Genomic DNA, 51,662 nt, shown 5'->3' with positions numbered 1-51,662 from the left:
GTCTACGTTTCGCGATCCGTGAAGGTGGCCGTACAGTAGGTGCTGGTGTTGTTGCTAAGATCTTCGACTAATTCATAACGAATTAAACGAAATCTTGCACTGTTCTTCTTTTTGAAGAAAGCGCATCGAAAAGGGAAGCTTAGGCTTCCCTTTTTCATTTCTAGATTACATTTAGTTATAAGTGTTGAAATAAAAGACGTCACTTTTTCGATTTAAAAACAGAGTTTTACCGACTTTATTTCTTAACGCTTTTACTCACCCCTCTTAACCCTTTGATCTTTTCCTGCAGCGGTAAAATCGTTATAACCAAATATTCTGAGCGGACACCATAATGCGACTGGTAACAAGAACTATTCTTGTTTATATTGTTTGTCACAGATTAGTTTTATAGGTTTTTTGAGTATGTACGTTTGTCTTTGCCATGGTGTCTCCGACAAAAAAATCAGGAAGTTGGCGATAGATGAAGGCGTAACAGATATTAAAGGAATCAAAAAGTGCACGGCATTGGGCAGCCAATGTGGTAAGTGCATCAGACAGGCCAAGGAAATTTTAGCGGAAACTAGTTACACGGAATTTAAACAAGCCAGCTAATTGCTGTAAGTATGCAGTAATTATTTGCCTTACATTTTGACACCTTCTCATTTGCTTCTACATTTAAATGAAGCCAAAGAGGAGAGTTTTGTCATGAAAGGCGATCCAATCATCATTCAACATCTCAATAAAGTGCTCGGTAACGAGCTCGTCGCTATTAATCAGTATTTTCTTCATGCCCGAATGTATAAAGACTGGGGCTTAAAGCACCTAGCAGACAAGGAATATCACGAATCTATCGATGAGATGAAGCATGCCGATCATCTAATTGAGCGTATTTTGTTCCTTGAAGGCTTACCGAACCTACAAGATTTAGGTAAGTTGATGATTGGTGAAGATACCAAGGAAATGCTCGAGTGTGACTTAAAGCTTGAAATGGCGGCTATTCCAGATTTAAAAGATGCGATTGCCTACGCTGAAGACATTCGAGATTATGTGTCTCGAGATCTCTTCCAAGATATTCTTGAAGATGAAGAAGAACATGTTGATTGGCTAGAGACGCAACTTGGCTTGATTGAAATGTCTGGTATTGAGAATTATCTCCAAGCGCAATACGTGGACGAAGAGTAACGATACTTTCTGAGTTTGCATACTCCAATAATAGTAAGAAGAAAGAGCACCTGACTCGAAAATCGGGTGCTTAACCCCGTTATCTGGTCTAATCTCTTTTATTATCGGCTTTTTAAGGATATTGCTCGCAATCTTGCCTATGAAGTTTGATTTCTATCCGATAGAATTTATGCCCCCTTACCTAAAAATAAAAAAGAGAAACGTCCATGTCTGAAGACAACCACCAAGCAGCCACTCCAGAAGAAGAACATCGCCAAAAAGCATTGGATTACCATGCTTATCCAACTCCAGGAAAGATTGCTGTCGAACTGACAAAGCCTGCGGAAACGGCGGGTGATCTTGCCCTTGCATACAGCCCTGGTGTTGCAGAGCCAGTGCGTGAAATCGCACAAAACCCGGATAACGTGTACAAGTACACTGCAAAAGGGAACATGGTTGCTGTTATTTCTAACGGTACCGCTATTCTAGGTCTAGGTAACCTAGGTCCACTTGCATCTAAGCCTGTGATGGAAGGTAAAGCGTTACTGTTTAAGCGTTTTGCTGGTCTTGACTCTATTGATATTGAAGTTAAGCACCGCACGATCGATGAATTTGTGGATACTGTTGCGAGCATTGCAGACACTTTTGGCGGTATCAACCTTGAAGATATTAAAGCACCAGACTGTTTTGAGATTGAAAAACGTTTGATTGAGCGTTGTGATGTACCAGTATTCCACGATGATCAACATGGTACTGCTATTGTAACGGCAGCGGGTATGCTGAATGCAATCGAACTTCAAGGTAAGAAACTTGAAGATTCAACAATTGTTTGTCTTGGCGCTGGCGCTGCCGCTGTAGCGTGTATGGAGCTTCTGATCAAATGCGGTGCAATGCGCGAAAAAATCTACATGCTAGATCGCAAAGGTGTGATTCACACTCGTCGTGATGACCTTAATGAATATAAGCAGTTATTTGCGAACAATACAGATAAGCGCACACTAGAAGACGTAATTGAAGGTGCAGATCTGTTCCTAGGTGTATCTGGTCCAAACCTGTTGCCAGCGGAAGCGTTGAAGTTGATGGCTGATAAGCCAATCGTATTCGCATGTTCTAACCCGGATCCTGAAATCAAGCCGGAACTTGCTCACGCAGTTCGTGATGACTTGATCATGGGTACTGGCCGTAGTGATTATCCTAACCAAGTTAACAACGTATTGTGTTTCCCATTCATTTTCCGTGGTGCTCTTGATGTGCGTGCAAGTGAAATCAATGATGAAATGAAACTTGCAGCCGTTGAGGCGATTCGCGAGCTAGCAAAAGAGCCTGTACCTGAAGCCGTATTGAAGGCTGCCGGTGTTGATAAGCTAGAGTTTGGTGCGGACTATATTATTCCAAAACCAATGGATTCACGTTTGCTACCACGTGTTGCAAAAGCGGTTGCTCAGGCGGCGGTTAATTCAGGTGTAGCTCGTATCGAGATGCCTGAAAACTACATGGCAGAGTAATATATCTTTCAGATGTGATACACAAAAAATGGGACGCTATTGCGTCCCATTTTTTATGTCATCCATTTGGCTCGAGGCAAGAGTTATTACCTGAAACCTTTTATCAGGCTTTTTTATTCTTCGTCGAATGACTCAAATTCGATGCCCATTTCCGTCATCAGCGCTTTTACTTCTGTTGGAATATCATCAGGACGGTCTTTACGAAGGTCTTCATCTGTCGGAAGTGGCTGACCTGTGTACGCGTGCAAAAATGCCTCGCATAGCAATTCGCTATTGGTTGCATGGCGTAAGTTATTGATCTGACGGCGAGTACGCTCATCAGTTAGCACCTTTAAAACTTTTAGCGGGATAGAGACGGTAATTTTTTTTACTTGTTCGCTTTTTTTGCCGTGCTCTGCATATGGGCTAATGTATTCGCCATTCCAGTCAGCCATTGCACACCTTCATTTATGTAATCGGTTAAAAATAATTTAGGTGCTGATTTTAGCTGCATTTACCGCCACAAGCAAAGACATATAGACGTCTAGAAGTGTTGACGTCTCATTTTTTGACGAGTAAAGTGAACATAACAGCAAAGGAAGCGTGTTGATCACTTTATGTTACTCATTAGATATAGCGCATTCCTATTTAGAAGTCATTACCCGTGAAAGGATACACCCATGAGCACTCGCAAACCTGCGACCATTGCAGTACGCACTGGTATTGAATCAGACAGCCAATATCATGCTGTCGTTCCACCTATTTATCTTTCCACTAACTATGGTTTTCCTGCTTTTGGTGAAGTGCCCAAGTATGATTACACACGATCTGGTAATCCAAACCGCGGACTGTTGGAAAGTGCGCTATCTGAACTTGAGTCTGGAAAAGGAGCGGTTGTTACTAACTGCGGTACGTCGGCATTAAATTTATGGGTTTCCGCTTTTCTCGGCCCAGATGATCTCATTATTGCTCCTCACGATTGTTATGGTGGTACCTATCGTCTTTTTAATACCCGAGCTAACAAAGGCGATTTTAAGGTTCAGTTTGTCGATCAATCAGACGAACAGGCTTTAGATGCTGCATTGGCACAAAAACCAAAACTCATTTTGCTAGAAACTCCGTCAAACCCTCTGGTTCGCGTAGTGGATATTGCAGCTACTTGTGAAAAAGCGAAACAAGTCGGCGCGTTAGTTGCGGTGGACAATACCTTTTTGACACCCGTGTACCAAAAACCTTTAGAGCTAGGTGCGGATTTTGTTATCCACTCCACAACAAAGTACATCAACGGTCATTCGGACGTAATTGGTGGGGTAATCATCACCAACACAGAAGCGCATGCAGAAGAGCTTGCATGGTGGGGCAATTGTATTGGTGCAACGGGCACACCTTTCGATAGTTACATGACACTGCGAGGTATTCGTACGCTTGGTGCTCGTATGAAAGTACATGAAGAGAGCTCACAGCAGGTACTGGCTTACCTACAGAAACAAGCGTTAGTTAAAACTATCTATCATCCAAGCCTGCCGGAACATCCAGGTCACGACATTGCTAAAAAGCAGCAAACGGGCTTTGGCTCTATGTTGAGTTTTGAGTTTGCTGGTTCGTTTGAGCAGTTAAAGGTGTTTGTGAAAGAGCTCCAACTGTTTTCATTAGCTGAATCATTAGGTGGTGTAGAAAGTTTGATTTGCCACCCGGCATCCATGACTCACCGTGCAATGGGTGAGGAGGCACTGGCGGAGGCTGGGGTCTCTCATCAACTATTGCGTTTGTCTGTCGGTTTGGAAGATGCACAAGACCTCATCACAGATTTAGAACAAGCGTTCGCTAAAGCTACCCAGTAATAGGAGACGATAACAATGACTGTACAACGTCAGCTGCATAAGTTTGGTGGCAGTAGCTTAGCAAACCCAGAATGCTACTTACGCGTTGTGGGTATTCTCAAGGAGTATTCGACAGAAAATGATCTTGTGGTCGTCTCTGCTGCAGGAAAAACCACTAACCGCTTGATTGAGTTTTTGGAAGGGTTAAGTAAAGATGGCCGAATTGCGCATGAAGCGCTTCAAAGCTTGAGACAGTTCCAAACTGAGCTAATAGAAAGCTTGTTGGAGAGTGAAGCAAAAGAAGAGCTGTTAGCTTTATTACATGATGAGTTCAGTACTCTCTCGGAGCTGACTGCACCACTCACTAATGCGCAAAAAGCTGCGGTACTGGGACACGGAGAAGTATGGTCTGCTCGCCTATTGGCCGCGTTATTATCTCAACGTTCTATCCCTGCGGTTGCACAAGATGCACGAGCGTTTTTACGTGCAGAAGCGGGAACTCAACCAGAGGTTGATCGCGCTCGTTCATACCCTTTAATTAAAGAGATCCTCGCGCAGCATAACCATAAACGTGTGGTAATTACTGGCTTTATGGCTCAGAACGAGGCAGGAGAAACCATTCTACTTGGTCGTAACGGCTCTGACTATTCTGCAACGGTCATAGGCGCGCTTGCTGAAGTCAGTACTGTCACGATTTGGAGTGATGTTGCTGGTGTTTATAGTGCCGATCCACGTTTGGTGTCTGACGCTTGTTTATTACCGTTACTTCGATTGGATGAAGCCAGTGAACTTGCTCGCTTAGCTGCCCCAGTGCTACACAGTCGTACGCTTCAGCCTGTGGCGCAAAGTACCATGGACCTTAATCTCAAGTGTAGCTATCTGCCAGAGTCGGGTTCTACTCGTATTGAGCGTGTATTGGCATCTGGTCGTGGCGCTAAAATTATTACTTCACTGGATGATGTTTTATTGGTGCAGTTGTCTTTCATGCATGGGCACGACTTCGAAAAAACACAGAGTGATGTATTACAAGCGTTGCAGCGCGCGCAATTAGAGCCACTGGCATTTGAAGCTCAATCCGATCAGCACACGCTACGCTTGGCTTACACCGCAGAAATCGCCGGTGGTGCATTGAAACACTTGCAAGAGCTTGCGGTAGAGGCTGAAATTAAGCTAAAAGAAGGTTACTCGCTCTTAGCTGCGGTAGGTGCAGGCGTTACGAAAAACGCCAATCATTGCTTTGGCTTTTATCAGAAGCTAAAGCACTCTCCGGTAGAATTTATCTCTGAAACAGACTCAGGGCTGAGCCTAGTCGCTGTTTTGCGCCGTACTGATACTGAGGCGTTGGTTCAAACGATTCATAGCCAGTTGTTCCAAGCGCAAAAACGCGTGGCAGTGGCTTTATGTGGCAAGGGTAATATTGGTTCTAGTTGGTTAAATTTATTTGCGACGCAAAAAAGTGAGCTCGAAAAACGTCATGGTATGAGCTTTGATCTTGTCGCGGTTGTGGATAGCCAAACCTATTGGTTCGATGAGCAAGGTATTGAGGCGGCGAGTGTTGCTGAACGATTTGATGATGAAAGCATAGCAAACAATGGGGATTGGCTGGCACGTTTGGGAGCGCTTAAAAGCTACGATGAAGCCGTCGTGCTTGATGTTACCGCGAGTAAAGAGTTGGCTCAGCGCTACGTAGAAATCGCACAGCAAGGCATTCATTTGATTTCCGCTAACAAAGTTGCCGGTTCCGCAGATAGCCAGTACTACCATCAGGTTCAAGATGCATTCGCTAAAATTGGTCGTCATTGGCTATACAACGCAACGGTGGGTGCTGGGTTACCGATAAACCATACCGTGCGAGATCTTCGTGAAAGTGGGGATGAAATCGTCGCTCTATCGGGTATTTTCTCGGGGACGCTATCATGGCTGTTCCAACAGTTTGATGGTTCTGTGCCATTTAATGATTTAGTCGATCTTGCTTGGCAGCAAGGTTTAACCGAACCTGATCCTCGTTCTGATTTAGATGGCTCCGATGTAATGCGCAAGTTAGTCATCTTGGCTCGAGAGTCGGGCCTAGATATAGAACCAGACAGCGTTAAAGTTGAGTCTTTGGTGCCAGAAGAATTAAGAGAACTGAGCTTAGATGATTTCTTCGATAATGGAGCGTTGTTGAGTGAAATACTTCAAGAGCGTCTGACAAAAGCACAGAGAAACGATCAAGTGCTTCGCTATGTGGCGCGTTTAGAAAAAAATGGTAAAGCAACGGTGGGAGTCGAAGCGTTATCTCGTGAGCACGCGCTCGCCAACTTATTGCCATGCGATAACATTTTTGCCATAGAGAGCAAGTGGTACAAAGATAACCCTCTGGTCATTCGAGGACCAGGCGCAGGCAGAGAAGTGACAGCCGGCGCTATTCAATCCGACCTCAACCGATTGGCTGGTTTATTTTAAAGTTGCGATTGACCTAAAAACCCTGGAATTAATCCAGGGTTTTTTATTCCCCTATCAGTGCCATACTGAAGTCATAACCCGTGCAAAATGGTGAGATGATGCTCAAGTAGAAACTTGAACTATCTTCATTATTAACTTGAGAAAAATTCATAATTACAAGGTTGACATTAAATCGTATTCAATACATTCTGTAGACATATAGACGTCTAAACGTCGATTTTAAGGATTTGTTTTCGTGGCGGAGTGCCGCAGGGAGAGTAAGATGGGATATACGCACGCAGGCCATATCGACGCCTTGAACCAGAATATTGCTGAGTTATCAGATAACATCAATGTATCGTTTGAGTTTTTTCCGCCAAGCAGCGCTAAGATGGAAGAAACACTTTGGAATTCAGTGCACCGTCTTAAAACGCTTCAACCTAAATTTGTTTCTGTGACTTACGGTGCGAACTCCGGCGAGCGTGACAGAACACACTCCATCATTAAAGAAATTAAAGCAACAACCGGATTGGTTGCCGCTCCCCATCTCACTTGTATTGATGCGACTCGTGAAGAGTTGATTAATATTGCCGATGATTATTGGAACAATGGTATTGAAAATATCGTCGCTCTGCGTGGTGATATTCCTCCAGGTGGCGGTGCGCCTGATATGTATGCCTCGGATTTGGTTGAGCTGCTGAAATCACGCCACGATTTCGATATCTCCGTTGCTGCATTCCCTGAGGTTCACCCTGAAGCTAAAAGCGCACAGTCTGACTTATTGAACCTAAAACGTAAGGTAGATGCAGGTGCAAACCGTGCTATTACTCAGTTCTTTTTTGACGTTGAGTCTTACCTGCGATTCCGTGACCGTTGTGTCGCAGCAGGAATTGACGTAGAAATTGTGCCAGGAATTTTGCCTGTATCGAACTTTAAGCAAGCGTCTCGCTTTGCGGCACAGAACAACGTGAAAGTACCAGGATGGATGAGCAAACAATTCGATGGCTTGGATGATGATCCGGTGACTCGCCAGCTTGTAGGAGCTAGCCAAGCTATTGATATGGTGCGTGTACTGAGTCGTGAAGGGGTTAAGGATTTTCACTTCTACACACTAAACCGTGCAGAGATGACTTACGCGTTATGCCATACGTTGGGTGTTCGTCCTCGCGCAGTAGTTGGTGCGTAAACCTAGTTTCAAAAAGATAAAAGGCTTGCCAAGTGGCAAGCCTTTTTCGCTTTATCAAAGCAAAAGGAGTTTAACCAATCACTTCAAGTTCAGTTAGAACTTCTTCTGCCCAAGTGATCCAAGTTTCACGTAACAGTAGGTTACGGCGAAGCGTTAGACGTTCTAGGCGAGCTTGTTTATCTAAAGTTGACGGCGTTGCGTAGTAAGCCGCTTCAATTTCTTTGTAGTGAGAAACCAGTTTGCGAGACTCTTCAACTAGCTCGGCGAGTTGGTCACGGAATGGAGCCGCAGGTTGAACGGCACATGCCATCAATTTCGCTGAAAACTCATCACGAACTGTTGGGTGTGCAGTTGGTTGATCAAACCACTCTCCTAAAGCGCTGCGACCAGCGTCTGTAATGGAGTAAACCTTGCGGTCTGGTTTGCCTTCTTGAGGTTCTAATACGCAAGTAACCAGTTCTTTCTCAGCCATTTTGTTGAGTTCACGGTACACCTGTTGGTGGCTTGCTTTCCAGAAGTAACCGATGCTAGCAGAGAATTCTTTAGTGATATCGTAACCGGTTGCGTCGCGAGTGCTAAGAACAGTTAAGATTACGTGTGGTAATGACATGTCTTCAATCCAAATGGTCAATAAACTTGTAAACAAGCTACTTATACTTTCAGCTGCGCTCTTACTGGCACTTGAGTTTTTTAATGTATAAGTAGCACCAACAATGTTGGTCCTGTCACCTTAAAGCCGTTTATCACCTAGAGAGATGGGGAGTCCCATCAAGGCTGGAGCAGGTATGATTGGATTTATGAGCTCTCAGCAGGCAAGTAGTATATAAATAATAAGCATGAAGTGGAATAGTAGGACAAAATTACCCTAAAAAACTAACATAATAATCAATAGTGTTAACTTGTGGTTTTTTATTCTTTTGTTTTGGTATTTTTTGGGTCTTTAGTGGTTTATTTGACTACTTTTGTTTTGGTGCGATTATCCTGTGATAAAAAAAAGCTGAGCATTTGCCCAGCTTTTTATTAAAAATGAAACGATTAGCCTGTGTTACGCATACCTGCAGCAATACCAGCAATCGTCACCATCAACGCTTCTTCTAAGTTTGCAGAAGCTTCTTCGGTTTGACGCGTGCGGTATAGCAGCTCTGCTTGTAGCATATTCAATGGCTCAACGTAGATATTGCGTAAGCGAATAGACTCGAGTCCCCAAGGGTCATGCTGCATCAAGTTTTCATTGTTCTCGACATTCAGTACCGCTTTGATGTCTTCTTGAAGCTGAGCACGAAGTTTTTCACCGAGTGGACGGAGCGACTCATCCACCAATCGCTCATCGTAGTAGCGAGAGATATCAATATTACACTTCGAGTACACCATCTCTAGCATGCCGAGACGAGTAGAGAAAAACGGCCATTCGCGGCACATTTCTTCGAGCAATGCTTGGTGGCCTTTATCGATCGAGTATTGAATCGCTTCACCTGCGCCTAGCCATGCAGGAAGTACCAAACGGTTTTGACTCCATGAGAAGATCCACGGGATTGCACGTAAGCTTTCTACTCCGCCCTTAGGGTTGCGTTTTGCAGGACGAGAACCAAGTGGCAACTTGCCGAGTTCAAGTTCTGGTGTTGCTTGGCGGAAGTAAGGTACGAAATCTGGCTCGCCACGAACCACATTTCGGTAAGACTCGCAGCTTACTTCTGATAGCACTTCCATCAAGTCGCGCCATTCTTGTTTTGGCTCTGGTGGCGGTAACAAGTTGGCCTCCAGAATCGCACTTGCGTATAGGTTAAAGCTGTTTACTGCGACATCTGGGAGACCCAGTTTAAAGCGGATCATCTCGCCTTGCTCTGTTACACGTAAACCGCCTTTCAAGCTTTTTGGTGGTTGCGACAAAAGCGCAGCATGCGCAGGTGCACCACCGCGACCGACTGTGCCCCCACGACCGTGGAATAGAGTCAGTTCAACACCTTCTTCTTCCGCCACTTTTACTAACGATTCCATCGCATGGTACTGAGCCCAGCCTGCAGACATGACACCCGCATCTTTCGCTGAGTCAGAGTAACCAATCATGACCATTTGGTGGTTTTGGATAAAGCCACGGTATAGGTCGATACCCATCAGCTGTTTGATGACCGATTCTGCATTGTTCAAGTCGTCTAGCGTCTCGAATAATGGGCAAACATCCATACGATATGGGCAGCCTGCTTCTTGCAGAAGTAGGTGGACTGCTAACACATCTGATGCAGTGCGTGCCATAGAAATAACGTAGGCACCGAATGCTTCACGCGGTTGTGCTGCAACAATCTTGCAGGTATCCAAAACCTCTTTGACGGGTTCAGACGGTTCCCAATCACGAGGGAGAAGCGGACGTTTAGATGCAAGCTCGTTAGTTAGAAAAGCAATCTTATCTTGCTCACTCCATTGTTCGTAATCACCAATACCTAAGTAGCGAGTTAGTTCAGACAAGACGTCTGAGTGACGCGTGCTCTCTTGGCGGATATCAAGACGTACAAGATGGATACCAAATGCTTTTACGCGGCGTAGTGTATCCAGTAGTGAGCCGTTGGCTATTACACCCATGCCACATTCGTTTAGTGACTGGTAGCAGGCATACAGCGGTTCCCAAAGTTGCTCGACTTTTTGCAGTGGTGCTTTAACAGCCAGCTTTTGACCGTGGATCTTAGCATCGAGAATATCTTTGGTTTCATTGAGCAGAGTGCGTAATTGCTTCAGGATCGCACGGTATGGTTCGTGCTGACCTTCGCCAGCAAGTTCACGGACTTGATCGTTTGAAACTGTCATAGACAGCTCGCTGATCAACTCGTTGATGTCATTGAGATAAAGATCGGCGGCTTTCCAACGAGACAATAGTAAGACTTCACGCGTAACGTTGTGAGTAACAAACGGGTTACCGTCACGGTCACCGCCCATCCAAGAGGAGAAGTGCACTGGGCGAGCATCAATGGGTAAACCTTCTCCAAGGTAAGATTTTAGACGGTCATTCATCTCACGTAGGAAGTCCGGTACCGCTTCCCATAGCGAGTTTTCAACGACCGCAAAGCCCCACTTTGCTTCATCCAACGGAGTAGGGCGTTGTTGTCGAATCACGTCTGAATGCCAGCCTTGGGCAATCAGTTGCTCTAGGCGGCGTTCGGTTTTTCTGCGCTCTTTAGAAGAAAGATCGCTTAGCTCCAACTTTGATAAGCACTCGTTTATCTTGACCAGTTTGTTGATCATCGTACGGCGCGTAATTTCTGTTGGGTGAGCCGTCAATACCAATTCAATATTTAGATCACGAACCGCTTGGGCAGTGTCCAGTTTGCTCACATCGTTTTGTACCAGTTTAGAAAACAGCGAGTTAATCGCGTCTGGTTCACAAATGTGCTCTTCACAATGGCGTGAAATCGTGTGGTATTGCTCAGCGATATTGGTGAGGTTTAGAAATTGGTTAAACGCGCGAGTAACGGGCGTTAGCTGCTCATCAGGTAGATGTTTGATTTCTTCGATCAAGCTGTCCCTGTCTGCTTGATTCCCTGCTTGAGCTGATTTGGATAATTTACGAATGGTTTCCACTTTCTCGAAGATTTCTTCGCCATGGGCATCGCGAATGGTGTTACCCAATAAGTGGCCTAACATGCGCACATTACTTTTGAGTGCGGCGTATTTCTCGTTCATTGTCGTCCTGCCTCGTAAAAAAACTACATCCATTGTCCTTGTTAAGACTCCAATCTAGCGAAAAGCACCAGTTATAGTCAAATAAAGCAGACTAAGTTTGCAATTATTCCGCTGTCTCCTGATTTAGAGCAAATTTACGGCAGCCATAGAGTAAGAAGTGAAAATTAATTACAAAATAACAAGTTAAATAAGTGTTAAGACTAGCGCTAAATTGTGAAGATAAAAAGATGCAGCTCAATCGAGCTGCACAGACTTTTGAGCTTAAACGCGTATTAACAGCAGTACTTGACCATTGCCTTTGAAAGCACATCAATTGTGGGGTCGATAAAGTCGAAGGATAGAAACTCATCCGGTTGATGGGCTTGGTCGATTGACCCAGGGCCGAGCACCAAGGTTGGACACAACTGTTGTAGAAATGGTGCTTCAGTACAATAGTTCACGGTTTCTGAACTGGTTTGGCAGATCTCTTCAACACCACCGATAAATGGGTGGTCATGTTGGCATTCGTAACCCGGAATAGGCTCATGCAATGGAATAATCTCCAGTCTCCCAGGCCATTTCGCTTCGACTTCTTTTAATGCTCCGCGCAACATGTTCTCTAAACCATCAAGGCTAATGCCAGGAAGAGGACGCACGTCGTAATGCAGCTCACAGCAACCACAAATACGGTTAGCGCTGTCACCACCGTGAATGTGTCCAAGATTTAGGGTAGGGCTTGGAATGGCAAAACCCGGATGGTGATATTCTTTAATCAATTTGTCACGCAGTTGCATCATGGCGAACATGACTTCATGCATGATCTCAATAGCGTTAACGCCAAGCGCTGGGTCCGATGAGTGACCGGACTTGCCTGTTACGCGAATGGCATTTGCCACATGCCCTTTATGACCTCGAATTGGTACAAGGCTGGTGGGTTCACCAATGATGCAGTAATCCGGCTTAAATGGGGCGTTTGCTGTGAAATGTCGCGCGCCCAACATGGTGGTCTCTTCGTCACAAGTGGCTAATACGTAGAGTGGTTTGCTCTGCTTGCTCCAATCGACTTTCTTCACTGCTTCATAAATAAAGGCGAAAAAGCCTTTCATGTCTGCTGTGCCTAAACCGTAGAAGCGGTTGTCTTTTTCCGTCAGTTTATGCGGATCGAAATTCCATCGCCCTTGATCGAATGGCACGGTATCACTATGGCCAGCAAGTAAAAGGCCACCTTCACCCTCACCCATACGTGCGATCATATTGTGCTTGCCTGGCTCGACTTCGATCACTTCAACGCTAAAACCCAGATCTTTAAACCAAGATGCGAGTTTTTCGATGACTTTTGCATTGCCCTGATCCCAGCTCGGATCCGTGGAGCTGATAGAAGAGGTGCTGATGAGTCCTTCATAGACCTCTAGAAAAGTTGGTAATTGCATGGATTCTTCAAATCTCCTGTTGACAGACAGACCACAAAAATGTAAAACACATATTAAATCATATTTAATGAATAAAAAATCAAAATAAAGCAAAAATTAAATATGAATAGTCATTTGAGCCTTTAAGTATATGGATGTCACACAATGCTAAAAACCACGATTATTGGAGCCAGCGGTTACACCGGCGCAGAGTTAGCGTTAATGGTTAATAAACACCCACAACTCACGCTATCAGGTTTATACGTTTCCGCCAACAGTGTTGATGCGGGAAAGAGCATCGCGCAGCTGCACGGTAAGCTAGCGGGCATCATTGATATGCCAGTTTTACCAATAACGGATCCACTGCAAATCGCTCAAGAATCGGACGTGGTGTTTTTGGCAACGGCTCACGAAGTCAGCCATGATTTAGCCCCAACTTTCTTGGAGGCAGGCTGTCAGGTATTCGATTTATCGGGTGCATTCCGTGTGAAAAGTGAAGGCTTTTACGACACTTTTTATGGCTTCGCACATCAACATAACAACTGGCTAGATAAAGCAGCATACGGCTTAGCAGAGTGGAACCAAGAATCAATAAAAACCACTCCTTTGATTGCAGTAGCAGGTTGCTACCCAACCGCTTCACAGCTTGCAATCAAACCTTTATTAGAACATGCGTTGCTCGATACCAACCAATGGCCAGTAATCAACGCAACCAGTGGTGTATCAGGTGCAGGGCGTAAAGCCTCCATGGTTAACAGCTTCTGTGAAGTGAGCTTGCAATCTTACGGTGTCTTTAACCATCGTCACCAGCCAGAGATTGCTCAGCACTTGGGTTGTGATGTGATTTTTACTCCGCACCTCGGCAACTTTAAACGCGGCATTCTTGCCACTATCACCATGAAGCTTGCGCAAGGAGTGACAGAATCACAAGTGGCACAGGCGTTTGAACAAGCTTATCAAGGCAAGCCTGCGGTGCGTCTTAAAGGCGACGGTATTCCACGTATTCAGGATGTCGAAAATACCCCTTTCTGCGATATCGGCTGGAAGGTACAAGGCGAACACATCATTGTGATTTCAGCTATCGACAACCTACTTAAAGGTGCATCGAGTCAAGCGATGCAATGTCTCAATATTCATTACGGTTACCCAGAACTGACAGCGTTGCTGTAGTCGTTGAAAGAGGGAAATGCGATGACGCAAACCAATCAAGCTCCTTTAGTCATTAAGCTAGGTGGTGCAGCTCTATCATGCACTCAAACCTTAAGCCAACTGTTTGGTGCCATTGCGGCTTACCAAAAATCGGCACAGCGACAAATCGCCATCGTTCATGGCGGTGGCTACCTAGTTGATGAGTTGATGGCAAAGCTTCAGCTTGAAACCGTAAAGAAAAACGGTTTACGCGTAACGCCATACGAGCAAATTCCTGTGATTGCAGGCGCGCTTGCAGGCACTGCGAATAAGTTACTTCAAGGTCAAGCGATTGCGGACGGTCTTAACGCTGTGGGCCTTAGCCTTGCGGATGGTGGTTTGTGTCTTGTTGAAGAACTTGACCCAGAACTCGGCGCGGTAGGCAAAGCATCACCGGGTGACTCAGCACTATTACAAGCGGTGCTAAACACAGGTGCACTGCCGATCATCAGTTCAATTGGTTTAACCAAAGATGGCCAGATGATGAATGTGAATGCTGATCAAGCAGCAGTCGCGGTTGCGGGCGCATTAGATGCGGAGTTAGTCCTGTTATCAGACGTGAGTGGTGTACTAGATGGAAAAGGCCATTTGATCAAAACCCTGTCAGAGCAGCAAGCTAACTCGTTGATCGATGGACATGTGATCACCGATGGCATGATCGTCAAAGTTAAAGCCGCTTTGGAGGCCGCCAATGATCTTGGCCGTCCAATTGAAGTCGCGACCTGGCGTTACCCAGAAAAATTAGCACAGTTATTCGCTGGTGAAAGTATTGGTACTCAATTCTTGCCTCAATAAGCATCAGCAAAAGAATTCAATATTAGGAAGTCGTAGTTGGCACTGACCGCCGAGCGCAGCGCCAGTTAAGTTTGGAGAAAAAACATGAGCAAAGTGAACGTAAATAAAGTGGTAGTCGCATACTCAGGCGGTCTAGATACTTCAGTAATTATCCCGTGGCTAAAAGAGAACTACGACTGTGAAGTAGTGGCTTTCGTTGCCGATGTTGGTCAAGGTGCCGAAGAGCTAGAAGGCATTGAAGCGAAAGCAAAAGCCTCTGGTGCTTCTGAGTGCTACATCGCTGACTTGAAAGAAGAAATGGTCGCAGACTACATTTACCCAACGCTAAAAACTGGCGCGTACTACGAAGGTAAGTACCTGCTAGGTACATCAATGGCGCGTCCAATCATTGCCAAAGCGCAGGTTGAAGTGGCACGTAAAGTGGGCGCGGACGCTCTGTGTCATGGCTGTACAGGTAAAGGTAACGACCAAGTACGTTTCGAAGGCGCATTCGCAGCACTAGCACCGGACTTACAAGTGATTGCACCTTGGCGTGAGTGGGACCTAGTGAGTCGTGAAGAGTGTTTGGATTACCTCGCTGAGCGTAATATTTCTTGCTCTGCGTCTCTTACTAAGATCTATTCACGTGATGCAAACGCATGGCACATTTCGACGGAAGGCGGCGTTTTAGAAGATACGTGGAACGCACCAAACGAAGACTGCTGGGTGTGGACTGTCGACCCAGAGCAAGCGCCAAATGAAGCGGAATACGTCACGCTGAAAGTAGAAAAAGGTGAAGTGGTCGAAGTTGATGGTGAAGCGATGACACCATACAACGCACTGGTTTACCTAAACGAGAAGGGCGCTAAGCACGGTGTTGGCCGTATCGATATCGTGGAAAACCGTCTTGTTGGGATGAAGTCTCGTGGTTGTTATGAAACACCGGGAGGCACCATCATGATGGAAGCGCTGCGTGCTGTAGAGCAGCTTGTGCTAGACAAATCATCATTCGAATTCCGTGAGGAGCTAGGTCTAAAAGCGTCTCACCTTGTATACGATGGCCGTTGGTTTACGCCACTATGTAAATCGATCCTTGCTGCTTCAGAAGAGCTAGCGCAAGACGTTAACGGTGAAGTGGTTGTTAAGCTTTACAAAGGTCAAGCGACAGTCACGCAAAAACGTTCTGACAACAGCTTGTATTCAGAAGAGTTCGCGACTTTTGGTGAAGATGAAGTTTACGACCAAAGCCATGCAGGTGGGTTCATCCGTCTTTACTCGCTATCAAGCCGTATTCGTGCATTGAACAGCCAGAAGAAATAATCCCTTAACATCCATCTTGGATTGAATAAAGACCCGCCATTTATAGGCGGGTCTTTTGATTTCTAAAAGCGGGTACCTAAATTTGCCTTGAATATATATGTAAAAATATTGAATTTATACTTTATTTTTTATCGAAATTGCCGTAACGTTGACCCATAAGAAAAAGTGAGCAAATGACCATCAAATTGGTTACTACTCATTCGAGAACGTTAGAGTAAGCAATAGTCATCAGGAGAGACGCAATGGCATTATGGGGCGGAAGATTTACCCAAGCGGCAGACACCAGATTTAAAGAGTTCAATGATTCGTTGCGTTTTGACTACCGATTGGCTGAGCAAGACATCGTAGGTTCAATCGCATGGTCTAAAGCTCTGCTTTCTGTTGATGTGCTATCGGCAGAAGAACAGCAAAAACTGGAACTTGCTTTAAATGAGCTGAAGTTAGAAGTGATGGAAGACCCTCACCAAATTCTTCGCTCTGATGCAGAAGATATCCACTCTTGGGTTGAACAGCAGCTAATCAGTAAAGTGGGAGATTTAGGTAAAAAACTCCACACTGGGCGTTCTCGGAATGACCAAGTCGCCACAGACTTGAAACTTTGGTGTCGTCAGCAAGGTCAGCAATTATTGATTGCTTTAGATCGCCTACAAGCACAAATGGTCCACGTTGCTAAACAGCACCAAGGCACCGTATTGCCAGGCTATACTCATCTTCAGCGTGCTCAACCTGTAACCTTTGCTCACTGGTGCTTGGCTTATGTTGAAATGTTCGAGCGTGACTACTCTCGTCTGAATGATGCCTTACAGCGTCTCGACACTTGTCCACTTGGCTCGGGTGCTTTAGCGGGAACGGCTTATCCGATTGATCGCGAACAATTAGCACATAATCTCGGTTTCCACCGTGCTACGCGTAATTCACTCGATTCGGTTTCAGATCGTGATCATGTGATGGAACTGATGTCGGTGGCGTCGATTTCTATGCTTCACCTTTCTCGTCTTGCAGAAGATATGATCTTCTACAATTCAGGCGAGTCAAACTTCATTGAGTTAGCGGATACGGTGACATCTGGTTCGTCATTAATGCCACAGAAGAAAAACCCAGATGCACTTGAGTTGATCCGTGGTAAGACAGGGCGTGTCTATGGCGCATTATCGAGCATGATGATGACAGTTAAAGCCTTGCCATTGGCGTACAACAAAGACATGCAGGAAGATAAAGAAGGGTTGTTTGACGCTTTAGATACATGGAACGACTGCATGGAAATGGCAGCTCTGTGTTTTGACGGTATTAAAGTGAATGGCGAGCGCACACTAGAAGCGGCGAAACAAGGTTACGCAAACTCGACGGAGTTAGCTGATTACCTAGTGGCGAAAGGCATCCCATTCCGTGAAGCTCACCACATCGTCGGTGTCGCGGTCGTTGGTGCTATTGCTAAAGGTTGTGCGCTAGAAGAACTGTCTATCGAAGAGTTAAAAGCCTTCTCAGAGGTCATTGAAGCGGATGTGTATGACATCCTGACTATCGATTCGTGTTTGGAAAAGCGTTGTGCTTTGGGTGGTGTTTCGCCTCACCAGGTCGCTTACGCGGTAGAACAAGCGGATAAGCGCCTGAGCCAGCGTGACAGCTCGGCGGTGAAAGTGCGTCCTGCACGTTTGACGGACATTGAAACGTTGGAAGGTATGGTTGCTTACTGGGCGAACCTTGGTGAGAATCTTCCGCGCTCTCGTAATGAGCTCGTGAGAGATATTGGCTCTTTCGCGGTGGCTGAGCATCATGGTGAAGTGACGGGTTGCGCTTCTCTATATGTGTATGACTCAGGGTTGGCTGAAATACGCTCTCTTGGTATCGAAGCGGGCTGGCAAGGCCAAGGGCAGGGCAGTGCGATTGTGAACTATTTGGTTGAGAAAGCGCGCCAGATGGCGATCAAGAAAGTCTTTGTTCTAACGCGAACGCCTGAGTTCTTTATGAAGCAAAGCTTTTTACCGACATCGAAGTCATTACTGCCGGAGAAAGTTCTGAAAGATTGCGATCAGTGCCCACGTCAACATGCATGTGATGAGGTAGCGCTTGAGATCAATTTAATGGAGCAAGTGATCCAAAAAACGCATGTGGCATGAACTGAAGTTGTGGAGTGATTTTATTAGCATTCAATGACATAGTCATTTTCCTGCTTACTTACATCAGTATTCGCTAAAAAAATCGAAAAAATTTGGAACCTTTGAGAGGAAGCCCGGTCTATTAAAGTACCACTGCTTTTTCTTAGAAGAATCTAAGAGAGCCCCAGAACTGACATTGGTTTTGGGGCTTTTTTCTATCTGTCACTTTTCTCTTTTTTATTCGTCTTTTTTTGTCCCCGTCGACGCTGCCAAGGCAAGATGACAAAACGCATCCATAAGTGTAGAAACAACAAAATGTTGAAAGCGAAGCCGGCAAAGATCAAAGCGATCGACTCGATGCTTTGTGGATCATCTTTGAGCTTAAACCACCACACAATCCAACACAGTACAGAAAGTACCGTCAATTGATCCAAGCATCGTTGGCAACGTCCAAGTTTTTTCCAAAACCAATGTTCCTCGCAGCGGCGACAAGTCATAGTGTTTTCCAAACCATTAGTGTTGCTTCAGATTATATATCTAACTAAATGGTGGAAAGCGTTTCTTACACGGGCTTAGATCGCCATGACACAACCAAAAATGGAAAGTTAGCTTTGTAAAAGCTTTGTGGCACGTAATTGATGTATGGTGCGCTGTCAGTCTTTAACAGGAAATATAATGATGTCGACAGAGTTGAAACTTGCGCTGAGTATCGCTGGTGGGTTCTTTATGATCGGTGTTGTCGCGATTTGTATGGTCAGCCGCTATGCAATGATGGCAGCGTAAGAGAGATTTCATTGCGCCGAAGTAGTAAAGCAAAGCCTCGTTGATGACGAGGCTTTGCTTTATATTTAGATAGAAGCCTGAAAGCGTTAGCAGCCAGGGCCGCAGTCAAGACAATGTTTCACCATTTCTGGCCCTAAGTGTAGTTTTGCATTCAAATCACGTAGAGCGGTGCGGACGCCTTCTTCAATCACTGGGTGATAGAAGGGCATATCTAACATCTCAGAAATCGTCATCCTATTTTGGTGCGCCCACGCTAAAAGGTGCGCAAGATGCTCTGCATTCGGGGCCATCATTTCTGCACCTAAAAAACGTCCAGTGCCTTGCTCTCCGTAGACATGCAGAATGCCTTTATTACGAAGCATGACGCGCGAACGTCCTTGATTTTCAAACGAGACTTCACCGGTTGCGAAACATCCACATGTGCCTAGACGTGTTTCTAGTTGTTTATATGTTTCGCCAACCATAGCAATTTGAGGGTCGGAGAACACGGCTGAAATTGGTGAGCGACGCAGACCCGCACGAATATCTGGGAAACGGCCTGCGTTGTCTCCAGCAATACGGCCTTGGTCAGCGGCTTCGTGCAGCAGTGGAATTTGGTTACTTGCATCACCTGCGATGAAGATGCTCTCTACCGAAGTTTGCAATGTGTAGTGATCCGCCGTTGGTACGCCACGTTCATCGAGAGCCACATTGGTGTTCTCGATCGCCAGCTTATCGACGTTTGGACGACGACCCGTTGCGGCCAATACGTAATCGACAACGAAAGTTTCTAATTCACCATCATGGTTGATGAATTGGATTTCGACCTTGTCTTCGCCGTCATTGTCTGACGAAGCAATGCGTTTCATGCTTTCGACTTTTACATCTGCATCAAGGTAGAACTCTTCCTTAAAGGCTTTATCTGCATACGCCATCACCTCTGGGTCTGTCAGTGGGCCCACTTGTCCTCCAAGGCCAAAGAGCTTCACGTTTACTCCTAGGCGGTGTAAAGCCTGACCCAATTCAAGGCCGATGACTCCTGGGCCAAATACTGCCACGGACTCTGGTAAGTCATCCCAGTCAAAGACATCATCGTTAATCACTAGGCGATCACCTAGTTCATTCCAAGCTGCCGGATATGCTGGACGAGATCCTGTCGCAATAACAATGCGCTGTGCGGTGACCTGAGTATGATCATCTATGATGAGAGTGTGGTCATCGGCAAACTTCGCGTAGCCCGATAGTTTGTCTTCAGCGGGAATATCATCGACACTTTCAAGTACAAAGCCAACAAAACGATCGCGTTCGCGCTTTACACGATCCATAACTTCTCGTCCGTTAATTCGTACTTGACCTTGCGGGTGTATCCCAAATCCAGGTGCTTTTTCGATTTGATGAACACTTTCTGCTGCCGCAATTAACAGCTTAGACGGCATGCATCCGACACGAGCACAGGTTGTTCCGTAGGGACCGCCCTCAATCATTACCACGCTGTTGGTATGAGCTTTTGCTGCTCGATAAGCACCAAGACCAGCCGTCCCGCCACCAATAATCGCTACGTCGACATTAACTTGTTTCATCGTGAACTCTCGCTTTTGTTTTAAGCCAAGCTAGCTACATTGAGCTTGGAGAGTGAATTGGATAGTTGAATCTGGATAAGTAGTCACCTTATTGGCAGATAACTACTTATCTAGACTAGTAGAAGAAGTGGTTTAGGGTTGGCCTCCGAGCCAAAAGGCACCGGAGACCGAGGGTGTAGGCTATGGACAGCTTAGCCTAGATACGCTTCTAGCTCTTCGCTACCGCCGATGTGCTTGCCACCGATAAAGACTTGTGGAACAGTCGTGCGACCAGATATAGCTCGTAGACTAACTGTTGTTGCGTCTTTACCCAGAATCACTTCTTCATATTGAAGACCGTGGTCAATCAGATTTTGTTTCGCTTTCATACAGAAAGGGCAGCCTGGTTTAGTGAACACCGTGATGGATTCTTGCGTTTTGTAGTCAGGCGCTATGTAGTTCAGCATCGTATCTGCGTCTGACACCTTGAATGGGTCACCTGGTTCGTTTGGCTCAATGAACATTTTTTCCACTACGCCATCTTTTACTAGCATGCTGTAACGCCATGAACGTTTGCCAAAGCCGATGTCGTTTTTATCCACTAACATACCCATGCCATCGGTGAATTCACCATTACCATCCGGGATGAAGGTAATGTTTTCTGCTTCTTGGTCTTGTTTCCATGCATTCATCACGAACGTATCATTGACCGAGACACAAATAATCTCATCCACTCCGTGCTCTTTAAATACAGGGAACAATTCGTTGTAACGAGGTAGATGGCTTGATGAACAGGTTGGAGTAAATGCACCCGGTAAGCTAAATACGATAACGGTCTTACCTTTAAATAGCTCATTGGTCGTTACATTCACCCAAGAGTCACCTTGACGAACTGGAAAAGTAACTTGAGGGACTTGTTGACCTTCTTTAGATACAAACATAATGATTTCCTTTAACTATTTTAAATTATGCGTATAGAGCTTAGCGTTTTTCGTCGCTCTGTTTCGTTTTGTTGAGCCCATTATTGTAAAAATCCTTTGATAGCTCTAATCGTTTGGTGTTATGGTTTTGATAGGTATTAGCTATTGTTAAAGAAGCGAAGCGTGAATTATGAATATTCGAGATTTTGAGTACTTAGTTGCACTTGCGGAACATAAGCACTTTCGCAAAGCGGCAGAGGCATGTTTTGTTAGCCAGCCAACATTGAGTGGGCAAATTCGTAAACTAGAGGATGAACTCGGGACCACGCTTTTAGAGCGAAGCAGCCGACGTGTTTTGTTTACCGATTCAGGGTTACAGCTGGTGGAGCAGGCTAAACGCATCTTAAGTGAAGTGAAAACCTTCAGAGATATGGCAAGCGGTCAAAGCGGAGCCATGACTGGACCGATGCATATTGGTTTCATCCCGACGGTTGGGCCTTATCTACTACCCAAAATTCTGCCGCAGATAAAAGAAGCATTTCCTGAGCTGGAGCTATTTCTGCACGAAGCTCAAACACATCAATTAGTGCGTCAATTGGAAGAAGGCAAACTAGATTGCTTAGTTTTAGCTTCGGTTGATGAAACTGCGCCATTTAAAGAGATCGAAGTGTATCAAGAGCCATTAAGTGTCGCAGTGCCATGTGACCACGAGTGGGCCTCTCTCGACCATGTTGATATGTTGGAGCTGAATGGTAAAACCGTTTTAGCGTTGGGAGACGGCCACTGTCTGAGAGATCAAGCGTTAGGTTTTTGTTTTGCCGCTGGTGCAAAAGACGATGAGCGTTTTAAAGCCACCAGCTTGGAGACGTTACGCAACATGGTTGCTGCCGGTGCGGGGATTACGTTATTGCCTCAGCTTTCTATCCCTAATGAGAAGCAAAAAGATGGCGTATGCTACGTACCAGCTGTTAACCCAACCCCCTCGCGTAATATCGTTCTCGTATACCGTCCGGGCTCACCATTACGAGCTAGGTTTGAAGCTTTGGCGGCGAAGATTAAAGAAGTATTGGCTTCTTATCCTTCATTGAACGCCGCGGCGTAAAAGCCGACATAAAAAAGGGAGAGCTTGATGCTCTCCCTTGTGCTTTTGTGATTTAGAACAGTTCTTCTGCGCCAGAGCCTGAAGAGTAAATACTATCTTCTAAACGGTCGCCAGCGTATTCGGTAGGCTCCGTGCCTTTTTCAAAGTATTCGAACATTGATGTGCTATCTACCTTATGCGTTAGCATACCGCTGTTGCGATCAATACGAACTCGAATAATATCCTCTGGAATATTTTTACCTTGCTCCGGCGTCCCTTCTAGCGCAACACGCATGAAGTCAATCCAAGCAGGCTCTGCGGTTTTCGCACCCGACTCGGCACCAGAAATTTGGCCTTGCCCTAGGTTGCTGTTAACAGTGGTGCGGCCAAGTGCACGTGAGTGATCATCAAAGCCAACCCAAGCTATCGCAACGACACCAGGTCCATAGCCATTGTACCAAGCATCCTTGGAATCATTCGTTGTACCCGTTTTACCCCCGATATCACGACGACCAAGTTTTTGCGCGCGCCAGCCTGTACCATTCCAACCTGTGCCTTCACGCCAGTTACCGCCACCCCAAATGTTGCTGTACATCATCTCACGCATTAAGAATGCATTCTGTTCGGAGATAACTTGCGGTGCATATTGAGGTTCATCATTTTCAAGGGCATTGTCTGTTGCTAGGCCATCAATCGCGACGTCTTGTTCGCCAAATTCATCAGCGTAGCGATTTTCTGGCTGCTCGCTCATTTGCGGACAATCCTTATGACAAACACTCTTTGGATTGGCTTTAAACAGTACTTCACCGAATGCATCTTCCACGCGTTCTACATAGAATGGTTCAACGTAATAACCACCGTTTGCAAACACAGAGTAACCTTGTGCCACTTTCATTGGTGTTAAGCTGCCAGCTCCGAGTGCGATGGTCTCAGAGCGTGGTACTTGGTTAATATCAAAACCGAAACGAGTAAGGTACTGACGTGTCTCCTCGAGGCCAACTTCACGGAGTGTACGCACTGCCATGACGTTTTTTGATTGAGCTAAGCCGAGGCGAAGACGCGTTGGGCCACCATAAGTTGGTGGTGAGTTTTTTGGTCGCCAAGCTGAACCAGAACCTGCATCCCACTTGTTAATTGGCGCATCGTTAATCAAAGTCGCTAGAGTCAGCCCTTTGTCAATTGCTGCCGAGTAGATGAAAGGCTTGATACTTGAACCAACCTGACGCACTGACATGGTTGCACGGTTAAACTTGCTGTGAACAAAGTTGAAACCACCAACCAGCGACAATATCGCGCCATTTTCTGGGTTCATCGCAACAAACGCGGTGTTTGCTGTCGGCACTTGGCTCAGTTTCCAGCTCAGTGTTGTGTTGTCATCTTCATCGGTTTCACTTACTTCGCGAACCCAAACTTGTTGACCTGTCGCTAGCACATCATGCGCTGACTTTGGTGTTGAGCCTTGGCGGTTATCAGTAATGTACTTACGCGCCCAGTGCATTCCAGTCCAAGGGATGGTTTGCTCTTCATGGTTCTTAACCCATACTTGCGCCGTCTTATCATCGACTTTCGTCACAACCGCAGGGTAAAGGTCACCATAAGTTGGCTGTTTCTTCAGGTGCTTTTCTATTTGCTCATTGCCCCAGGCCGCTTCCCCTTCTTTCCAAAGCACACTTTCTGCACCACGGTAGCCGTGACGTTCATCGTATGACAAGAGGTTATTTACCGCAGACGTATTCGCAGCATCTTGCAGTTTAGAATCCACAGTCATGTAGATATTCAAGCCAGAGGTGTAAGCTTCTTCTTCACCGTACTCTTTTACTGCCCATGCACGAGCCAACTCTGCTACGTAAGGTGCGGAAAGCTCAATCTCAGCGCTATGATAACGCGCCACGATAGGTTCATTGCGTGCTTCGTCATACTGCTCTTGTGTAATGTATTTCTCATCAAGCATTCGCATTAATACAACGTTACGGCGTTTTGTTGCGCGCTCAAGAGAGTAAATTGGGTTCATGGTTGATGGCGCTTTTGGCATACCAGCGAGTGTTGCAATCTCACTTAACGTCAATTCATCAAGGCTCTTACCAAAATACACTTGAGCGGCAGCACCAAAGCCATATGAGCGGTAACCAAGGAAGATTTTATTGACATAAAGCTCCATGATTTCTTGCTTACTTAAAAGCTGCTCAATATGGATAGCAATAAAAATCTCTTTAATCTTACGCATGATCTTCTTCTCATTAGATAAGAAGAAGTTACGAGCTAGCTGTTGCGTAATCGTACTTGCACCCTGTTTAGCCGAGCCTGAAACCGCAACAACAACAGCTGCACGAGTGATGCCGATAGGGTCGATACCGGGATGCTCGTAGAAACGGCTATCTTCGGTTGCGATGAGCGCGTGAATTAAGTCTTGAGGAATTTCGTCATAAGTAACAGGAATACGACGCTTTTCACCGAACTGTGCGATCAGCTTCCCGTCTTGACTAAACACCTTCATAGGTGTTTGTAATTCAACGTCTTTTAGAGTTGCAACATCTGGCAATTCAGGCTTCACGTACTGATAGAAGCCAAATATTGTGGTGACTCCAAGAATTATGCAAATCAATGTTAAAAATAATAAACGCTTTATGAACTTCACCGGAGAATCCCTGATTGGTTGAGGCTGTGTAACGGCAAACCCTTGTACTCTTAGGTCAAAAATTTAGCACATAAGAGATATTAACTCTTATTTGGATGCTAATAACAACCTTTGCACGAAGAAATTTCGGAGCGAGAGTAAGAGATGGATAAGCTAATCGTTACCGGCATCGATATAGGCCATAACAGCCTCAAAGCCGTAGTACTTAAACCCACAGGCAACAATTACGCTCTGTTGGGTTACAAAGAAATATTACTAAAGGAAGGTATTGTCGCTGAAAATAACACCATAAATCATCAAGAAATTGTAAAGACCCTCAAGCAGATAAAAAAAGAACTGCCTTTTGGCGCTAAAAAAGTTGCGATCTCAGTTCCTGATAACTCGGTAATTAGCAAGAAACTGCAAATAGAACAAAATCTTGAAGAGAGTGAAGTTGAGTTTGCAGTGATACAAGCCTTTTCTCATCAATCGCCATTCCCTGTCGAAGAGCTGAGTTTAGACTTCGTTCGTCTTCGCGCTGAGGGCGGGCAGAGTGGCAGTGATAGCTATCAAGTGTTTGCGACAAGAAAAGATGTGGTAGAAGGCCGAGTCGATGCATTACAAAAGTCCGGACTAAAACCTGTTTTAGTGGACGTGCATTCGCAAAGCCTTGGTCATATCTGGAAGCTCACCGCCGATCGCTTTCCTGACAAAAACAAATACTGCTTACTCGATATTGGCACCTTATCGAGCTCCTTCACCATGTTTACCGAACAAGGTGAACTGTTTCACAAAGAGTTTGCTTACGGCACACGCGGAGCAAACAGCGCTTCTCCAGTCGATTTTCTGTCCGATGATGCTCAGGAGAAAACAGAGCTGTTTAACCGTCAAATCATAGAGCGAGTAAAGCGCCAGATGCAGCTCTATACCTCAATCAATGGCTCACAAAACATCAAGGGTATCTGGTTATCAGGGGAAGGGGCCTCCACTCCCATGCTCGCAGAGGAGTTGTCTCAACAATTGTCGTTAGAGTGTGAATTGCTAAATCCGCTAGGGCTATTTGAGATGAAGGTGTCTAAGCGTAAGCGTCGTGCTGTGGATTGGCAGCATTTCTCAACAGCAGCCGGACTGGCCGTTCGTGGCATTCATTGGCTAGGAGGCGCCCGTGCTTTATCGCATTAATTTACTTTCTTGGCGAGAGAATCAAAGAGAAGAGCACCGACGTCGTTTCATCAGTTTGGTCGCATTAGGCATGTTGGTTGCTGTTGGCATCCAGTGGGGTATTGGAAAGTTTTTTGAGTACCAACAAGATCAACAACAGGAGCGGCTCGATTACCTCACTCACTACATTGCCGAACTCGACCAGCGTATTGAAGCAATGAAAATTGCAGAGCAAGAGCACAGCAAAATCCTCGAACGTCTAAAGGTCGTTGAAGGTTTACAAAACGGACGAAACAAAACGACCGAGTTCATGAACTTAATGCCTGCCGTTATCCCTGAAGGTGTATATGTCGACAAGATCAAAATGAATGATCTGGAAATTGAGATCTCTGGGATCTCAGATAGCACTCCAAAACTTGCCACGATGCTAGACAACATGGAGCGCTCGGCCAAGTTGAACGACGTAGAAATGCATTCCATCGTTCACGGCAAAGCCCGTTTTGGGAAAGAGTTTCAAACATTCAAAGTGTCTTTCATGTTCAAGGTAACGGAGAAGAAATTGGAGGCTCAACGTGGTTGATTGGCAGGATCTCGAAATCGATGAAATGGCCGAGTGGCCATTGTTGCCCCAGATTATAGTAATCGCGCTTCTGATCATGGTGATTCAAGGCTTAGGTTATTGGTTTTACCTTAAACCGAAAGACGAACAGTTGAATCACTTGATCCAGCAGGAGCAGACACTCAAGGTGGCATTGAAGATCAAAGCGAACAAAGTGGCAGCGTTGCCTCAGCTTCAATCTCAATTGGATGAACTTACCACCCGTTACGAGTTATTACTGCAGCAACTGCCTGCGCAAAAAGAGCTGGCTACAATGCTCGCTTCAGTGAATGAACTTGGCATCGACAATAAGCTGACTTTCACCCGAATCGACTGGGGCGAAAAACAATCAGAGCACTTCCTTTATCGTCTCCCTTTAAACATTGAGTTAACGGGCGACTTTCATGACATCGGCCATTTTTCTCAGGCGATAGCGACGCTACCTCGAATCATCACGTTTAAAGATGTGACTTGGCAACGTGTCAGCCAAGAGAGCGAAACTCTGCACTTTCGGGTGCGCGCTAACACCTATCAGTTTAAGCCGGAGGAGACGAAAAATGACAAGTAAGTCTTTGTTGCTGGTACTGATGGGTTCTCTATTGATGGGCTGCCAGGCGAATGATGAATCATTGACGGATTTTATTCGAGGAGTGGAAACACAGGCGCGTCGAGAGGTCGAGAAGCTTAAGCCCGCAGACAAGTATGTTGCAGTCACGTACGCACCGGAAGTACAGCGTGCACCCTTTGAATTACCCAAAGAAGCCACCATCGCGACTCAGCCAGTTGCAAGAAAAGATTGTTGGCAACCGCCCTCAAGAAGGCGAACTGGCAAATTAGAAAAATTCCCATTAAGCCAATTACGTTTGAAAGGTGTCATGGGTATGGATAACACGGTTTCTGGCCTCGTTCAGGCTCCCAATGGCACCGTCTATAAAGTTAAGCCGGGTCAATACCTCGGACGCAATAATGGCAAAGTGACCCATGTCAGCCACTCCTATTTGTTGATTAATGAAACGTTGCCCGACGGCTTAGGATGTTGGCAAAAACGTAAAGTTAAGTTGGCTTTGAGATAGCCCCATTTATTTTTGATATTGAGTAATGAAAATGAGACAAGGATTAACACGTACACCAAGGATACTTACTGGGCTCTTCTCCTTATGGTTGTTTGTATTTTTAGCCCCTTTAGCGGCAGCTGAAGAAGTTTCGTCCAATGCCCTAAAAAGTATCGACTTTCGAACTAATAAAGATAAAGACGCCGTGATTGTCGTCGAATTGGCGTCACCGGCCGCGATTGTAGATATCAAGCGTGTACAGGAAGGGTTAAGTATCGATTTGCTTAACACTTCAGTAAAAGACGAGCAATTGTATCTCCTAGACGTGAAAGATTTTTCGACTGTGGTTGAGAGCGTAGAAGTGTTTCGCGACACCTCGACGACGCGCTTGGTTGCGCACATCAATGAAGAATACATGCATGATTACCGTTTAACGGGGCGTTTTTTGGAAATCAAAGTAGCGAAGATCAAACCCAATGAGAAAGCCCCAGATAAAAGCATTTTAGAAAGAGAAGGTAAGCTTATTTCGATTAACTTCCAAGATATTCCTGTGCGAAACGTCTTGCAGCTTATTGCTGATTACAACCAATTCAATTTGGTTGTCTCCGACTCTGTCGAAGGCAACCTCACGCTTCGTCTTGATGGTGTCCCTTGGCAGCAAGTGCTGGATATTATATTGCAAGTTAAGGGGTTAGATAAGCGTGTTGATGGCAACGTGATTTTAGTTGCTCCGACTGATGAGCTGGACTTGCGTGAGAAGCAGCAGTTAGAAAAACAAAAACTGACGGAAGAAATGGGAGAGCTTTCATCTGAAATCATCAAAGTTAATTTTGCTAAAGCATCAGACATTGCGGAGATGATCAATGGTGAAGGAAATATCAGCATGCTGTCAGAGCGCGGCAGTATGACCATTGATGAGCGAACTAACTCGTTATTGATTAGAGAGTTACCTGAAAACATCGAGGTGATTCGAGAAATTATTGAGTCTTTGGATATTCCAGTTAAACAGGTTCAAATTGAGGCGCGTATTGTGACCATCAATGAAGGTAACATGGATGAGTTAGGGATTCGTTGGGGTTTTACGTCTATTAATGGCAGTAATACAGTGGGCGGTTCTATTGAGAACAACCTTGCCACGATCGGTCTCTATAATGGAGAAGGGGGCGACGACGGTGGTGACGGTGATGGAGTGGGGATCGATGACTTCCTAAATGTAAACTTAGCTGCAACCAGTCCGAATGCGACCAGCATTGCTTTTCAGGTCGCAAAGTTAGGTTCAGACACCTTGTTGGATCTTGAGCTTTCTGCTCTGCAACAAGAGTCTAAAGCTGAGATTATCTCGAGCCCACGTTTGATCACTACCAATAAGAAACCTGCCTATATCGAACAAGGTACAGAGATTCCTTACCTAGAGTCATCATCAAGTGGTGCAACGACGGTGACGTTCAAAAAGGCGGTATTAAGTTTGAAGGTAACCCCGCAAATCACACCGGATAACCGCTTAGTATTGGATTTAAGTGTCACGCAAGATAGACCTGGACAAGTCGTGAAGACAGGCACTGGTGAAGCTGTTGCGATTGATACTCAACGTATCGGGACGCAAGTGTTAGTGAATAACGGTGAAACGGTCGTTCTTGGTGGTATTTTTCAGCACAGCATTACTAACTCGGTGGACAAAGTGCCTTTGTTGGGCGACCTGCCGCTATTAGGTGCTCTTTTTCGTCGAAGTTATGAGAATGTTGGCAAAAGTGAGCTGTTAATTTTCGTCACGCCTAAGGTGGTGATTCAGTAGTTCTGTCTCGGGAAAAACTGATTAAATCAAAAATAAAGTTGCAATAGTGGCACCATGCTTGGATAATTTCGGGTCTTATCACGAATTATCTGTGAGGAACTGGTGCCACAAGCCTTGTAGAACAGCAGTTTAGCTGTGTTTTCTTGTGGCGATCTTATTGAATCAATGTTGTAAATTACTGCTAAACATGGCTGAGAAACGTAATATTTTCCTTGTTGGCCCAATGGGCGCCGGCAAAAGTACAATTGGTAGACATCTAGCACAGCAACTGCATATGGAGTTTGTTGACTCCGATACAGTGATCGAAGAACGCACTGGTGCAGACATCTCTTGGGTTTTTGATGTAGAAGGTGAAGAAGGCTTCCGCAAGCGTGAAGAAGCGGTACTTGAAGACCTAACACAAGAGCAAGGCATCGTGCTTGCGACTGGCGGTGGCTCTGTTAAGAGCAAAGAAAACCGCAATCGTCTTTCGGCACGTGGTGTTGTTGTTTACTTAGAAACGACGATTGAAAAGCAACTTGCGCGTACAAACCGCGACAAGAAGCGTCCTTTACTTCAAACGGATAACCCTCGCGAAGTATTGGAGCAATTAGCTGAAGAACGTAATCCTTTATATGAAGAAGTAGCGGATTACACTGTTCGCACTGACGATCAAAGTGCAAAAGTGGTAGCCAACCAGATCGTAAAAATGCTAGAAGAGAGATAAGTCTTTATCTTTTTTTTAATTGGAGCAAACCGATGGAACGGATTACGGTCAACCTAGCTGAGCGTAGCTACCCAATCTCTATTGGCGCCGGGTTATTTGAGGACCCGGCGTACCTCTCTCAAGTTCTCTCAAACAAAAATGCAAAACAAAAAGTTGTTGTGATCAGTAATGTCACAGTGGCGCCTTTGTATGCAGACAAAATTTTAAAGCAACTCGAGCAGCTCGGTTGTAGTGCATCCTTGTTAGAATTGCCTGACGGTGAACAGTACAAAAACTTGGATGTATTTAATCAAGTAATGAACTTCTTACTGGAAGGGAGTTATGCTCGTGATGTTGTGATCATCGCGTTAGGTGGTGGTGTTATTGGCGACCTTGTGGGTTTTGCGTCTGCCTGTTACCAGCGTGGGGTCGACTTTATTCAAATACCGACCACATTACTATCCCAAGTGGACTCTTCGGTTGGTGGAAAAACCGCGGTTAACCATCCGTTGGGTAAGAACATGATAGGTGCGTTTTACCAACCTAAAGCAGTGATCATTGATACCAACTGCCTGTCGACGTTGCATGAACGTGAGTTCGCTGCGGGTATCGCCGAAGTCATTAAGTACGGCATTATTTACGATGCAGATTTTTTTGTATGGTTAGAAGACAATCTTGAGCGCTTATATGCGTTGGATGAAGAAGCACTAACTTATGCGATCGCACGTTGCTGTGAAATAAAAGCGGAAGTGGTGGCTCAGGATGAGAAAGAATCGGGCATCCGTGCTTTGCTTAACTTAGGTCACACCTTTGGTCATGCGATTGAAGCGGAACTTGGCTATGGCAATTGGCTGCATGGTGAAGCGGTATCTTCCGGCACTGTTATGGCGGCCAAAACGTCGCATCTACGCGGTCTGATCTCGGAAGAGCAATTTGAGCGTATTGTTGCGATTTTGCGTCGTGCAAAACTGCCTGTGCATACTCCAGACAGTATGAATTTCGATGACTTCATCAAGCACATGATGCGAGATAAGAAAGTCCTCTCTGGTCAATTACGATTGGTTTTGCCTACAGGCATTGGCACTGCCGAGGTAATTGCTGATACGACGCAAGACGTACTCAAGCAGGCAATAGACTTCGGTCGCGATATTTAACCTTGTAATGGCGCCTTTGGGCGTCATTCTTGTAGTGTATTAAGGTTATTAGATGAGTGTTGCTCACGTACTGGAATTAGATTCTCAAATCGAGTTGCTTGATAGATTAGGTCTACTGACTAACTTTGGTTCCAATCTCATTGCGATTAATGGTCATGATGGGTACGGGAAATCTTGGTTAGCGCAGCGATACCTTGAAGTGGGTGCCAGTAACAAGAATCAATGTTTGTTACTTTGTCATTCTAATCAAGACGATGTGCAGCATCGCGTCCTTATTTTGAGTCAACTGGTTTCAGACGCATTGTTTAATCAGCAAGAGCCTTTACTTGATAGCCTTGAAAGGCTTTTAGGTGATGAGGCGTGTGACATTGCAATTGTTGTAGATGATGCGCATTTATTGAGTGAGACACTTATCTCTGAGCTTTGGATGCTGGTCTTAGAGGCGCACCATAAGCCAAATTGGACCATCAATGTCTTACTGTTTACACAGTCTGGACGTTTAGAAGGTTTGCTAGCACGTCTCAGTTATGGACAAGAGATAAAGCCTGTTGAGCTTGATATTGATATGTTGTCCGAAGTGGAAGCTCGTCGTTTCTTTGAGTCACTTGTTGCGCGCTACGTCGATGATGAGTCTGAGAAACGGGTTCGAGATGCATTTAAAAAAGTCGACCCAGTACCGGGTGACATCATGGCGTTAGGAGAGATGAAAGTGGAAAAAAGGATCATTATCCGCTCGATTGTCGGTTCACCCCTGAATATTGCGTTGGTGGTATTAGTATTACTGTTGCTTGCTGCTGGTGGCTATTGGTGGATGCTTAGTCAACCAAGTCCTGATGATAAGGCGCAGCAAATCGCTGGCAGTTTAGAGCAAACGGCTATTCCAACTTTTGAAGAGTCAGGAATCAGTGCAGCGCAGTCTTCACTGCAACCTGTAACCGATGGTTCTAGCAGTCCTGATAAGTCTGGTGCGGTTGATGATTCTGATTCATTACCGCCAGCAGTGACAGAAGAAGTAGCGAGCGTAGGCAGTGATGACAATCAACAAAGAGTGGTGATTGAGTCGAATGTGGTCGATGCATTGCTTGAAGGTAAAACTGATTCAGCAGACACAAAAGCGATTGATGACGTCGTAGGTACTGAGAAAACAGAAACCGCCGATGAAACTAGCTCTCCTTTGATTAAAGTCGTAAAACCGAATCAAGATATGGCGCAAGCACCTGCTCAGTCAGAAGAGGGTGAGGCAAACCAACCTGTTGTGAAGTTTTCATTTGCTCGTGAAGAACTAAAAGCGCTATCGCCAAGAGCTTATACTTTACAACTCGCAGCTATGACCTCAATGGAAGATGTACAATCCTTTCTCAATGAGCATAAACTGAATAATCAAGTGCGAATTTATCCTACCGTTCGTAATGACACCGAGTGGTATATCATCACATATCAAGATTATCCGACAATTCAAATGGCTCGTGATGCCGTCGCAAGCTTGCCAGATTCGGTTAAGTCGGTGAGTCCTTGGGCAAAATCACTCCGTCAGGTTCACCGTGAAATTGAACGAGTGAAATAAACCTGAGCTTCCCTGAAAAATATGTTACATTCCGCAGCCTTAATTTTTGGTCGATAGATAGAGCAGTAGATGAAAAAGCAACGAGCCTTTCTTAAATGGGCAGGAGGAAAATACGGACTGGTTGAAGACATCCAACGTCATTTGCCGCCGGCTCGAAAGCTAGTTGAACCTTTTGTTGGTGCGGGCTCAGTGTTTCTGAATACCGATTATGACCATTATCTACTTGCAGATATCAATCCAGATTTGATCAATCTGTACAACCTGCTGAAAGAACGCCCTGAAGAGTATATCTCTGAAGCGAAGCGTTGGTTTGTCGCTGAGAACAACCGCAAAGAAGCCTACCTACACATTCGCGCTGAATTTAATAAAACCGATGACGTGATGTACCGCTCTTTAGCGTTTTTGTACATGAACCGCTTTGGTTTTAATGGCCTATGCCGTTACAACAAAAAAGGTGGCTTCAATGTACCGTTTGGCTCTTACAAAAAGCCGTATTTCCCTGAGGCGGAATTGGAGTTTTTTGCAGAAAAAGCCAAAAAAGCTACGTTCGTTTGTGAAGGTTATCCTGAAACATTTCGTCGTGCGCGCAAAGGGAGCGTCGTGTATTGCGATCCACCTTATGCGCCGCTTTCAAATACGGCAAATTTCACCTCATACGCAGGTAATGGTTTCACGTTGGACGACCAAGCTGCATTAGCCGACATTGCTGAAAGAACAGCGACTGAACGTGGCATTCCTGTGTTGATTTCTAACCACGACACTACCTTGACACGTCGGTTGTATCACGGCGCGGATCTTAATGTGGTAAAAGTAAAGCGTACCATTAGCCGTAATGGTAACGGTCGTAATAAAGTTGATGAGCTACTTGCGCTTTTTCATGCCCCAGACATGGATAAATCAAACTCTTAATTCTCACACTATTATATCTAAATAGTGGATCTCCCCACTGGCTTCGGTAGAATTGCGCGCAGATTGTTTGCTCATTACTACTGAGGTCAGGTATGAAAGATTTTCTTATTGCTCCATCCATTTTATCGGCAGATTTTGCTCGTCTCGGTGAAGATGTAGAAAAAGTACTCGCAGCGGGTGCGGATGTGGTGCATTTCGACGTTATGGATAACCACTATGTACCAAACCTGACTTTTGGTGCGCCTGTGTGTAAAGCACTACGCGATTATGGCATCACAGCGCCAATCGATGTTCACCTAATGGTGAAACCCGTTGACCGTATTATTCCTGATTTCGCAAAAGCGGGTGCGTCGATGATTACGTTCCATGTAGAAGCTTCTGATCATGTAGACCGTACACTGCAGTTAATTAAAGAGCACGGCTGTCAGGCTGGTGTGGTACTAAACCCAGCAACGCCACTTGCAAGTCTTGAATTTATTATGGATAAAGTCGACATGATTCTACTGATGTCGGTAAACCCTGGTTTTGGTGGTCAATCATTCATTCCTCATACACTAGATAAACTGCGTGCCGTTCGTAAGATGATTGACGAGTCTGGTCGTGATATCCGCTTAGAAATCGATGGCGGTGTGAAGGTTGACAACATTCGTGAAATTGCAGAAGCGGGCGCAGACATGTTTGTTGCAGGCTCGGCGATTTTCGGTGAGCCAGATTACAAACAAGTGATCGATCAAATGCGCGCTGAACTGGCTGAAGTTAAATAAGCACCGATAAGCCAGCGCAATAACACGCTGATTTTAAAGGCTGCCAGCTTGTTGGCAGCCTTTGTGTTTTCTAGTATTAGAAGAAATTAAATATCCACTGCGCTGAGCAAATAATCACTTGCCTATTTTACGCCCTTTCTGTACTATTCGTGCTCCTTAAACTCAGTCAATTATCTTTAGTTCCTTGCTTCCTCTGGACGACTGAGCCATTTGTGGAAGCTGAATAATCCGTAAGGAGCAACCAATGCGTCATTACGAAATCGTATTCATGGTGCACCCAGATCAAAGCGAGCAAGTTGCTGGCATGATCGAGCGTTACACTGGTTCAATCACTGAAGCTGGCGGTAAAATCCACCGTCTAGAAGACTGGGGCCGTCGTCAACTGGCTTACCCAATCAACAAGCTTCACAAAGCTCACTACGTTCTTATGAACGTTGAAGCTGACCAAGCTGTAATTGATGAGCTAGAAACTGCTTTCCGTTTCAACGATGCAGTTCTACGTAACATGATCATGCGTACTAAAGCAGCGATCACTGAGCAATCTATCATGCTTAAGCAAAAAGAAGAGCGTGCTCCACGTCGTGAAGAGCGTTCTGAAGCTAAGCCTGAAGCTAAGTCAGAAGCTGCTGAGTAAGTTTTCTTATGGCCAATCGAATGGAGCTGAGCGGCACCATTGCCAAACCGCCCATTCGTAGTAAAAGCCCTGGTGGCATTGAACACTGTCGGTTTTGGCTGGAGCATCGCTCTACTATTATCGAAGCTGACTTACCTCGACAAGTTTATTGTCGTATGCCGGTAGTCGTCAGCGGGCTTGGGTCACAAGCACTAACTCAGAATTTAGTTCAAGGCAGTAACATTAAGGTAAGTGGTTTTGTCACTTATCAAACCGGCCGAAATGGCGTGGGAAAATTAGTGTTACACGCCGACAACATTACTCAAATTTAAGATCAGGAGATAGCCCATGGCTCGTTTCTTCCGTCGTCGTAAATTCTGCCGTTTCACTGCAGAAGGCGTACAAGAGATTGATTACAAAGACGTAGCAACTCTTAAAAACTACATCACTGAAGCTGGTAAAATCGTACCTAGCCGTATCACTGGTACAAGCGCTAAGTACCAGCGTCAACTAGCACGTGCTATCAAGCGTTCACGCTACCTAGCTCTACTACCGTACACTGACAAGCATCAGTAATCGGTTCATTTTATTAAGAAAGAGGATTAAGCAATGCAAGTTATTCTACTTGATAAAATTGGTAACCTAGGTGGTCTTGGCGATACTGCAAACGTTAAATCTGGCTACGCTCGTAACTTCCTTATCCCACAAGGTAAAGCAGTTATGGCAACTAAAGCTAACGTTGAAATGTTTGAAGCTCGTCGTGCTGAACTAGAAGCTAAAGTTGCTGAGCAACTAGCTGCTGCAGAAGCTCGCGCAGAGAAAGTTAACGCTCTAGAAGCGGTAGTTATCGCTTCTAAAGCTGGTGACGAAGGCAAACTATTCGGTTCTATCGGTACTCGTGACATCGCTGACGCTATCACAGCTGCAGGCGTTGAAGTTGCTAAGAGCGAAGTTCGCCTTCCTGAAGGTGCTCTACGTAACACTGGTGAGTTCGAGATCAGCGTTCAACTTCACTCTGAAGTTTTCGCGACAGTTAACCTACAAGTTGTTGCTGCTGAGTAATTCAGTATCAAGACGAAATACTAAAAAGCACCTCCTTGGAGGTGCTTTTTTTATTTCTAAAACTGAGAGAAAAAGGGTTAAAAAGCGAAAAGTAAATTAACGGAAAATACGCTGTCCGCTTTGCTTAAGCCTTCAGGCACTTTATCGTGATACTGACGAGAGTGCGCCAGTTTCAGTGCAATATCTTCAGTAATATCATTGGTTACACTGAGTTCACTATCAGTACGTGTGTTACTTCTACCTGTTACCAACGTAATATCAGCTGCGAAACTTAAATTATCCAACGCATGCCAAGTTGTGTTGATATTTCCTCGAAAAATGCCTTCTCTAACGATATCGGGAAAGACAATATCGTCATCATCTATTTCGTCTAAGTTTGGCTCTTGATAGCGAAAACCAGGGCCTACTTCTACCTCTAAAATGAAGTTCTCAGTGTAGGAGAACTGGTAACCCAAACCACCTGACAACGTATAGTCTTTAAAATAAGCACTGTAGCGAGAATCCACTCCTTTAAAGCTGCCATACAAATACGTCTTAGGGCCTAACTTGTAGTCACTCTGCAGGGAATAGGTGGATGAGCGTTTGTCTTCTTCACCGTCTTTGTACAAGTTGTAGTACTTCCATTCACCATTAGAACGGTGTCGACCTGACGTATATTCAGCACTCAAACGAGCATTCAGGGAACGAGAGTCCGTGTTACCTGTGTGAGCTTGATAGCCGAACTCCACCTCGGTTTTTAGTGGGTCGGGTACATCAATATTTTGCTCTGGCTGTACTGATTCGTCAGCATACGATGCACTAGCGCACAGTAGGCTAAAGCTAAGTAACCAGTATCGGGACACATCAACCTCGAACGTAATCAAAAAGGAGGGGCATGATACTGATACAGATATTTGGTTGGGTCAATGGTAGGTTAATTTTTATTAGAGCTAGGCGGAAGAACCAGGCTATTACCCGGGTGGTTCACATGATGATTTCTTAACAAGTAATTGTCGCTTCGGGGAAGCATCTCAGCTAGGTTAAGGTTATAATCGTGGGTCAATAGTAGTTATCGAGCAAAGTCATGGCGGAAAACAGAAATCGCAAACCTTCAGACAGTCAGGTCGACGCAATCAAAGTGCCACCTCACTCACTAGAAGCCGAGCAATCAGTAATTGGTGGTCTTTTACTGGATAATGAACGTTGGGACACCGTTGCCGAACGTGTTGTGAGCAGTGATTTCTATAGTCGTCCACACCGCCTGATTTTTGAAGGTGTAAAAACCATTCTTGAAGCGGGTAAACCTCTCGATCTTATTACTTTATCGGAATATCTAGAGCGTCACGAGTTGTTAGAAGATGTAGGCGGTTTTGCTTACCTCGCTGACTTGGCGAAGAATACGCCAAGTGCAGCTAACATCAATGCGTATGCTGATATTGTCGCTGAGCGTGCGATTGTTCGTGGCCTTATTGGTGTCGCGAATGAAATTGCGGACGCGGGCTATGACCCTCAAGGTCGTAGTTCTGAAGATTTAATAGACATGGCGGAGAGTAAAGTTTTTGCTATCGCCGAGTCTCGAACTAGTGAAAACGAAGGACCACAAAACGTCGACAACATCCTCGAAAAGACGTTAGAACGTATCGAGTTGTTGTATAAAACGCCACAAGATGGTGTTACGGGGGTCGATACCGGTTTCACAGATCTCAATAAGAAAACCGCAGGTTTGCAAGGCTCTGATTTGGTGATTGTCGCAGCGCGTCCATCGATGGGTAAAACGACCTTTGCGATGAACTTGTGTGAAAATGCGGCCATGCAACAAGAAAAGCCCGTACTTATTTTTTCGTTAGAGATGCCAGCTGAACAGTTGATGATGCGTATGTTGGCCTCTTTGTCTCGTGTTGACCAAACCAAGATCCGTACGGGTCAGCTAGATGACGAAGATTGGGCGCGTATTTCTTCTACTATGGGTATCCTGATGCAGAAGAAAAATATGTACATTGATGATAGCTCTGGTCTAACTCCGACCGAAGTGCGTTCGCGCGCTCGCCGTATCGCTCGTGAACATGGCGGTCTATCTATGATCATGGTCGACTACCTTCAGTTGATGCGCGTGCCTTCGTTAACCGATAACCGTACTCTTGAGATTGCTGAGATCTCTCGCTCTCTTAAGGCGCTGGCAAAAGAGCTAAATGTGCCTGTTGTGGCACTGTCGCAGCTAAACCGTTCCCTAGAGCAACGTGCGGATAAACGACCAGTAAACTCGGACTTGCGTGAATCCGGTTCCATCGAGCAGGATGCCGACTTGATCATGTTCATCTACCGTGATGAGGTTTATCACCCAGATAGTCCGTACAAAGGTACGGCCGAAATCATTATTGGTAAACAGCGTAACGGTCCTATCGGCTCTGTTCGCCTCACTTTCCAAGGTCAACATTCGCGTTTCGACAACTACGCGGGTCCTGCATTCGATATTGATGATGAGTAATTCCATGAGCTATATGAAAGCGGCCAAGGCGTGCATTGATTTGTCTGCGTTGCAGCACAACTTACAGCGCGTAAAAGCTCAAGCGCCACAAAGTAAAGTGATGGCTGTCGTCAAGGCCAATGGTTATGGTCACGGATTACGTCATGTCGCAAAACATGCTAACCATGCGGATGCGTTTGGCGTGGCTCGCATTGAAGAAGCATTGCAACTGCGCGCTTGTGGAGTAGTAAAGCCGATTCTATTGCTAGAAGGTTTTTACTCTCCTGGTGATTTACCTGTTCTTGTGACGAACAACATCCAAACCGTGGTGCACTGTGAAGAGCAGCTTATCGCCTTGGAGCAAGCAGACCTTGAAACTCCGGTTGTCGTGTGGCTGAAGATTGACAGTGGCATGCACCGCCTTGGGGTTCGTCCTGAACAATATGACGACTTTGTAACGCGGCTGAAGGAGTGTCCAAATGTAGCGAAACCGTTGCGTTACATGAGCCACTTTGGCTGTGCAGATGAGCTGGATAGCGATATTACCCCACAACAGATTGAGCTGTTTAAATCGTTGACTTCTGGTTGCCAAGGGGAACGTTCACTGGCGGCATCTGCGGGGTTATTGGCATGGCCTCAAAGCCATTTAGATTGGGTTCGTCCGGGTATTATCATGTATGGTGTGTCGCCATTCGATGACAAAACGGCGCAAGATCTTGGGTATCAGCCTGTCATGACACTTAAATCCCACCTTATTGCGGTACGTGAAGTGAAGAAGGGCGAAAGTGTTGGCTATGGTGGTATTTGGACCAGTGAGCGAGATACAAAAGTTGGGGTCATCGCTGTAGGGTATGGCGACGGTTACCCAAGAAGTGCTCCAAACGGTACGCCGGTGTGGGTTAATGGCCGTAAAGTACCTATTGCAGGTCGAGTTTCCATGGATATGCTGACGGTCGATTTGGGACCAGACGCAACGGATAAAGTCAGCGACGAAGCGATTCTTTGGGGGAAAGAGCTCCCAGTAGAAGAAGTGGCGGGTCACATTGGTACGATTGCGTATGAACTCGTGACTAAGCTAACGCCTCGCGTCGAGATGGAATACTCCAAATAAACAACGAAAGGCTAACCCAAGGTTAGCCTTTGTTTTATCTACTCACCGTTAATCGTAGCAATAACGCGGCGGCCGCCACCAAAGTCTCGATGCTCACCCAAGTAAATACCTTGCCATGTTCCTAAAGCTAATCGACCATTTTGGATTGGTACCGTCACACTACTGCCAAGCAGTGATGCTTTAATATGTGCCGGCATGTCGTCGTCACCTTCATAGGTGTGCTGATAATAAGGAGCACGCTCTGGCACAAACTTATTGAAGTGCGCTTCCATGTCCATACGCACGGTTGGATCAGCATTCTCATTTAAGGTCAAACTGGCGGAGGTGTGCTGAATAAATAAGTGTAATAAACCTACTGAAAGTTCGTTTATTTGTGGTAATTGTTGTTCAATTTCATCAGTTATCAGGTGAAAACCGCGGCTTCTCGCTTTTAATTGCAGTGTTTTTTGTGCCCACATACGTGTTCCTTTGGAAATTTATAAATTGGCGTCTATCCTATTCCAATTAGAGCCTGTCATTAGTAAATGATATGATTCTTGTCATCGTAAATGAATGTTCAATTTCAGGGCAGGGAACGTGACCTAACTCAATGTGAGTGTAAAAGCTCTCGGTCATAATTGGCGCCTGAAAAAAAATTACAAAGACTTGTTTTGTGGCAATTTGCCCAAACATCTAATTTATATTCTATTTGCTAAATCGGGGATTCCACAGTTTTCGCTAGACTGTAAGGAATGGAACCTACTGTAACATCGGGATAAAGACCATGTTGAAAAATATCAATCCAACGCAAACACAAGCTTGGAAAGCGCTAACGGCGCATTTCGAATCTGCACAAGATATGGATCTTAAAGAGCTGTTTGCTCAAGACGCAGCGCGTTTCGACAAATACTCTGCACGTTTCGGCTCAGACATCCTAGTCGATTACTCAAAGAACCTCATCAATGAGGAAACTCTGAAGCACCTGTTTGCTCTTGCGAAAGAGACCGAGCTGAAATCTGCAATTGAAGCGATGTTCAGTGGTGAAGCGATCAACCAAACAGAAGGTCGCGCTGTTCTTCACACTGCACTACGTAACCGCGCTAATACTCCAGTTATGGTAGATGGCGAAGACGTAATGCCAGCAGTGAACGCGGTTCTAGAAAAAATGAAATCATTCACTGAGCGCGTTATCGGCGGTGAATGGAAAGGTTACACAGGCAAAGCAATTACCGATATTGTGAACATCGGTATCGGCGGTTCTGACCTTGGCCCTTACATGGTGACGGAAGCTCTAGCGCCATACAAAAATCATCTAAACCTTCACTTCGTATCTAACGTTGATGGTACACACATCGTTGAAACGTTGAAGAAAGTTAACCCAGAAACGACGTTATTCTTGATCGCGTCTAAGACGTTTACAACACAAGAAACCATGACTAACGCGCACACTGCTCGTGATTGGTTCCTAGAATCGGCGGGTGATCAGGCTCATGTGGCTAAGCACTTTGCTGCGCTTTCAACAAACGCGACAGCCGTGTCTGAATTTGGTATCGATACAGCGAACATGTTTGAATTCTGGGACTGGGTTGGTGGCCGTTACTCACTATGGTCTGCGATCGGTCTATCAATTGCACTAGCAGTAGGTTTCGACAACTTCGTTGAGCTGCTTGATGGTGCTCACGAGATGGACAAGCACTTCGTATCAACAGATCTAGAAAGCAATATTCCAGTGATTCTTGCTTTGATTGGTATTTGGTACAACAACTTCCACGGTGCGGAGTCAGAAGCTATCCTACCTTACGATCAATACATGCACCGTTTTGCAGCATATTTCCAGCAAGGCAACATGGAATCAAACGGTAAATACGTTGACCGTGACGGCAATGCTGTAACTTACCAAACTGGCCCAATCATTTGGGGTGAACCAGGTACCAACGGTCAGCACGCGTTCTACCAGCTAATTCACCAAGGTACTAAGCTTATCCCATGTGACTTCATTGCACCTGCAATTAGCCACAACCCAGCTAGCGATCATCACCAAAAACTGATGTCTAACTTCTTCGCGCAAACTGAAGCTCTAGCGTTTGGTAAAAATGAAGAAACCGTGAAAGAAGAGTTGGTGAAAGTAGGTAAGAATGCTGAAGAAGTGGCAGCGATTGCGCCATTCAAAGTGTTTGAAGGTAACCGTCCAACAAACTCTATTCTAGTGAAGCAAATCACGCCTCGTACGCTAGGTAACTTGATCGCAATGTACGAACACAAAATTTTCGTACAAGGTGTTATCTGGAATATCTTCAGCTTTGACCAGTGGGGCGTGGAGCTAGGTAAACAACTGGCTAACCAAATCCTACCTGAGCTTGCAGACGAGTCTCAAATCAGCTCGCATGACAGCTCAACAAACGGTCTAATCAATGCATTTAAAGCGTTCAAAGCTTAATGTTTGAATAGATAAAGAAAAGGTCAGCAAATGCTGACCTTTTTATTGCCTGAGGCAAAAACAAAATAGGTTGGCCAGTGCCAACCTATTTTTTCTCTTTTATTCGAAGCAAATTTCGATAAAGGCATTTCCCCATTGGGAAGAGAAAGGCATGATAATAATTGAGCCTTCACACTTGTGGCGAATCGTATGACCTCGGCCCGAAACCACAACCGGTGTTGCCATATCAAAGTCAAAACCACTTTCCGCCAGAATGCGTTTCGCACCACCAGTAACCATGTTGGTGATCTCACCCACCATATCGGTCACTTCTTCATTGAGCCCATTTGGACGTTCACCAAGCATGTTCTGCATGATTTCTAGGGCGAGTGCTTCATCAAAGGTGATCGACATTGAACCACGAGTTTGTGGGCCTACCATACCAATCAGACCAGAAACGTCACCTCGTGCGATCTCATCTTTTTTGATTCGCGGTTTTTGTGGCTTCAGCTCAAGAGAAGCCATAGTTTTTAGCACGTTCATTAAAGAAGCTAAAAACGGGTTTACAAATTCAGCGCGCATAACGTTCTTCTATACTTTTTCTTTCGTCTCGGAGGAACAGGCCTGGCATTCACCATGAGTTTCAATAACTTGGTTGGTCAGTTTGAATCCATGCTTCTCGGCGTTTTCGGCTAACAAGGATATCAGCGTCTCATCTTCGAGTTCAACGACATCACCACATTTATCGCAAATTAGTAATTGGAAAAAGTGCTGCTGAGTATTGAAAGAACAACAAGTAATAAAGCTATTTGTCGATTCCACTCGGTGGATGAAGCCTTGTTCTAGGAGAAAATCTAATGCTCGATAAACAGTGGGCGGCTTAGCCTGAGGCTCACTCTCTTTTAGTTGCTCCAATAGCTCATACGCACTTGAGGCGCGGCGATTAGAACAAATGAGTTCAAATACGCGTCGGCGTTGCGGAGTCAGTCGTACTCCACGCTCTGCGCAGATACTTTCAATTTGTTCAATGATTGTTGGGTTCAAACCTTTCACCATAACTATCGGACGTGCTCTATGATAAATCATTTCTATACGAAGTTCGTTTAGAAATGCTTCATTTTACCCACTATCAGAACGAAAATCATGAATTAAAGCAAGTCGGTGGTGGTGTGAAGGCGGAATAATCATCACAGAATGAATCAACGAATGACAGATTCGTATTACTTCTGCGTATTCCTAAGCACTTGGCTAGTCAGCCAACCAAATCATTCTCGCTGAAACTAGCACCCAGAGGTGCTTGGGTATACAATACCCGACTTATTTTTTGAGCGTACTGCTGCGCTCGACCTTGGCAACATAAAAACGGGTGTTTATATCATGACTCATTCTTGCAGGCTCTCCGTAGCACCAATGTTAGATTGGACTGATCGTCATTGTCGCTACTTCCATCGCTTAATGACCAAAGAAACCCTGCTGTACACTGAAATGGTGACGACAGGTGCGATCATTCATGGAAAAGGAGATTTCCTGGCTTATAACGAAGAAGAGCATCCGTTAGCCCTTCAACTTGGTGGTTCAAACCCAGCAGATTTGGCTACGTGTGCCAAGCTAGCGCAAGAGCGTGGCTACGATGAGATTAACCTAAATGTGGGATGTCCATCTGACCGCGTACAAAACGGTCGATTTGGTGCTTGCCTAATGGCTGAACCGCAGTTAGTTGCGGATTGTGTCGCAGCAATGAAAGACGTGGTCGATATCCCTGTAACAGTCAAGACTCGCATTGGTATTGATGATCAAGATTCTTACGAGTTCTTAACGGATTTCGTTTCTATTGTTTCAGAAAAGGGTGGCTGTGAGCAGTTCACTATCCATGCTCGTAAAGCTTGGTTAAGTGGTTTAAGCCCAAAAGAAAACCGTGAGATCCCACCATTGGATTACCCACGCGCTTACCAATTGAAGCAAGACTTCTCACACCTAACGATTGCGATTAACGGTGGCGTGAAGTCATTAGAAGAAGCAAAAGCACATCTTCAGCATCTTGACGGTGTGATGATTGGTCGTGAAGCATACCAAAGCCCATATCTACTGGCATCGGTAGACCAAGAGTTGTTTGGCTCTAACGCTCCAGTGAAGAAACGCAGCGAAATTGTTGAAGAGATGTACCCATACATTGAAGCGCAATTAGCGAAAGGTGCGTACCTTGGTCACATTACCCGTCACATGTTAGGTTTGTTCCAAAGCATGCCCGGTGCTCGTCAATGGCGTCGTCATATCAGTGAAAATGCGCACAAACCAGGTTCTGGTCTAGAAGTATTGCAAGACGCGCTAGCTAAGATTCCAAAAGAATTGAATGTGTAAAATTCGCCAGTGAATGGCTAAAATTACCAACTAAAGAATGATAAAGCCAGAGTGCAGAAATGCCTCTGGTTTTGTTTTTTTATTAAAAATCATAATCTTAAATTCTTCTCTATAAGTTGGTATGGAAACTGCTTTGTTTATTGAAAACAAATGGAGAAGTGATTATGTTGGAGCTAATCTTTATTTTAGTCTTTGCGGCGACCTTGTTGGTTACGGGTATCACAATGATGACCGTATTCGCAGCAACTGGTATTGCGTTAGTTGTGATGTTTTTACTGGGAATGGTTGGAGCGGTACTTAAACTATTACCATGGTTAATCGTGATTGCATTGGGTATTTGGTTCTTCAAGAATTACGTCGCTCAGCCCCGCTATAAATAATGAGTAACATCATTTAGTTGATGGAGAGGCGTGAGAATATGGTATATTTCCTCTCACGTCCTCTACGTGAATATCAGCTATCTCGGAGTAAATACTACATGACAAATAAAGCGAACATCGCTTTAACGGCATTATCGTTGGCAGTATCTTTTCCTGTTTTTGCAGAGTACTCTGTATCGACAAAAGTCGGCGCAGAGGTATGGGTTGCCGACACTAAAGTTAATGAAGTGAGACGAGATAGCAGTACTGCAGGCACTTTTTACGCGGCGATTGAACATGATGTTAAATATGTCCCTAATGCGCGCCTTCGTTACTCAAGTGTTGATGCGGATTACATGGGGTTCGATAAGCTCGATTTAACCTTGTATTACCACGTTCTAGAGCATGATTTATTGCACTTTGATGCGGGTCTCACGTTCAGTAATTTAAGTGACACTAAATACATTGATGCTGGCTCAAGCAGGCGTGTAGAAGAATTTGATGAGCTGATTTGGGCTTGGTATGGTTACGCAGAAATTCAAGTTCCGGATACAAACTTTGATGTGATTGGTGAGATAAACTTTGGTGACAACAAAGGTATCAAAAGCACCGATTTCATGGCAGGTGTTCAATACAATGTACCGCTCGAAAAAGCTCGACTGGCTTTTCGTGGAGGTTACCGTGTGATTGATTTAGAGTCCGATAAATTCATGTCGGATCTAGGGAAAGAGTTTATTTTTGCTAACGGCTTCTTTGTGAGTGCGGAATACGCGTTCTAAATTCAGCCATGTTAGATATTCGATTTACTTAAAACGTCGCTTTATAAGCGGCGTTTTTTTATATCACTTCATTATATCTAATCGAAATTTCTCCCTATTTGGCTGACTTAGACCATGCTTACCTAGGAGCAATGTGAAAGTTAAAGCAGGGATAGCGATGACAATAAATGAACTAAGACATCTATTCCGTGAAAATCAGCTTATCGAAGCGATTATTGAGCCTGCAATCCAAGAGGGTGGTTGGGTTGTAGAGTTCAGACATGCGCGCGGTGGTTTTGTTTTTCTAACGGACAGTCACGGCGAAGAATGTCTTTATGAAGATTTGGATACTGCGTCAAAATCGGCAATGGCAGTAGGCTTTCAACAAGTCCGCATTGAAGATCGATGAGCAAAAAGTAAGCCGTTCTTACTTCCAAAAAGTTATAAAACATTCACTTCTATTCTTTCTTGTTATTAAGGAGAGTGGGTACTCTATCGTCACGCAATGAATAGGGATGTCGTGATAATGTCTTTTCAAAAGAATGAGTATTCTCACAAGAATGTGTCTGAAGATAATAATGGGCAAGGAGGAAATCCTCCAATCGCAAGCCCTCTGAATGACCAACAAATTAGCTCACTCCAACAAACTGTCTCTGAGTTGTCTTCACAGCAACTTGCTTGGGTCAGTGGGTATTTTTGGGGATTAGCTCAAAATCAACCAAACACAGCGGTAACTCCAATTGCACAAGCAACGGCAGCCGTATCAGCGAAGCCAGCAGGTAAGTTGAGTATTATTTTTGCTTCCCAAACGGGCAATGCTAAAGGTGTTGCTGAAGCTCTGGAACAGGAAGCAAAAGCAGAAGGAATTGCAGTCGAACTTTTTGATGCAAGCGATTACAAAGGTAAAAACTTAGCCAAAGAAACGCATGTCATTATTGTGGCATCGACTAACGGCGAAGGCGAAGCGCCAGACAATGCCATTGAGCTACATGAGTTTTTGCAATCGAAGAAGGCTCCTAAGCTGCCAAACCTGCAATATGGTGTTATTGCATTGGGAGATTCTAGCTACGAGTTCTTCTGTCAGACCGGTAAAGACTTCGACACTTACCTATCAAAGCTAGGCGCGACTCCATTTATCGAGCGTCTTGATTGCGATGTGGATTATGAAGCCCCCGCAACTGAATGGCGTAAGAATGCGTTAGACAAGGTAAAAGATACACTTTCTTCTGGCTCTGAAGCGGATGTGGTTCAACTTCCTGTGGGTCAAGCTGCGACTGCGCACTCTCCTTACAATAAACAAAATCCGTACACTGCGACGTTACTGACCAGTCAAAAAATCACGGGCCGTGACTCTGGAAAAGACGTTCGTCATATAGAAATCGACTTAGAAGGCTCGGGCTTAACGTATCAGCCAGGTGATGCACTAGGTGTGTGGTTTGAAAATAGCTCGGAACTTGCAAATGCCATTCTTGGTAAGGTCGGTTTGTCTGGGGTTGAGACTGTTGACGTTGATGGTGAAAGCTTGTCAATCCACAGTGCTCTCGTGAGTAAATATGAAATCACAACATCTAACCCGCAGCTCATCACAAAGTTTGCCGAGTTATCCGGTAGCAAGAAGCTACAAAAGTTAGTTGAAGATAAAGATAAGCTTCGCGAGTACTCTGCAAATACTCAAATCGTTGATGTACTGGCAGAAAAGAAAACCAAGTTAACCGCAGATGAGTTGATTGGTTTGCTTCGTCGTCTTACTCCACGCCTTTACTCTATTGCATCAAGCCAAGAAGAGGTCGATGAAGAAGTACACCTAACGGTTGCTTTGGTTGAGTACGAACAAAACGACGAAAAACGATATGGTGGTGCGTCTAGTTTCTTAGCTCAGCGTCTCGAAGAGGGAGATGAAGTTAAAGTATTTGTTGAGCATAACAACAACTTTAAACTGCCGGAAGATGATAGTACTCCAATTATCATGGTTGGTCCTGGCACAGGGATCGCACCATTCCGTAGCTTTATTCAGGAACGTGAAAACCGCGATGCTGAAGGCAAAAACTGGTTGTTCTTTGGTGATCGCACGTTCACTCAAGACTTCTTGTACCAAGTGGAATGGCAAAAGTATCTCAAGTCAGGAGTACTAAGCCGATTGGATGTTGCCTTTAGTCGTGACCAAGTAGAAAAGGTTTACGTACAACATCGCATCTTAGAAAACGCAGCTCAAGTGTGGCAGTGGATCCAAGAAGGCGCTTATATCTATGTCTGCGGTGATGCAACGCGTATGGCAAAAGATGTGCACGACGCATTGGTTATCGTTGCTGAACAAGAAGGCAAGATGCCGCGTGACGATGCAGAACAATTTATTAATGACCTACGTAAAGCGAAACGTTATCAGAGGGATGTTTACTAATGACTTTTTCTACGGACAATAATAAGCAGGTTGTATTAGGTGAAGAGTTAGGGCCGCTATCTGATAACGAGCGCCTGAAGCGAGAAAGCAACTTATTACGTGGCACTATTGAGCAAGATTTACAGGACCCTATTACAGGTGGCTTTACTGCCGACAACTTCCAGTTAATTCGTTTCCACGGTATGTATCAACAAGACGATCGTGATATCCGTAATGAACGCACAAAGCAAAAACTGGAACCATTACATAATGTGATGCTTCGTGCTCGTATGCCTGGAGGCATCATCACGCCAACGCAATGGTTAGCGATCGACAAGTTCGCAACGGAGCACTCTTTATATGGAAGTATTCGTCTGACGACTCGCCAAACGTTCCAGTTTCATGGGGTATTAAAACCGAATATTAAGTTGATGCATCAAACGCTCAACAGTATTGGCATTGATTCGATTGCAACCGCGGGTGATGTAAACCGTAACGTGTTGTGTACCACTAACCCAGTGGAGTCAGAGTTACACCAAGAAGCTTACGAATGGGCGAAGAAGATCAGTGAGCATCTATTACCAAAGACGCGCGCTTATGCAGAGATTTGGCTAGACGGTGAAAAAGTAGAAAGCACAGAAGAAGACGAACCGATTCTAGGCAAGAACTACTTACCACGTAAGTTTAAAACCACAGTGGTTATCCCACCGCAAAATGACGTAGATGTACACGCTAACGATCTCAACTTCGTAGCGATTGCAGATAACGGCAAGCTGGTTGGTTTTAACGTCCTGGTCGGCGGCGGCTTAGCGATGACGCATGGCGATACATCAACTTATCCGCGCCGCGCTGACGACTTTGGCTTTATTCCGCTGGACAAGACACTTGATGTTGCCGCAGCTGTAGTAACAACTCAGCGCGACTGGGGTAACCGTTCAAACCGTAAGAACGCAAAAACCAAATACACATTGGATCGTGTAGGTAGCGATGTCTTTAAAGCGGAAGTCGAGAAACGTGCTGGTGTTAAGTTTGAGCAAAGCCGTCCATATGAATTCACAGAACGTGGTGACCGTATTGGCTGGGTAGAAGGAATTGATGGTAAATATCATTTAGCGCTTTTCATCGAAAATGGTCGCTTATTAGACTTTCCAGGTAAACCACTTAAGACGGGTGTTGCTGAAATTGCCAAAATCCACAAAGGCGATTTCCGCATGACAGCAAACCAAAACCTAATTGTTGCGGGTGTACCTAAAAACGAAAAAGCGAAGATTGAAAAGATCGCTCGTGAACATGGCTTAATGGACGACGGCGTAAGTGAACAGCGTAAGAACTCAATGGCTTGTGTTGCTTTTCCAACTTGTCCGCTAGCGATGGCAGAAGCTGAACGTTTCCTTCCTCAGTTTGTTACTGATGTTGAGGGGATTCTGGAGAAGCACAACCTACCAGAAAATGACAACATCATTTTGCGTGTAACTGGGTGTCCAAATGGTTGTGGTCGCGCAATGTTGGCTGAAATTGGTCTAGTTGGCAAAGCGCCGGGTCGTTACAACTTGCACCTAGGTGGTAACCGTGCCGGTACTCGAGTACCAAAAATGTATAAAGAGAACATCACGGATAAGCAAATCTTAGAAGAGATTGATCTGCTGGTGGCTCGATGGTCGAAAGAGCGTGAAGAAGGCGAAGCCTTTGGCGATTTCACTATTCGTGCTGGCATTATCCAAGAAGTGCTCGTATCAAAGAGGGACTTTCATGCTTGATTCTGTAGCATCCAAGCTGGAGCTCACAGAGTTACTGACATTAACAAAGACGGAGCAAATCCTCCGTCTTGCTCAAATTAATGTCGAGCTCGAAAAGCTTTCAGCACAAGAGAGAGTAGCGTGGGCTTTAGATAATCTAGAAGGCGAGTTCGCGGTTTCTTCTAGTTTTGGTATTCAAGCCGCGGTTATGCTTCATTTAGTTACTCGCGCCAAAGCGGACATCCCCGTCATTCTAACCGATACTGGTTACCTGTTTGCTGAGACGTACCGATTTATCGATGAGCTGACAGATGCTCTCAACCTAAATTTAAAAGTTTATCGAGCCAAGGAAAGTGCGAATTGGCAAGAAGCTCGATATGGAAAATTATGGGAGCAAGGCGTAGAGGGAATTGAAAAATACAACAAGCTCAATAAAGTTGAGCCGATGCGTCGAGCGTTAAAAGAGCTTAATGTTGGAACGTGGTTCTCTGGACTGCGTCGAGAGCAAAGTAAATCTCGTGCAGGTTTACCGATTCTATCAATTCAGAACGGTGTGTTTAAATTTCTACCAGTAATTGATTGGACTAATAAAGACGTTCATTACTACTTAGAACAACACGGCCTTAAATACCACCCATTGTGGGATGAAGGTTACCTTTCAGTTGGTGATACACATACCACTCGTAAATGGGAGCCGGGAATGTCAGAGGAAGAAACTCGATTCTTTGGCTTAAAGCGAGAATGTGGCCTACACGAAGATGATGGCTCTGAACAAGATGGGTCTGGCATATAGCCATAATACTCTTTAAATAGAGTTTAGGTTAAGTTTAATAAAGATAGCTGCAATAAAGCAGCTATTCTTTATTTATGGTACTTGAAAAATACGTCTCAAAGCACAACTCTGTGGATAAGTTGTGTGAGAGTTTGGGGTAAAGTTGAATAAATAAAGGTTTGATCGAAAACTCATCGTTTAACCATTGTTTTTGCAATTTTTGAAAAATAACACTTGCCAATGTGAGCGCGATCTCTATAATGCCTCCTCGTCGACAGGGCAAGGGCTCAGAAGGGTTTAAGCGAAGTTGATAAGGCTGAAAAGAAAAACGAAATAATTTGAAGAAAGTGTTTGACACGATAAATTATCTCGCTAGAATGGCCGCCTCTTCCGAAGTGATGTCAATCACAAAGAAGAGTTGCTCTTTAACAATATAGACCTATCAATCTGTGTGGGCACTCGTTGATGATAATCCAATTCGATACTTCGGTATCAAATTAGGTTTCAATGAAACGAAGTGACCATTCGAATTGGGAAGCAGCCTTGAGCTGTTTTGTTTTACTTTTTCAAAAGT

47 protein-coding genes and 1 pseudogene are annotated in these 51,662 nt (G+C 45.0%); 36 read left to right on the top strand and 12 right to left on the bottom strand.

Annotated features, from left to right (window positions below):
- The 4 genes and pseudogenes from R7Q41_RS22480 to R7Q41_RS22465 form a co-directional block, all read left to right on the top strand.
- Positions 1-71: pseudogene (locus tag R7Q41_RS22480) on the top strand (elongation factor Tu); the annotation flags it as partial.
- Between the two features lie 331 nt (positions 72-402).
- On the top strand, positions 403-591 hold the full coding sequence (locus tag R7Q41_RS22475; RefSeq protein WP_005381360.1) for a (2Fe-2S)-binding protein: 189 nt from the start codon (positions 403-405) through the stop codon (positions 589-591).
- 93 nt (positions 592-684) lie between these two features.
- On the top strand, positions 685-1,161 hold the full coding sequence (bfr, locus tag R7Q41_RS22470) for a bacterioferritin (RefSeq protein ID WP_005381359.1): 477 nt from the start codon (positions 685-687) through the stop codon (positions 1,159-1,161).
- Positions 1,162-1,367: 206 nt separating this feature from the next.
- Positions 1,368-2,645, top strand: a complete 1,278-nt coding sequence (locus tag R7Q41_RS22465) for a malic enzyme-like NAD(P)-binding protein (protein WP_005381358.1) — start codon at positions 1,368-1,370, stop codon at positions 2,643-2,645.
- 113 nt (positions 2,646-2,758) lie between these two features.
- Here R7Q41_RS22465 and metJ read toward each other — a convergent pair whose 3' ends face one another.
- The gene (gene metJ, locus R7Q41_RS22460; RefSeq protein WP_005381353.1) at positions 2,759-3,079 is read right to left on the bottom strand and encodes a met regulon transcriptional regulator MetJ; all 321 of its coding nucleotides are present in this window, start codon (positions 3,077-3,079) and stop codon (positions 2,759-2,761) included.
- 225 nt (positions 3,080-3,304) lie between these two features.
- Between metJ and R7Q41_RS22455 the strand changes: the two genes are divergently transcribed.
- The 3 genes from R7Q41_RS22455 (at position 3,305) to metF (ending at position 8,054) form a co-directional block, all read left to right on the top strand.
- Positions 3,305-4,465, top strand: a complete 1,161-nt coding sequence (locus R7Q41_RS22455; protein WP_005381350.1) for an O-succinylhomoserine (thiol)-lyase — start codon at positions 3,305-3,307, stop codon at positions 4,463-4,465.
- A gap of 15 nt (positions 4,466-4,480) precedes the next feature.
- On the top strand, positions 4,481-6,889 hold the full coding sequence (locus tag R7Q41_RS22450; protein WP_115386339.1) for a bifunctional aspartate kinase/homoserine dehydrogenase II: 2,409 nt from the start codon (positions 4,481-4,483) through the stop codon (positions 6,887-6,889).
- Between the two features lie 262 nt (positions 6,890-7,151).
- A complete protein-coding gene (metF, locus tag R7Q41_RS22445; RefSeq protein ID WP_005381345.1) occupies positions 7,152-8,054 on the top strand; it encodes a methylenetetrahydrofolate reductase in 903 nt (300 codons plus the stop codon).
- Between the two features lie 70 nt (positions 8,055-8,124).
- On the opposite strand, the gene R7Q41_RS22440 is transcribed toward metF, so the two are convergent.
- From R7Q41_RS22440 to argE, 3 genes are all read right to left on the bottom strand, one after another.
- Complete coding sequence (locus R7Q41_RS22440; protein WP_005382791.1) at positions 8,125-8,664, bottom strand: PadR family transcriptional regulator; 540 nt, start codon at positions 8,662-8,664, stop codon at positions 8,125-8,127.
- Between the two features lie 425 nt (positions 8,665-9,089).
- Positions 9,090-11,723: a phosphoenolpyruvate carboxylase gene (gene ppc / locus R7Q41_RS22435; protein ID WP_318109377.1), complete on the bottom strand. Its 2,634-nt coding sequence runs from the start codon at positions 11,721-11,723 to the stop codon at positions 9,090-9,092.
- Between the two features lie 272 nt (positions 11,724-11,995).
- On the bottom strand, positions 11,996-13,132 hold the full coding sequence (gene argE, locus R7Q41_RS22430) for an acetylornithine deacetylase (protein WP_005381335.1): 1,137 nt from the start codon (positions 13,130-13,132) through the stop codon (positions 11,996-11,998).
- 144 nt (positions 13,133-13,276) lie between these two features.
- Here argE and argC point away from each other — a divergent pair, with 144 nt between their 5' ends.
- The 4 genes from argC to argH all read left to right on the top strand — a co-directional run bounded on the left by argC (position 13,277) and on the right by argH (position 18,510).
- Positions 13,277-14,281 carry an N-acetyl-gamma-glutamyl-phosphate reductase gene (gene argC, locus R7Q41_RS22425; protein WP_206954862.1) on the top strand — a complete coding sequence of 335 codons (1,005 nt, stop codon included), beginning with the start codon at positions 13,277-13,279 and terminating at the stop codon, positions 14,279-14,281.
- Between the two features lie 21 nt (positions 14,282-14,302).
- Positions 14,303-15,094, top strand: coding sequence for an acetylglutamate kinase (gene argB, locus R7Q41_RS22420; protein ID WP_137282407.1), 792 nt, complete (start codon positions 14,303-14,305; stop codon positions 15,092-15,094).
- Positions 15,095-15,178: 84 nt separating this feature from the next.
- Positions 15,179-16,393: an argininosuccinate synthase gene (locus tag R7Q41_RS22415; RefSeq protein WP_206954860.1), complete on the top strand. Its 1,215-nt coding sequence runs from the start codon at positions 15,179-15,181 to the stop codon at positions 16,391-16,393.
- A gap of 242 nt (positions 16,394-16,635) precedes the next feature.
- Positions 16,636-18,510 (top strand): argininosuccinate lyase, encoded by a 1,875-nt coding sequence (gene argH, locus R7Q41_RS22410; protein ID WP_005381331.1) that lies wholly within the window; start codon positions 16,636-16,638, stop codon positions 18,508-18,510.
- Between the two features lie 194 nt (positions 18,511-18,704).
- On the opposite strand, the gene R7Q41_RS22405 is transcribed toward argH, so the two are convergent.
- The 3 genes from R7Q41_RS22405 to R7Q41_RS22395 form a co-directional block, all read right to left on the bottom strand.
- The gene (locus tag R7Q41_RS22405; RefSeq protein ID WP_206954858.1) at positions 18,705-18,986 is read right to left on the bottom strand and encodes a DUF3624 domain-containing protein; all 282 of its coding nucleotides are present in this window, start codon (positions 18,984-18,986) and stop codon (positions 18,705-18,707) included.
- A 372-nt stretch (positions 18,987-19,358) separates the two neighbouring features.
- Positions 19,359-20,831 carry a dihydrolipoyl dehydrogenase gene (locus tag R7Q41_RS22400; protein WP_318144666.1) on the bottom strand — a complete coding sequence of 491 codons (1,473 nt, stop codon included), beginning with the start codon at positions 20,829-20,831 and terminating at the stop codon, positions 19,359-19,361.
- A gap of 191 nt (positions 20,832-21,022) precedes the next feature.
- Positions 21,023-21,751 (bottom strand): redoxin family protein, encoded by a 729-nt coding sequence (locus R7Q41_RS22395; RefSeq protein WP_262630461.1) that lies wholly within the window; start codon positions 21,749-21,751, stop codon positions 21,023-21,025.
- Between the two features lie 169 nt (positions 21,752-21,920).
- Between R7Q41_RS22395 and oxyR the strand changes: the two genes are divergently transcribed.
- A complete protein-coding gene (gene oxyR, locus R7Q41_RS22390) occupies positions 21,921-22,832 on the top strand; it encodes a DNA-binding transcriptional regulator OxyR (RefSeq protein ID WP_005381326.1) in 912 nt (303 codons plus the stop codon).
- Positions 22,833-22,884: 52 nt separating this feature from the next.
- Here the strand turns inward: oxyR and R7Q41_RS22385 are convergent, their stop codons facing one another.
- The gene (locus R7Q41_RS22385) at positions 22,885-25,446 is read right to left on the bottom strand and encodes a penicillin-binding protein 1A (RefSeq protein WP_025768081.1); all 2,562 of its coding nucleotides are present in this window, start codon (positions 25,444-25,446) and stop codon (positions 22,885-22,887) included.
- Between the two features lie 144 nt (positions 25,447-25,590).
- Between R7Q41_RS22385 and pilM the strand changes: the two genes are divergently transcribed.
- From pilM to rplI, 14 genes are all read left to right on the top strand, one after another.
- Entirely contained in the window at positions 25,591-26,607 is a 1,017-nt protein-coding gene (gene pilM, locus R7Q41_RS22380; RefSeq protein WP_017821733.1) for a type IV pilus biogenesis protein PilM, read from the top strand.
- On the top strand, positions 26,591-27,166 hold the full coding sequence (locus R7Q41_RS22375) for a PilN domain-containing protein (RefSeq protein WP_047104144.1): 576 nt from the start codon (positions 26,591-26,593) through the stop codon (positions 27,164-27,166). Before pilM ends, R7Q41_RS22375 begins: the two co-directional genes overlap by 17 nt.
- Complete coding sequence (locus tag R7Q41_RS22370; RefSeq protein ID WP_064354357.1) at positions 27,159-27,752, top strand: type 4a pilus biogenesis protein PilO; 594 nt, start codon at positions 27,159-27,161, stop codon at positions 27,750-27,752. The genes R7Q41_RS22375 and R7Q41_RS22370 overlap by 8 nt, the downstream gene beginning before the upstream one ends.
- Entirely contained in the window at positions 27,742-28,257 is a 516-nt protein-coding gene (locus R7Q41_RS22365) for a pilus assembly protein PilP (protein ID WP_005382766.1), read from the top strand. Before R7Q41_RS22370 ends, R7Q41_RS22365 begins: the two co-directional genes overlap by 11 nt.
- Positions 28,258-28,282: 25 nt before the next feature.
- On the top strand, positions 28,283-30,028 hold the full coding sequence (locus R7Q41_RS22360; protein WP_005382765.1) for a type IV pilus secretin PilQ: 1,746 nt from the start codon (positions 28,283-28,285) through the stop codon (positions 30,026-30,028).
- A gap of 187 nt (positions 30,029-30,215) precedes the next feature.
- Positions 30,216-30,734 carry a shikimate kinase AroK gene (gene aroK, locus R7Q41_RS22355; RefSeq protein WP_005381319.1) on the top strand — a complete coding sequence of 173 codons (519 nt, stop codon included), beginning with the start codon at positions 30,216-30,218 and terminating at the stop codon, positions 30,732-30,734.
- Between the two features lie 32 nt (positions 30,735-30,766).
- Positions 30,767-31,867, top strand: a complete 1,101-nt coding sequence (aroB, locus tag R7Q41_RS22350; RefSeq protein ID WP_318109383.1) for a 3-dehydroquinate synthase — start codon at positions 30,767-30,769, stop codon at positions 31,865-31,867.
- Between the two features lie 52 nt (positions 31,868-31,919).
- Entirely contained in the window at positions 31,920-33,431 is a 1,512-nt protein-coding gene (locus R7Q41_RS22345) for an SPOR domain-containing protein (RefSeq protein ID WP_318109385.1), read from the top strand.
- A gap of 69 nt (positions 33,432-33,500) precedes the next feature.
- Positions 33,501-34,340 carry a Dam family site-specific DNA-(adenine-N6)-methyltransferase gene (locus R7Q41_RS22340; protein ID WP_005381301.1) on the top strand — a complete coding sequence of 280 codons (840 nt, stop codon included), beginning with the start codon at positions 33,501-33,503 and terminating at the stop codon, positions 34,338-34,340.
- A 92-nt stretch (positions 34,341-34,432) separates the two neighbouring features.
- Positions 34,433-35,104, top strand: a complete 672-nt coding sequence (gene rpe / locus R7Q41_RS22335) for a ribulose-phosphate 3-epimerase (protein ID WP_005381300.1) — start codon at positions 34,433-34,435, stop codon at positions 35,102-35,104.
- Positions 35,105-35,348: 244 nt separating this feature from the next.
- Complete coding sequence (rpsF, locus tag R7Q41_RS22330) at positions 35,349-35,738, top strand: 30S ribosomal protein S6 (protein ID WP_005381299.1); 390 nt, start codon at positions 35,349-35,351, stop codon at positions 35,736-35,738.
- Between the two features lie 8 nt (positions 35,739-35,746).
- Positions 35,747-36,049, top strand: a complete 303-nt coding sequence (gene priB / locus R7Q41_RS22325; RefSeq protein ID WP_005381298.1) for a primosomal replication protein N — start codon at positions 35,747-35,749, stop codon at positions 36,047-36,049.
- A gap of 16 nt (positions 36,050-36,065) precedes the next feature.
- Positions 36,066-36,293: a 30S ribosomal protein S18 gene (gene rpsR, locus R7Q41_RS22320; protein WP_000090472.1), complete on the top strand. Its 228-nt coding sequence runs from the start codon at positions 36,066-36,068 to the stop codon at positions 36,291-36,293.
- A gap of 33 nt (positions 36,294-36,326) precedes the next feature.
- Positions 36,327-36,779: a 50S ribosomal protein L9 gene (gene rplI, locus R7Q41_RS22315; protein ID WP_005382760.1), complete on the top strand. Its 453-nt coding sequence runs from the start codon at positions 36,327-36,329 to the stop codon at positions 36,777-36,779.
- Between the two features lie 77 nt (positions 36,780-36,856).
- On the opposite strand, the gene R7Q41_RS22310 is transcribed toward rplI, so the two are convergent.
- Complete coding sequence (locus R7Q41_RS22310) at positions 36,857-37,621, bottom strand: DUF481 domain-containing protein (protein ID WP_005381276.1); 765 nt, start codon at positions 37,619-37,621, stop codon at positions 36,857-36,859.
- Between the two features lie 221 nt (positions 37,622-37,842).
- Between R7Q41_RS22310 and R7Q41_RS22305 the strand changes: the two genes are divergently transcribed.
- Together R7Q41_RS22305 and alr are read left to right on the top strand one after the other, a co-directional pair.
- Positions 37,843-39,243, top strand: coding sequence for a replicative DNA helicase (locus R7Q41_RS22305; protein WP_005382759.1), 1,401 nt, complete (start codon positions 37,843-37,845; stop codon positions 39,241-39,243).
- 13 nt (positions 39,244-39,256) lie between these two features.
- Positions 39,257-40,333, top strand: a complete 1,077-nt coding sequence (alr, locus tag R7Q41_RS22300; RefSeq protein ID WP_005381272.1) for an alanine racemase — start codon at positions 39,257-39,259, stop codon at positions 40,331-40,333.
- Positions 40,334-40,371: 38 nt separating this feature from the next.
- Here alr and R7Q41_RS22295 read toward each other — a convergent pair whose 3' ends face one another.
- Positions 40,372-40,791, bottom strand: a complete 420-nt coding sequence (locus R7Q41_RS22295; RefSeq protein ID WP_005381271.1) for a secondary thiamine-phosphate synthase enzyme YjbQ — start codon at positions 40,789-40,791, stop codon at positions 40,372-40,374.
- A gap of 305 nt (positions 40,792-41,096) precedes the next feature.
- On the opposite strand from R7Q41_RS22295, the gene pgi reads away from it, so the two are divergent.
- On the top strand, positions 41,097-42,749 hold the full coding sequence (gene pgi, locus R7Q41_RS22290; RefSeq protein WP_005381270.1) for a glucose-6-phosphate isomerase: 1,653 nt from the start codon (positions 41,097-41,099) through the stop codon (positions 42,747-42,749).
- A gap of 99 nt (positions 42,750-42,848) precedes the next feature.
- Here pgi and R7Q41_RS22285 read toward each other — a convergent pair whose 3' ends face one another.
- Together R7Q41_RS22285 and zur are read right to left on the bottom strand one after the other, a co-directional pair.
- A complete protein-coding gene (locus R7Q41_RS22285) occupies positions 42,849-43,310 on the bottom strand; it encodes a chemotaxis protein CheX (protein ID WP_005381269.1) in 462 nt (153 codons plus the stop codon).
- A gap of 9 nt (positions 43,311-43,319) precedes the next feature.
- Positions 43,320-43,784, bottom strand: a complete 465-nt coding sequence (gene zur / locus R7Q41_RS22280; RefSeq protein WP_005381268.1) for a zinc uptake transcriptional repressor Zur — start codon at positions 43,782-43,784, stop codon at positions 43,320-43,322.
- A gap of 321 nt (positions 43,785-44,105) precedes the next feature.
- Here zur and dusA point away from each other — a divergent pair, with 321 nt between their 5' ends.
- From dusA to R7Q41_RS22245, 7 genes are all read left to right on the top strand, one after another.
- The gene (gene dusA / locus R7Q41_RS22275; protein ID WP_017821727.1) at positions 44,106-45,086 is read left to right on the top strand and encodes a tRNA dihydrouridine(20/20a) synthase DusA; all 981 of its coding nucleotides are present in this window, start codon (positions 44,106-44,108) and stop codon (positions 45,084-45,086) included.
- Positions 45,087-45,250: 164 nt separating this feature from the next.
- Positions 45,251-45,466, top strand: a complete 216-nt coding sequence (gene pspG / locus R7Q41_RS22270; protein ID WP_005381266.1) for an envelope stress response protein PspG — start codon at positions 45,251-45,253, stop codon at positions 45,464-45,466.
- Positions 45,467-45,564: 98 nt separating this feature from the next.
- Positions 45,565-46,224 carry a TIGR04219 family outer membrane beta-barrel protein gene (locus R7Q41_RS22265; protein WP_053307553.1) on the top strand — a complete coding sequence of 220 codons (660 nt, stop codon included), beginning with the start codon at positions 45,565-45,567 and terminating at the stop codon, positions 46,222-46,224.
- 157 nt (positions 46,225-46,381) lie between these two features.
- Complete coding sequence (locus R7Q41_RS22260; RefSeq protein WP_005381264.1) at positions 46,382-46,612, top strand: hypothetical protein; 231 nt, start codon at positions 46,382-46,384, stop codon at positions 46,610-46,612.
- Positions 46,613-46,729: 117 nt separating this feature from the next.
- Positions 46,730-48,601: an assimilatory sulfite reductase (NADPH) flavoprotein subunit gene (locus R7Q41_RS22255; RefSeq protein ID WP_005381262.1), complete on the top strand. Its 1,872-nt coding sequence runs from the start codon at positions 46,730-46,732 to the stop codon at positions 48,599-48,601.
- Complete coding sequence (cysI, locus tag R7Q41_RS22250) at positions 48,601-50,337, top strand: assimilatory sulfite reductase (NADPH) hemoprotein subunit (RefSeq protein ID WP_047104170.1); 1,737 nt, start codon at positions 48,601-48,603, stop codon at positions 50,335-50,337. Before R7Q41_RS22255 ends, cysI begins: the two co-directional genes overlap by 1 nt.
- Entirely contained in the window at positions 50,330-51,109 is a 780-nt protein-coding gene (locus R7Q41_RS22245) for a phosphoadenylyl-sulfate reductase (protein WP_005382748.1), read from the top strand. The genes cysI and R7Q41_RS22245 overlap by 8 nt, the downstream gene beginning before the upstream one ends.
- Positions 51,110-51,662: the final 553 nt, after the last annotated feature.

Origin of the sequence: Vibrio sp. 2096, from assembly GCF_033339595.1 — a bacterium.
Lineage (GTDB): Bacteria > Pseudomonadota > Gammaproteobacteria > Enterobacterales > Vibrionaceae > Vibrio > Vibrio alginolyticus.
Note: the sequence above shows the minus strand (reverse complement) of the source record. Positions and strands in the feature narration are given on the sequence as shown.

Bases quoted from the DNA above. Each gene is read 5' to 3' on its own strand.
- rplI (WP_005382760.1), top strand. From the start codon at position 36,327: ATGCAAGTTATTCTACTTGATAAAATTGGTAACCTAGGTGGTCTTGGC.
- rpe (WP_005381300.1), top strand. From the start codon at position 34,433: ATGAAAGATTTTCTTATTGCTCCATCCATTTTATCGGCAGATTTTGCT.
- alr (WP_005381272.1), top strand. From the start codon at position 39,257: ATGAAAGCGGCCAAGGCGTGCATTGATTTGTCTGCGTTGCAGCACAAC.
- ppc (WP_318109377.1), bottom strand. From the start codon at position 11,723: ATGAACGAGAAATACGCCGCACTCAAAAGTAATGTGCGCATGTTAGGC.
- oxyR (WP_005381326.1), top strand. From the start codon at position 21,921: ATGAATATTCGAGATTTTGAGTACTTAGTTGCACTTGCGGAACATAAG.
- rpsR (WP_000090472.1), top strand. From the start codon at position 36,066: ATGGCTCGTTTCTTCCGTCGTCGTAAATTCTGCCGTTTCACTGCAGAA.
- R7Q41_RS22415 (WP_206954860.1), top strand. From the start codon at position 15,179: ATGAGCAAAGTGAACGTAAATAAAGTGGTAGTCGCATACTCAGGCGGT.
- pspG (WP_005381266.1), top strand. From the start codon at position 45,251: ATGTTGGAGCTAATCTTTATTTTAGTCTTTGCGGCGACCTTGTTGGTT.
- aroK (WP_005381319.1), top strand. From the start codon at position 30,216: ATGGCTGAGAAACGTAATATTTTCCTTGTTGGCCCAATGGGCGCCGGC.
- priB (WP_005381298.1), top strand. From the start codon at position 35,747: ATGGCCAATCGAATGGAGCTGAGCGGCACCATTGCCAAACCGCCCATT.
- R7Q41_RS22305 (WP_005382759.1), top strand. From the start codon at position 37,843: ATGGCGGAAAACAGAAATCGCAAACCTTCAGACAGTCAGGTCGACGCA.
- R7Q41_RS22285 (WP_005381269.1), bottom strand. From the start codon at position 43,310: ATGCGCGCTGAATTTGTAAACCCGTTTTTAGCTTCTTTAATGAACGTG.
- R7Q41_RS22465 (WP_005381358.1), top strand. From the start codon at position 1,368: ATGTCTGAAGACAACCACCAAGCAGCCACTCCAGAAGAAGAACATCGC.
- metJ (WP_005381353.1), bottom strand. From the start codon at position 3,079: ATGGCTGACTGGAATGGCGAATACATTAGCCCATATGCAGAGCACGGC.
- R7Q41_RS22265 (WP_053307553.1), top strand. From the start codon at position 45,565: ATGACAAATAAAGCGAACATCGCTTTAACGGCATTATCGTTGGCAGTA.
- bfr (WP_005381359.1), top strand. From the start codon at position 685: ATGAAAGGCGATCCAATCATCATTCAACATCTCAATAAAGTGCTCGGT.
- dusA (WP_017821727.1), top strand. From the start codon at position 44,106: ATGACTCATTCTTGCAGGCTCTCCGTAGCACCAATGTTAGATTGGACT.
- pgi (WP_005381270.1), top strand. From the start codon at position 41,097: ATGTTGAAAAATATCAATCCAACGCAAACACAAGCTTGGAAAGCGCTA.
- argB (WP_137282407.1), top strand. From the start codon at position 14,303: ATGACGCAAACCAATCAAGCTCCTTTAGTCATTAAGCTAGGTGGTGCA.
- R7Q41_RS22400 (WP_318144666.1), bottom strand. From the start codon at position 20,831: ATGAAACAAGTTAATGTCGACGTAGCGATTATTGGTGGCGGGACGGCT.
- R7Q41_RS22340 (WP_005381301.1), top strand. From the start codon at position 33,501: ATGAAAAAGCAACGAGCCTTTCTTAAATGGGCAGGAGGAAAATACGGA.
- argC (WP_206954862.1), top strand. From the start codon at position 13,277: ATGCTAAAAACCACGATTATTGGAGCCAGCGGTTACACCGGCGCAGAG.
- R7Q41_RS22405 (WP_206954858.1), bottom strand. From the start codon at position 18,986: ATGACTTGTCGCCGCTGCGAGGAACATTGGTTTTGGAAAAAACTTGGA.
- cysI (WP_047104170.1), top strand. From the start codon at position 48,601: ATGACTTTTTCTACGGACAATAATAAGCAGGTTGTATTAGGTGAAGAG.
- R7Q41_RS22245 (WP_005382748.1), top strand. From the start codon at position 50,330: ATGCTTGATTCTGTAGCATCCAAGCTGGAGCTCACAGAGTTACTGACA.
- R7Q41_RS22255 (WP_005381262.1), top strand. From the start codon at position 46,730: ATGTCTTTTCAAAAGAATGAGTATTCTCACAAGAATGTGTCTGAAGAT.
- R7Q41_RS22395 (WP_262630461.1), bottom strand. From the start codon at position 21,751: ATGTTTGTATCTAAAGAAGGTCAACAAGTCCCTCAAGTTACTTTTCCA.
- R7Q41_RS22450 (WP_115386339.1), top strand. From the start codon at position 4,481: ATGACTGTACAACGTCAGCTGCATAAGTTTGGTGGCAGTAGCTTAGCA.
- R7Q41_RS22260 (WP_005381264.1), top strand. From the start codon at position 46,382: ATGACAATAAATGAACTAAGACATCTATTCCGTGAAAATCAGCTTATC.
- R7Q41_RS22345 (WP_318109385.1), top strand. From the start codon at position 31,920: ATGAGTGTTGCTCACGTACTGGAATTAGATTCTCAAATCGAGTTGCTT.
- R7Q41_RS22475 (WP_005381360.1), top strand. From the start codon at position 403: ATGTACGTTTGTCTTTGCCATGGTGTCTCCGACAAAAAAATCAGGAAG.
- R7Q41_RS22440 (WP_005382791.1), bottom strand. From the start codon at position 8,664: ATGTCATTACCACACGTAATCTTAACTGTTCTTAGCACTCGCGACGCA.
- argE (WP_005381335.1), bottom strand. From the start codon at position 13,132: ATGCAATTACCAACTTTTCTAGAGGTCTATGAAGGACTCATCAGCACC.
- R7Q41_RS22455 (WP_005381350.1), top strand. From the start codon at position 3,305: ATGAGCACTCGCAAACCTGCGACCATTGCAGTACGCACTGGTATTGAA.
- R7Q41_RS22365 (WP_005382766.1), top strand. From the start codon at position 27,742: ATGACAAGTAAGTCTTTGTTGCTGGTACTGATGGGTTCTCTATTGATG.
- zur (WP_005381268.1), bottom strand. From the start codon at position 43,784: ATGGTGAAAGGTTTGAACCCAACAATCATTGAACAAATTGAAAGTATC.
- pilM (WP_017821733.1), top strand. From the start codon at position 25,591: ATGGATAAGCTAATCGTTACCGGCATCGATATAGGCCATAACAGCCTC.
- argH (WP_005381331.1), top strand. From the start codon at position 16,636: ATGGCATTATGGGGCGGAAGATTTACCCAAGCGGCAGACACCAGATTT.
- rpsF (WP_005381299.1), top strand. From the start codon at position 35,349: ATGCGTCATTACGAAATCGTATTCATGGTGCACCCAGATCAAAGCGAG.
- R7Q41_RS22295 (WP_005381271.1), bottom strand. From the start codon at position 40,791: ATGTGGGCACAAAAAACACTGCAATTAAAAGCGAGAAGCCGCGGTTTT.
- metF (WP_005381345.1), top strand. From the start codon at position 7,152: ATGGGATATACGCACGCAGGCCATATCGACGCCTTGAACCAGAATATT.
- R7Q41_RS22360 (WP_005382765.1), top strand. From the start codon at position 28,283: ATGAAAATGAGACAAGGATTAACACGTACACCAAGGATACTTACTGGG.
- aroB (WP_318109383.1), top strand. From the start codon at position 30,767: ATGGAACGGATTACGGTCAACCTAGCTGAGCGTAGCTACCCAATCTCT.